This is a genomic window from Lactiplantibacillus paraplantarum (assembly GCF_003641145.1).
GTDB lineage: Bacteria > Bacillota > Bacilli > Lactobacillales > Lactobacillaceae > Lactiplantibacillus > Lactiplantibacillus paraplantarum.
Genome location: NZ_CP032747.1, coordinates 1 through 49,020 on the forward strand (window position 1 = coordinate 1; position 49,020 = coordinate 49,020).

General features: G+C 40.4%; 39 protein-coding genes and 3 pseudogenes. 26 read left to right on the top strand and 16 right to left on the bottom strand.

Annotated features, from left to right (window positions below; all coding sequences use genetic code 11):
• Positions 1-1,065: 1,065 nt before the first annotated feature.
• From LP667_RS15975 to LP667_RS16830, 3 genes and pseudogenes are all read left to right on the top strand, one after another.
• Positions 1,066-1,407: pseudogene (locus tag LP667_RS15975) on the top strand (replication initiator protein A); the annotation flags it as partial.
• Positions 1,408-1,666: 259 nt separating this feature from the next.
• Positions 1,667-1,948: a type II toxin-antitoxin system RelB/DinJ family antitoxin gene (locus LP667_RS15980; protein ID WP_010014534.1), complete on the top strand. Its 282-nt coding sequence runs from the start codon at positions 1,667-1,669 to the stop codon at positions 1,946-1,948.
• Entirely contained in the window at positions 1,938-2,444 is a 507-nt protein-coding gene (locus tag LP667_RS16830) for a hypothetical protein (RefSeq protein WP_063494341.1), read from the top strand. Before LP667_RS15980 ends, LP667_RS16830 begins: the two co-directional genes overlap by 11 nt.
• Here LP667_RS16830 and LP667_RS15990 read toward each other — a convergent pair.
• Entirely contained in the window at positions 2,434-2,712 is a 279-nt protein-coding gene (locus LP667_RS15990; RefSeq protein WP_121018963.1) for a hypothetical protein, read from the bottom strand. The two genes, LP667_RS16830 and LP667_RS15990, sit on opposite strands and share 11 nt — an antisense overlap.
• A gap of 19 nt (positions 2,713-2,731) precedes the next feature.
• Complete coding sequence (locus LP667_RS15995; protein WP_056988817.1) at positions 2,732-2,941, bottom strand: hypothetical protein; 210 nt, start codon at positions 2,939-2,941, stop codon at positions 2,732-2,734.
• Between the two features lie 270 nt (positions 2,942-3,211).
• Between LP667_RS15995 and mobQ the strand changes: the two genes are divergently transcribed.
• From mobQ to pgmB, 8 genes and pseudogenes are all read left to right on the top strand, one after another.
• Complete coding sequence (mobQ, locus tag LP667_RS16000) at positions 3,212-5,275, top strand: MobQ family relaxase (protein ID WP_121018964.1); 2,064 nt, start codon at positions 3,212-3,214, stop codon at positions 5,273-5,275.
• A 142-nt stretch (positions 5,276-5,417) separates the two neighbouring features.
• Positions 5,418-6,383: an IS30 family transposase gene (locus tag LP667_RS16005; protein ID WP_026017090.1), complete on the top strand. Its 966-nt coding sequence runs from the start codon at positions 5,418-5,420 to the stop codon at positions 6,381-6,383.
• Between the two features lie 325 nt (positions 6,384-6,708).
• On the top strand, positions 6,709-8,055 hold the full coding sequence (locus LP667_RS16010) for an SLC45 family MFS transporter (protein WP_056988616.1): 1,347 nt from the start codon (positions 6,709-6,711) through the stop codon (positions 8,053-8,055).
• Entirely contained in the window at positions 8,055-9,821 is a 1,767-nt protein-coding gene (locus LP667_RS16015; protein ID WP_017261402.1) for a glycoside hydrolase family 13 protein, read from the top strand. The genes LP667_RS16010 and LP667_RS16015 overlap by 1 nt, the downstream gene beginning before the upstream one ends.
• Before the next feature lie 28 nt (positions 9,822-9,849).
• Positions 9,850-10,386: pseudogene (locus LP667_RS16020) on the top strand (MFS transporter); the annotation flags it as partial.
• Between the two features lie 15 nt (positions 10,387-10,401).
• Positions 10,402-12,660 (top strand): glycoside hydrolase family 65 protein, encoded by a 2,259-nt coding sequence (locus LP667_RS16025; protein ID WP_017261404.1) that lies wholly within the window; start codon positions 10,402-10,404, stop codon positions 12,658-12,660.
• A gap of 56 nt (positions 12,661-12,716) precedes the next feature.
• Positions 12,717-13,700 carry an aldose epimerase family protein gene (locus LP667_RS16030; protein ID WP_017261405.1) on the top strand — a complete coding sequence of 328 codons (984 nt, stop codon included), beginning with the start codon at positions 12,717-12,719 and terminating at the stop codon, positions 13,698-13,700.
• Positions 13,701-13,702: 2 nt separating this feature from the next.
• Positions 13,703-14,374, top strand: a complete 672-nt coding sequence (pgmB, locus tag LP667_RS16035) for a beta-phosphoglucomutase (RefSeq protein WP_017261406.1) — start codon at positions 13,703-13,705, stop codon at positions 14,372-14,374.
• A gap of 173 nt (positions 14,375-14,547) precedes the next feature.
• Here the strand turns inward: pgmB and LP667_RS16040 are convergent, their stop codons facing one another.
• Positions 14,548-14,769, bottom strand: coding sequence for a type 1 periplasmic-binding domain-containing protein (locus LP667_RS16040; protein ID WP_143142911.1), 222 nt, complete (start codon positions 14,767-14,769; stop codon positions 14,548-14,550).
• A 369-nt stretch (positions 14,770-15,138) separates the two neighbouring features.
• On the opposite strand from LP667_RS16040, the gene LP667_RS16050 reads away from it, so the two are divergent.
• Entirely contained in the window at positions 15,139-15,474 is a 336-nt protein-coding gene (locus tag LP667_RS16050) for a hypothetical protein (protein ID WP_056988617.1), read from the top strand.
• A 106-nt stretch (positions 15,475-15,580) separates the two neighbouring features.
• Positions 15,581-15,877 carry a DUF5839 family protein gene (locus LP667_RS16055; RefSeq protein WP_056988618.1) on the top strand — a complete coding sequence of 99 codons (297 nt, stop codon included), beginning with the start codon at positions 15,581-15,583 and terminating at the stop codon, positions 15,875-15,877.
• Positions 15,878-15,966: 89 nt separating this feature from the next.
• Here the strand turns inward: LP667_RS16055 and LP667_RS16060 are convergent.
• The 4 genes and pseudogenes from LP667_RS16060 to LP667_RS16075 all read right to left on the bottom strand — a co-directional run bounded on the left by LP667_RS16060 (position 15,967) and on the right by LP667_RS16075 (position 19,567).
• Positions 15,967-16,896 (bottom strand): annotated as a pseudogene (locus LP667_RS16060) (IS30-like element ISLpl1 family transposase).
• Between the two features lie 166 nt (positions 16,897-17,062).
• A protein-coding gene (locus LP667_RS16065) for an IS5-like element ISLpl3 family transposase (protein WP_121018932.1) occupies positions 17,063-17,838 on the bottom strand; the annotation gives its coding sequence in 2 pieces (ribosomal slippage) (positions 17,063-17,514 and positions 17,514-17,838; 777 coding nt in all).
• A 107-nt stretch (positions 17,839-17,945) separates the two neighbouring features.
• Positions 17,946-18,848 (bottom strand): YitT family protein, encoded by a 903-nt coding sequence (locus LP667_RS16070; protein ID WP_056988776.1) that lies wholly within the window; start codon positions 18,846-18,848, stop codon positions 17,946-17,948.
• Between the two features lie 86 nt (positions 18,849-18,934).
• A complete protein-coding gene (locus LP667_RS16075; protein ID WP_045353791.1) occupies positions 18,935-19,567 on the bottom strand; it encodes a recombinase family protein in 633 nt (210 codons plus the stop codon).
• 251 nt (positions 19,568-19,818) lie between these two features.
• On the opposite strand from LP667_RS16075, the gene LP667_RS16090 reads away from it, so the two are divergent.
• Positions 19,819-24,924, top strand: coding sequence for a glycoside hydrolase family 70 protein (locus tag LP667_RS16090; RefSeq protein ID WP_191988600.1), 5,106 nt, complete (start codon positions 19,819-19,821; stop codon positions 24,922-24,924).
• A 220-nt stretch (positions 24,925-25,144) separates the two neighbouring features.
• Here LP667_RS16090 and LP667_RS16100 read toward each other — a convergent pair whose 3' ends face one another.
• The 3 genes from LP667_RS16100 to LP667_RS16110 form a co-directional block, all read right to left on the bottom strand.
• Complete coding sequence (locus tag LP667_RS16100; protein WP_121018966.1) at positions 25,145-26,383, bottom strand: ISL3 family transposase; 1,239 nt, start codon at positions 26,381-26,383, stop codon at positions 25,145-25,147.
• A 92-nt stretch (positions 26,384-26,475) separates the two neighbouring features.
• On the bottom strand, positions 26,476-27,396 hold the full coding sequence (locus LP667_RS16105; RefSeq protein WP_057717442.1) for an IS30-like element ISLsa1 family transposase: 921 nt from the start codon (positions 27,394-27,396) through the stop codon (positions 26,476-26,478).
• A 666-nt stretch (positions 27,397-28,062) separates the two neighbouring features.
• Positions 28,063-28,644, bottom strand: coding sequence for a recombinase family protein (locus LP667_RS16110; RefSeq protein WP_003636336.1), 582 nt, complete (start codon positions 28,642-28,644; stop codon positions 28,063-28,065).
• A 1,342-nt stretch (positions 28,645-29,986) separates the two neighbouring features.
• Between LP667_RS16110 and LP667_RS16125 the strand changes: the two genes are divergently transcribed.
• The 9 genes from LP667_RS16125 to LP667_RS16165 all read left to right on the top strand — a co-directional run bounded on the left by LP667_RS16125 (position 29,987) and on the right by LP667_RS16165 (position 37,289).
• Positions 29,987-30,346 carry an ArsR/SmtB family transcription factor gene (locus LP667_RS16125; protein WP_011222020.1) on the top strand — a complete coding sequence of 120 codons (360 nt, stop codon included), beginning with the start codon at positions 29,987-29,989 and terminating at the stop codon, positions 30,344-30,346.
• Positions 30,333-30,695, top strand: a complete 363-nt coding sequence (gene arsD / locus LP667_RS16130) for an arsenite efflux transporter metallochaperone ArsD (protein ID WP_011222021.1) — start codon at positions 30,333-30,335, stop codon at positions 30,693-30,695. Before LP667_RS16125 ends, arsD (LP667_RS16130) begins: the two co-directional genes overlap by 14 nt.
• An 83-nt stretch (positions 30,696-30,778) precedes the next feature.
• Positions 30,779-32,509 (top strand): arsenical pump-driving ATPase, encoded by a 1,731-nt coding sequence (arsA, locus tag LP667_RS16135; protein ID WP_011222022.1) that lies wholly within the window; start codon positions 30,779-30,781, stop codon positions 32,507-32,509.
• A 58-nt stretch (positions 32,510-32,567) separates the two neighbouring features.
• On the top strand, positions 32,568-33,863 hold the full coding sequence (locus tag LP667_RS16140) for an arsenic transporter (protein WP_054737350.1): 1,296 nt from the start codon (positions 32,568-32,570) through the stop codon (positions 33,861-33,863).
• A 16-nt stretch (positions 33,864-33,879) separates the two neighbouring features.
• Positions 33,880-34,209: a hypothetical protein gene (locus LP667_RS16145; RefSeq protein ID WP_003678453.1), complete on the top strand. Its 330-nt coding sequence runs from the start codon at positions 33,880-33,882 to the stop codon at positions 34,207-34,209.
• 22 nt (positions 34,210-34,231) lie between these two features.
• Positions 34,232-34,531, top strand: a complete 300-nt coding sequence (arsD, locus tag LP667_RS16150; RefSeq protein ID WP_003678452.1) for an arsenite efflux transporter metallochaperone ArsD — start codon at positions 34,232-34,234, stop codon at positions 34,529-34,531.
• 23 nt (positions 34,532-34,554) lie between these two features.
• Complete coding sequence (locus LP667_RS16155) at positions 34,555-35,955, top strand: FAD-dependent oxidoreductase (RefSeq protein WP_056988620.1); 1,401 nt, start codon at positions 34,555-34,557, stop codon at positions 35,953-35,955.
• 349 nt (positions 35,956-36,304) lie between these two features.
• Positions 36,305-36,673 carry an ArsR/SmtB family transcription factor gene (locus LP667_RS16160; RefSeq protein WP_056988619.1) on the top strand — a complete coding sequence of 123 codons (369 nt, stop codon included), beginning with the start codon at positions 36,305-36,307 and terminating at the stop codon, positions 36,671-36,673.
• A 1-nt stretch (position 36,674) separates the two neighbouring features.
• The gene (locus LP667_RS16165; protein WP_003678449.1) at positions 36,675-37,289 is read left to right on the top strand and encodes a CadD family cadmium resistance transporter; all 615 of its coding nucleotides are present in this window, start codon (positions 36,675-36,677) and stop codon (positions 37,287-37,289) included.
• A 517-nt stretch (positions 37,290-37,806) separates the two neighbouring features.
• Here LP667_RS16165 and LP667_RS16170 read toward each other — a convergent pair.
• Positions 37,807-38,229, bottom strand: coding sequence for a Spx/MgsR family RNA polymerase-binding regulatory protein (locus tag LP667_RS16170; protein ID WP_060599105.1), 423 nt, complete (start codon positions 38,227-38,229; stop codon positions 37,807-37,809).
• 174 nt (positions 38,230-38,403) lie between these two features.
• Between LP667_RS16170 and LP667_RS16175 the strand changes: the two genes are divergently transcribed.
• On the top strand, positions 38,404-39,324 hold the full coding sequence (locus tag LP667_RS16175) for an IS30-like element ISLsa1 family transposase (RefSeq protein WP_057717442.1): 921 nt from the start codon (positions 38,404-38,406) through the stop codon (positions 39,322-39,324).
• 1,008 nt (positions 39,325-40,332) lie between these two features.
• On the opposite strand, the gene LP667_RS16180 is transcribed toward LP667_RS16175, so the two are convergent.
• Positions 40,333-40,836: a type 1 glutamine amidotransferase domain-containing protein gene (locus LP667_RS16180; RefSeq protein WP_003561273.1), complete on the bottom strand. Its 504-nt coding sequence runs from the start codon at positions 40,834-40,836 to the stop codon at positions 40,333-40,335.
• 126 nt (positions 40,837-40,962) lie between these two features.
• On the opposite strand from LP667_RS16180, the gene LP667_RS16185 reads away from it, so the two are divergent.
• Positions 40,963-41,823, top strand: a complete 861-nt coding sequence (locus tag LP667_RS16185; RefSeq protein ID WP_056988788.1) for an IS982 family transposase — start codon at positions 40,963-40,965, stop codon at positions 41,821-41,823.
• Between the two features lie 567 nt (positions 41,824-42,390).
• Here LP667_RS16185 and LP667_RS16190 read toward each other — a convergent pair.
• Positions 42,391-42,828 (bottom strand): MarR family winged helix-turn-helix transcriptional regulator, encoded by a 438-nt coding sequence (locus LP667_RS16190; RefSeq protein WP_060599106.1) that lies wholly within the window; start codon positions 42,826-42,828, stop codon positions 42,391-42,393.
• Positions 42,829-42,839: 11 nt separating this feature from the next.
• Positions 42,840-45,821 carry a glycoside hydrolase family 68 protein gene (locus tag LP667_RS16195; RefSeq protein ID WP_121018967.1) on the bottom strand — a complete coding sequence of 994 codons (2,982 nt, stop codon included), beginning with the start codon at positions 45,819-45,821 and terminating at the stop codon, positions 42,840-42,842.
• 558 nt (positions 45,822-46,379) lie between these two features.
• Between LP667_RS16195 and LP667_RS16205 the strand changes: the two genes are divergently transcribed.
• Complete coding sequence (locus tag LP667_RS16205) at positions 46,380-47,309, top strand: IS30-like element ISLpl1 family transposase (protein ID WP_121018969.1); 930 nt, start codon at positions 46,380-46,382, stop codon at positions 47,307-47,309.
• Between the two features lie 48 nt (positions 47,310-47,357).
• Here LP667_RS16205 and LP667_RS16210 read toward each other — a convergent pair whose 3' ends face one another.
• Both LP667_RS16210 and LP667_RS16215 read right to left on the bottom strand, forming a co-directional pair.
• Positions 47,358-47,657: a hypothetical protein gene (locus LP667_RS16210; protein ID WP_048481076.1), complete on the bottom strand. Its 300-nt coding sequence runs from the start codon at positions 47,655-47,657 to the stop codon at positions 47,358-47,360.
• A 1-nt stretch (position 47,658) separates the two neighbouring features.
• Positions 47,659-48,519 (bottom strand): ParA family protein, encoded by an 861-nt coding sequence (locus tag LP667_RS16215; protein WP_013356270.1) that lies wholly within the window; start codon positions 48,517-48,519, stop codon positions 47,659-47,661.
• Positions 48,520-49,020: the final 501 nt, after the last annotated feature.

The following is a 49,020-nucleotide window of genomic DNA, read 5'->3' on the forward strand; positions in this document are numbered from 1 at the left end:
GGCCGGTGCGATTTTTAAAGCCCTAGGGGACAAGCTGGGGTCTAAATCCAAGGGGACACGTTTGCCAGTGCGACTTCAATAAGTCTGGCTATACCACAACAAGGTCATCTGTACGGCTGGGTGGTGAATGGTGAGCGCGACCATTAACGGCGCGGGTGGTAAAACGAAGCTTCGGCTTGGTGCCACTGATTAGTTGGCGATCGAACAAAAATAAATACGTATTGCCAACGCCTACTAGGGCGTTTTTTAGTAGGTTAAACCGAAAACGTAGGTTTATAATGAGTGGTGGTAGCAATACCGCAATTGTACAGACAAGCGACGGGCGTTAACGACCGACGAACTAAAGGGAAACTTTTAGTAGTAGAATTGTACTCTGGTTCAGTTATTCCAAATAGCTGATTCCAGGGAACAATTCTGCGCTCAAAACGTCACTCCCTCTAAACTGAATGGAAAACCGTAACCCGTCAAGTCAAATTCCAAAGAAAAAAAGAAAGTTGGTGGAATTGTTGGAATGTAAGGATTACATTGTTCCATTGAATCCAGATGTGATCGTTAAGAAGACAATCTATCGGAGTTCTGCAAGAATTACTGATCGACAAAGGAACCAAGTGAAGAGAGTTTTGCGTAGTCAAGGGTATCAGGGAAGAATTAGTAGTATTCGATACACTCGGGTAAATTACAAGTATTCATTTAAAGTATCAGTGAAGTATCGGGGAAGTGTTGGCAAATTTTTGGTTAATACAAAGAATGAGACAGTTGAATTTAAGGGAATGGTCTAGGAGTAATACCAGTAAATTTCACAAACTTCCTTTCCTCAATTAAAGCCAATCTGCGACCTATACCACTTCCTTTTTGGACAAGCTCACAATCAAAAAAGAACGGAATGTTGTTCCCTCGGTAATGAATCAGGTTACTTGGGATAAGCCGCCTTATGTGAAGTAGAAATTGGTATACTAAAAAAGGCTCCCGGTTTAACACTGGAGGCCTTTTTTCTAGGTTACATATTTTGAGGATGAATGTTTTTATCTTCGTAGCTTTTACTTGGGTGCTGTAACATGATGAATACTGCTTAGTTTTTGGTGCCGTACCCCGCAACAGATGCGTCGCTTCGTTGGTATTATCTTAAATGCTAAGTACCGAGTTGAGAAGGATCATCAGGACATTGGCGTTCTAATTCCACTAGACGACGAAGAACTAAAACCTTTGATGACTAAAGCCTTGAGACGCTACTTTAACGTCCTGAGAAGTAATGAGAAGCACATTAAAAACGTTGAGAACTACTTATATGGCACCATGCAAAATCTATTTGGCGTTTGGTGGAATAAACAAGCGGCTAGAGAATATGCGGCCAAACACCCCGAAAAAGAAAAGCCGGCCGACAACGACAACAGTGGGTTGTACTACTAGTCATAAAAGACTTCAAAATACTTTCTAAGCGGTTTTAAGACTTACTCACCTCTTTATACTTAAGCTAGATTTAAATGGCTTAAACAGAGGAATAGGGGCTTTTAAATAAGTGTCAGAGCTAACCAGGCTAACCAGCTCAAAAGTTCAGCCTTTAGATCAACGCCAAGCTCAAGTGATTTGAGGCCAGGGCTTTATCTATTGATAGGGTACTCAAAAGGTAGTATAATGGTAGTAGTAAAAGAAAGGAGATGAGACAATCATGGCAGTTAAGGAAAAGAAACGGGTCCAAGTCAAGATTGATAAAGATTTGGCCGATGATACCGAAGCAGTTTTAAGCGAATTGGGCTTAAATCCAACCACGGCCATTAACATGTTTTACAAGCGGATTGTTGCTAATGGTGCTTTACCTTTTAATGCGTCTTTAAGCGAAGAAGAAAAAGCTAATTTACGCTTTTTAAAGGCGACCGAAGGGACACCAGTTACCGAGTTCAAAGACGCTAAAGAGGTCGCTGATTGGCTCAACGATCCAGATGAGGACTAATGACTTAGTCAGCCTATACGTTAGTTTTGTAGAAACTAACGGTGGCAAGTCTCGGCCAGTTTTAATTCGTCGGGTATCAGAACAGACGGTCGAGGCTTTTAAAATTACTAGTCAGTATGAAAAGAAGTCGGCTTATATCAAGCAACAATATTATCCGATTCAAGATTGGCAATCCGCTGGGTTGAAGAAACCTTCCTGGATCGATCTTGGTAATATTTATCGCTTTCCCAAAGCCGGTTTAAACTTTAAAGAAATCGGTCATTTAAGTAAGCTAGATCAAAATAAAATTTCAGATTTTACACTTGACCTAAAATCAAAAAGAAGAGGTAAGGGTCAAAAGATAATTCAACAGCGATCAAGTAAAAGGAAGCACAAAGAAAGTAAAGCAGAGCTTACACAAAGAATTCAAAAACAGTTAAAAGACTTTGCTAAACACAATCCAGAAATTAAGCCAAAAAACAATCCTGAAAATAAAAACGATCGGCCTAGTTATTAGGTTGATCGTTTTTGAATTTATTCGGCTTATGGGCATTAACATAACCGGCAAATGTTTTTAAAAGCTCTTCGGTTTGTTCAACCGAGAGATTATCAGCTTGAAAGTATTTTTCGAGCAAAGCCCCTTTTTGAATTAATCGGCGAGAACGGGCTTTGCGGGCTTGCCGATTTTCATAGTATTTAGATTGCCGCAATTGAAAATCTTCCCGCTCAATTTTTTGCTTTAAACGTGCTTGTTGCTCAACTAGTTTTTCATATTGATTAGGCATAGTCATTACCACCTAACTATTATTGGTTATTTTGATCTTGATTTAAAAAAACGGCAATTTTTTTAGCAATCATTTTAATTTGTGTAGTGGTCAGTGTTGCATAATCTAAGTTGGCCGATTTAATGATTTGCTTACCGAGGCTTTGTTCAATTTTATTTTTTTCATCTTTGATCTTTTGATTAATCTGTTTTAATTTAGATTCTTGTTTTTCTAAGTTACTTTGAGACATAATGATCCCTCCAATCGTATTAAAAATAATCACCGAAACTATATCATACAGAGAACGTTAGGTCAAAGGATAAAAGTTGAAATAGCGAAGCGGAAGGCATACACTAAGTTAAAGTTAAGAGAATCAGCAGACCGAGTGAAACGAGGTCAATGCGCACTTACACCCCACTAAATTATTGTGGGGTAAATCGTGATAAAATCCTGTATTAGAAGTCGCCGATGGCGACAACAAAGTCAAAATCCATAGAATCAAAGGGAGGCGGTGACTGACATGGCAATCTTTCATATGAGTTTTAGTAATATTAGTGCTGGTAAAGGACGCAGCGCCATTGCCAGTGCCGCTTATCGAAGTGGTGAAAAATTATTTGATGATAAGGAAGGTCGCCACTATTTCTATGCCCGGTCTGTCATGCCAGAGAGTTTTATTTTAACTCCTAAAAATGCGCCATCATGGGCGAGTGATCGAGAACAATTATGGAATGAGGTCGAAAGAAAAGATCGACGAGCAAATTCGCGGTACGCGAAAGAGTTTAATGTAGCTTTACCAGTTGAACTAATCGAAGATGAACAGAAAGAATTATTGACAAAATATGTTCAAGAAAATTTTGTTAATGAGGGCATGGTAGCCGATGTGGCAATTCATCGCGATCACCCAGATAATCCGCATGCCCATGTGATGTTAACTAACCGGCCATTTAACCCAGATGGAACATGGGGAATTAAGAGCAAAAAGCAATATATTTTAGATAAGAATGGCAATAAAACATATACCAGAACTAGCAAGTACCCTAAGAGTAGAAAGATACTGATGGTCAATTGGGATAAGAAAGAAAAAATAATTGAATGGCGTCATAATTGGGCAGTTAGTGTCAATCAGGTTTTAGAGCAAAAAAATATTCCCGATCGGATCAGTGAAAAATCATTTACTGAGCAGGGAATAGATGATAAACCAACTCAACATGAGGGAATCAATAGCAAGCGGCATGAAAGAAAAGAATTTAACCAACAAGTAAAGAACTATCGCAAGGCCAAAGCCAGTTATAAAAACAATCAAGAAAAAGTAATCAATAGAGGTCATTTAGATAGTCTAAGCAAACATTTATCGTTTAATGAAAAACGGGTGGTCAATGAGTTAAGTCATGAACTGAAAACTTATATCAGTTTAGAGAGCTTAGATGATAAACGGCGCATGCTATTTAATTGGAAAAATAGCACCTTAATTAAACATGCAGTTGGTGAAGATGTGACTAAAGAATTATTGACAATTAACCAACAAGAAAGCTCATTAAAAAAGGCAGATGAACTCTTAAACAAAGTGGTCGATCGTACCACGAAAAAACTTTATCCAGAGCTTAATTTTGAACAGACCACGCAAGCTGAAAGACGAGAATTAATTAAGGAAACCGATAGCGAACAAACAGTTTTCAAGGGTAGTGAATTAAACGAACGTTTAATGAACATTCGTGATGATTTGTTGACCCAACAATTATTGACCTTTACCAAACGGCCATACGTTGGCTGGAAGTTATTAATGCAACAAGAAAAGGAAGTCAAAATCGAACTGAAATATACGCTGATGATTCATGACGATAACTTAGAAAGTCTAGAACACGTCGATCAAGGGTTACTAGAGAAATATTCACCAACCGAACAGCAAAAGATTACTCGCGCAGTCAAAGATCTACGGGCAATCATGGCCGTTAAGCAAGTCATTAAAACGCAATACCATGAAGTATTGAAAAGGGCCTTTCCCAAAGGTGATTTAGATGGATTGCCATTGATTAAACAGGAACAAGCCTATACAGCCGTGATGTACTATGATCCTGTTTTAAAGCCATTTCAGGCCGAAACGATTGAACAGTGGCAAGCAAATCCACCACAGGTGTTCAGTCCCCAAGAACATCAACAAGGACTAGCTTATTTATCGGGACAGCTTAGCTTAGATCAGTTAGAGAATCATCACTTACAACGGGTTTTAAAGCATGACGGCACTAAACAACTCTTTTTGGGTGAATGTAAAGTCGATCCAACGATTAAGAACAGTCAGATCGAGAAAATCCAAAAACAGTTAAAAGGGCAACAAGCCAAGGACGACCAGTACAGAAAAGCAAATATCGGACGTTATCAACCACTGAACTACAAGCCAGTTAGTCCAGATTATTACTTAAAGACGGCCTTTAGTAACGCAATCATGACCGCCCTATATGCCCGTGATGAAGATTACCAACGGCAAAAACAGGCGCAAGGTTTAAAGGAGACTGAGTGGGAAATGACGAAAAAGCAACGGCAACACCAAACTCGAAACCGGCATGAAGATGGGGGCATGCACTTGTAATCAAAAAATTAGCGACTGGTTAATTGGTATGAATGGTAGCCCATAATGTATTTTATATTGCCCGGTTTGTAAAATTAAGTTAGAAATTTAAAAAGCCATTTGTGATAGACTTTTGAGTGTCAAAATCAAAAGTCTATCACAAATGACCTATACTCATCTTACTATAGACGAACTTGCCACAATTTATTCTTTTTGGAAACTCGGTAAAAAGGCTTATCTAGTGGCCCCAGCGCTCCATCGGAGTGCTGAAACTGTGTATCGTATTTATCGGTTTCTTGACGCTGGCGGTACGATTATTGATTACCAATGCCACTATCGAAAGCATAAACAACATTGTGGGCGTAAACCAATTCAACTACGCCCTGATGAACTGGCCTATATTCAAGCCAAAACTCAAGCTGGTTGGCAACCAGATACCATTATTAATCGCCAAGAACGAGCTTTCAGCTGTGGGGTTCGAACCCTTTACCGCCTTTTCAAACGCGGTGTTTTGGGGTTGTCGACCAAAGATTTACCGATGCACGGCAAACGGCACCCTAATGGTTACATTGAACGCCGTGGGAAAGCGGGTCAATTGGGCAGGGATTTAAAGAATCGTTATCAGGACTATCCTAATTTTAATCAAGAATTCGGCCATTTAGAAGGTGACACGGTTCAAGGTAAAAACCATCAGGGTGCGGTAACCACGCTGGTTGAACGACAAACTAAGGTCGCAATTGTGCTGAATTCGCATACCAAGTCGGCACACGATGTCAACCGTAGTTTAGCAGGATGGCTTTCGAAGCTGCCACGACACCTATTTAAGTCAATTACGTTTGACCATGGTAAGGAGTTCGCCGGTTGGCGAACCATTGCTAACCAATTTGATTTAAATATTTACTTTGCCGCTGTCGGAGCACCCAATCAACGTGGTTTAAATGAGAACACCAATGGTCTGCTGCGTAAAGATGGTTTACGTCACAATCTTATTATGGACCAGCTATCAGATGGATTTGTTCAAGCAGTTGCCAGTCGACGAAACCACATCCCACGAAAAAGTTTGGGTTACCAGACACCTCTGGAAGCATTCATCAGTCAGATTACAGATGAACAGTTAAAAAATTTCTAACTTAATTTGACAATTCGGGTTAGGTTAAGCTGATATATTTCTTTTTAAAAAGATTTACTATGATTTATTACTAGTTGTTCATCAATCGACAAAATTTTTGCAAGCGTTTACAAAAGTGTGCAAACGCTTGCAAAAATGTGCAAGCGTTTGCGAAAATGAAAAATAATGCTATTATTTTAATTGCATTTCAATAAATTCACTAGTAATTATTCAATGTGCAAACGCCTGCAAAAATGCGCAAGCGCTTGCAAAGATGAAAAATAATGCTATTATTTTAATTGCATTTCAATAAATTCACTAGTAATTATTCATGGAGGTCTTTTGTATGGACAAAGAAAAAGGAAAGAAGATGCTACCAACATTAGCCTTTTCGACTTTAATGCTGATGACATTTGGTAACTTAGGAACTTCGATGGCATTTGCTTTACAAAGCTCAAATATGGGTCGTATTTTTCAGACCCTCGGTTCAGACCCTACTAAATTAGGATACTTTTTCATCTTACCGCCACTTGCAGGGATGATCGTTCAACCACTTGTTGGTTATTTTTCTGATCGGACTTGGATTCCTAAAATTGGACGACGGCTCCCATACTTAATTATTGGGACAATTGTTGCAGTTGTTGTGATGTGTTTACTGCCCAACTCTGGTTCATTTGGTTTCAAGACGGATACCGCCCTGTGGTTCGGTGCAATCTCCATTTTATTCATGGATCTTTCCTCTAACATGTCTATGCAACCATTCAAGATGATGATTTCTGATATGGTTAATGATGAACAAAAGGATACCGCTTGGTCTTGGCAGACTATCTGGGGTAACATTGGCTCCGTTGCTGCCAATTTGTTTCCCTTTTTCTTAACCTGGATTGGTGTCACTAACGTTGCGGCCAAGGGCGAATTGCCTGATTCAGTTAAATTTTCATTCTACCTCGGTACTTTAATTCTTGTTGTTTCATCTTTCTTCACCATTTGGAAGGTTGATGAATATGATCCTGAAACCTATGCTAAGTATCATGGTTTAAGTGAAGAAGATCACATTAGTGAAAACTTCTTTACCATTGTAAAGAATGCACCAAAAGTCTTCTGGACGTTAGGACTTGTTGAATTCTTTGCTTGGACTGCCTTCCAATACCTGTGGACCTATGGAACAGGGACGGTTGCAAAGAATATCTGGCATACAACTAACGCTGCCAGTGCTGCTTATCAGGCCGCTGGTAACTGGTTTGGTGTTTTATCAGCAATCGAAGTTGTCGTCGCTATCATTTGGGGCTTAGTTTTGACAAAGTTGAATGATAAGCTCCGTAAGCCAGCCTACTCATTTGGAATGTTAGTTGGTGCTCTCGGTTTCTGGGGCTTGTCAGTTGCTCCTACACGGTTCTTATCTGTTATTGCTTTTATTGGTATTGGGATTTCCTGGGTAACAATTAACTCAATCCCATTTACTATTTTGACTAATGCCCTTGATGGTAAGCATGATGGTACTTACATGGGCCTGTTCAATTGCTGGATTTGTTTTCCACAAATCGTTGCTTCGATTGCCTCGTTTGCTCTTTTCCCGTTATTAGGCAATGATATTCCACACATGTTAACTATGGCTGGTGTTCTTTGCTTTATCGGTATCTTTGCGGTTTACGTTGTTAAGGAAACCTCTGTTGAAAAAGGAGATATTGATTAATGAATTATGCAGCAATTTATCACCGACCCGAAAGTGAAATGGCGTTCTTATATGATGCCAAAACGATGCGTATTCGCTTACGAACAGCAAAGGATGATGTAGAGAAAGTAGAACTTCTTCACGGTGATCCCTATAGTTTACGGAGCCTTGCTGGAATTAGGCCGCCGTTTTATACTCAACCAACAGCGATGAAGAAAATCTTGAGTGATGATCTATTTGATTACTGGCAAATTGCTGTTACAGAACCCAAGAAACGGTTAGCATACGCCTTTACAATCATAGGAGTAGATGGTACGCATATTATTTATACTGATCGTGGTTTCATTGATCCTGATGATAAGAAACAGTTGGAGGACATGAATACTTACTTCCGAATGCCCTTCTTCCAAGAAATTGATGCCTTTTATGCTCCTGAGTGGGTCAAGAAAACAATTTGGTATCAGATTTTTCCTGAAAGATTTGCTAACGGTGATAAGACAAACGATCCTGCTAGTACAAAAGCATGGGATCCAGATACTAGGCCTGGACGGCAAGACTTTTACGGTGGTGACCTTCAAGGAGTACTTGACCACCTCGATCATCTACAGAAGCTAGGAGTTAATGGAATTTACTTTAATCCGCTATTTAAGGCACCGTCAAATCATAAATACGATACGGAAGACTATTACCAAATTGATCCTCATTTTGGTGATGCTAGGCTTTTCAAAAAAGTCGTTAGGGAGGCTCATAAAAGAGGAATCCGGGTGATGCTTGATGCAGTCTTTAACCACATTGGCGATAAGTCGCCGCAGTGGCAAGATGTCCTCAAAAACGGTAAGGATTCAAGGTACAGTGGCTGGTTTCACATAAATAAGTTTCCAGCTACTTATACCCAGACGGATAATTTTGAGTTTACACCAGATGCAACATATGACACGTTTGACTATACGCCTCATATGCCAAAATTGAATACAGCTAGTCAAGAAGTTCAAGACTACCTGTTAGGAATTGCAAAGTATTGGGTAGAGAATTTTGATATCGATGCTTGGCGATTAGATGTTGCAAATGAGATTGACCACCACTTCTGGCGGCGGTTCCACCAAGAAATGGTTGCCCTGAAACCGGATTTTTATATTCTTGGTGAGATTTGGCACACTTCACAGGCTTGGCTTAATGGGGATGAATTTAGTGGGGTTATGAATTACAGCTATACTACGGCGATTTTGCACCACTTCATTAATCATGAACTGAGCAGTAATCAGATGATTGAACAGTTGAGCACGCAACTGATGAAGTATCGTGATCAAACTAATCAGATGATGTTTAATGTTCTTGATTCACACGATACAGCACGGATAATGACTCTAGCCCATAATAATGTTGACCTAGTTCAACAGACCTTTGCATTTACTTTTCTGCAGCCTGGTGTCCCATCCATTTATTATGGAACCGAATACGGAATGACTGGTGAAAATGATCCTGACTGTCGTAAACCGATGAACTGGCACCCCGATGGTAAGGCAAAGCAAATTTTTGCCTTCTTCCAGCAGTTAAACGAGTTACGTCGCCAAAACTGGCAATTACTTTCTGAGGGGGAATTAAGCTTACAGGTACTTAAAAACGGCTTGATTGAGGTTCGACGACAGTTTAATGGCCGTGAACTGGTTGGACTGTTTAATACAAGCAATCAAACTGTTACAATTGATGGTAACGGACAAGAAGTCCTCAGTCAAAATTATGAGGGTCGACAGCTTACTCAGGATGGTTTCTTAATTTATCGGAAATAAAACTAGAGGCTGAGAAGAAACTTTGTTTTTTCTCAGCCTCTGGACCTACTCAGCCGGCGCGATTGCCAGCAACGTTTAGAACACTACCAATGCCGCTTCTTCAGGCTATCAAGCTGCCGGTAACTGGTACGGTGTCTTAGCTGCCGTTCAATCAATCGCTGCGGTTATCTGGTCATATGTCTTGGCTAAAATGCCAAACAACCACCACAAGTTGGGCTACTCAATTAGTTTGGCCCTTGGTGCAGTTGGATTTATCTCCGTATTCTTCATTCACACTCAATACATTTTGATTCTGTCATTTATCTTAGTTGGAATGGCTTGGGCATCGATGAACACCTACCCATTAACCATGGTTACCAACACCTTGTCTGGTGAACATATGGGGACTTATCTTGGCCTGTTCAACGGTTCAATCTGTCTGCCACAAATTGTTGCCTCACTTGCCAGCTTCGGCTTATTCCCATTATTGGGTAACGCACAGCCTAACATGTTCCTGTTAGCTGGGATCATCATGGCCCTTGGTGCAGCCTCAGTTGGATTCATTAAAGAAACTGATAAAGCTTAGAAAGGATGTTAACTTATGAAAAGAACTTTTGAAGTCGCTCCTTGGAATATTGTGACCCACGACTTTAACCCGGAAGACAAACGACTCCAGGAATCCATGACCAGCTTGGGAAATGGATACATGGGGATGCGTGGCTTCTTCGAAGAAGACTACAGCGATGACACCCTCAACGGGATTTACCTCGGTGGTGTCTGGTATCCGGACAAGACCCGGGTTGGCTGGTGGAAGAACGGTTATCCCGATTACTTCGGCAAGGTTGTCAACGCCGTTAATTTCATTAAAATGCACGTTAAGATTAATGGCGAAGTCATTGACCTAGCGAAAGACCAGTTCAGCGATTTCGAGCTCAACCTTGATATGAAAAAGGCTTTGTTAACCCGCTCATTTACGGTAACCAAGGGTGATGACAAAGTAGCTGTCAAATTTGAACGTTTCTTGAGCGTTGCCCAGCAGGAACTGTCCGTTCAGCGGGTGACTGTCCAAAACGTTGGCTCAAATAAAGTGGACCTCGTGATTGATTCTGCAATCGACGGCGACGTTAAGAACGAGGATGCCAACTACGACGAACGTTTCTGGGAAGTTCTCTCAACTGAGCAGGGAACTGATTCGGGCAACGTCTTAGCCGAAACGACCCCTAATCCATTTGGGACGCCACGGTTTACTTCGGGAATGGAAATGCGCAATGTCACTGACTTGACTGCTGAAAAAGTAGCTCAACCCAGTGAAAAAGAAGTGGTCAACGAATTCTTCGGTGTCTTGGCACCCAACGAATCCGCTCAACTTGAAAAGCGCGTGATCGTTGTGACCTCACGGGATTACGACACTCAAGCCGCTTTAACCGATGCCATGCATCGATTAAGTGACCAAGTTGCCGGCCAATCATACGATGATTTGCTGACGGCTCACGAGCAAGTTTGGGCCGACCGCTGGAACAAATCCGACATTGTCATTGATGGGGATACCGAAGCCCAGCAAGGAATTCGGTTCAACTTATTCCAGCTGTTCTCAACCTACTATGGTGAAGATTCACGTTTGAACATCGGCCCGAAAGGCTTCACTGGCGAGAAGTACGGTGGTGCAACCTACTGGGATACCGAGGCCTTCGCAGTGCCCGTCTACTTGGGCATTACCGATCCTAAGGTAACCCGCAACCTCTTGATGTATCGTTACAAGCAGTTGGACGGTGCGTACCATAACGCCAAACAGCAGGGACTCAAGGGTGCCCTGTTCCCAATGGTCACTTTTGACGGAATCGAGTGTCATAATGAATGGGAAATTACTTTTGAGGAAATTCACCGAAATGGCGATATTGCTTTTGCCATTTACAATTACACCCGTTACACTGGCGACACTTCGTATGTTCTAAACGAAGGTTCAAAAGTCTTGACCGAAATTTCCCGTTTCTGGGCAGACCGGGTTCACTACAGCCAGCGAAACAAGAATTACATGATTCATGGCGTGACTGGCCCTGATGAGTATGAAAACAACGTTGATAATAACTGGTATACCAACATTCTGGCCCAGTGGACGTTGAAATACACGCTTCAGATTATTAAGGAAGTTTCACCCGAACAAGCTAAGAAGCTGAATGTTAGTGAAGATGAAAAGAAGCATTGGCAAGACATTGTCGACAACATGTATCTGCCATATGACAAAGATCTCAACATCTTCGTTCAACACGATGGCTTCCTCGATAAAGATCTCAAGCCGGTATCAGAAATTCCTGCAGATCAATTACCATTGAACCAGAACTGGTCATGGGACAAGATTTTGCGCTCCCCTTACATTAAGCAGGGGGATGTACTGCAGGGTATCTGGGACTTCATTGATGACTTTACACCGGAACAGAAGAAATCCAACTTTGATTTCTATGAGCAATACACCGTGCATGAGTCAAGCTTGTCACCTGCCATTTACTCCGTGTTGGCTGCTGACCTTCACTATGAAGAAAAAGCCGTTGAACTTTATGAACGAACAGCACGACTTGATCTGGACAACTACAACAACGATACTGTTGATGGCCTGCACATTACGGCGATGACCGGCGGCTGGATTGCGGTGGTTCAAGGATTCGCTGGGATGCGGGTTCGCGACGGCAAGTTGCATTACGCACCATTCCTGCCGAAGAAATGGTCACACTATTCATTTAGACAAGTCTTCCGTGATCGTTTAATTGAAGTCGACGTTGATCAGGATGGTTCCCACTTCAAGTTAATTGATGGCGAACCAATTACGATTGATGTTGCCGGTAAGCCTGTTGAATTGAGTAAGTAATAAGCATGATGATGAGCGAGGAATCGCTCATTTGCTGTATAGCAGGAAAGGATATCATGAAAGTAGTGGAGAAGGATTTTGGGCAATTACCTGACGGAAAAGTCGTGACGGCGTTTACCCTAGAAAATATCAAGCACACACAGATTACTGCAATTTCATACGGGGCAACTTGGCAATCGTTTTCCGTTGAACGTGATGGTGTCAAACAAGAATTGTTAGTCCAATTTGATGATTTAGCCGCGTATTTAGATAATCCATTCCATTTTGGAAATACAATTGGTCGTGTTGGTGGTCGTCTATCAAAAACTGATTATGATATTAATGGGGCACATTTTACATTAACGCCAAATGATCATGGCAATGTTTTACACTCTGGCATTAATGGCTTTGATGCGGTTAATTGGCACGGTGAAGCAAGAAATTTGGGTACAGCGGCGGAAATTAATTTCACACGTACTTTTGATGATGAATTCGCCGGACAATTAGCTGCCCAAGTGACCTATCGATTGGACGATGAAGATCGTTTAGACATTATATTTAGTGGCGTTTCAACCGAGAATACATTGTTCAATCCAATGACGCATGTCTACTTTAATTTAGTTGGTAAGGATCAAGATATCAGTCAGCATAAATTACAAATTGCATCACGTCAACATCTTGAAGTTGATAATCACATGATTCCAACCGGTAACGTGATTGATAATCAAAATACAAAATTTGATTTTGCACATTTGCATGCCTTGGGACAAGAGCATTACGATGATGCTTGGGTATTAGATCCCAGCCGTCAAGGGGAGGGAGTAGGACTAACTTCACCCGATGAAAGTTTGACCTTGACAGTGGATTCAGATCGCAATGGTGTGGTTGTATTCACTGCCAATCCTGACGATAGCAGTGACATTAAAACAGCGCTTGCTATTGAGATGCAGACCTTGCCTGATGCGGTTAATCATGAAGGCTTTGGTGATATTGTTTTGCCAGCAAATGAAACAAAAACATATACTGTAACTTACCAAATTAAAAAAAGCGAGGATAAATAAAAATGGCTAAATTTTCAGATATTAAAGGTTTTGCCTTTGATTTAGATGGCGTTATTGCTGACACGGCGCGCTTTCATGGTGAAGCTTGGCATCAAATAGCTGATGAGGTTGGCACAACTTGGACACCAGAATTGGCTGAAGGTTTGAAGGGCATCAGTCGCATGGCTTCCTTGCAAATGATTTTGGATGCTGGGGATCATGCCGATGATTTTTCTCAAGCAGATAAAGAAGCATTAGCAGAAAAGAAAAATCATAATTATCAACAACTCATTTCAACATTGACTGAAGATGATATTTTGCCTGGCATGAAAGATTTCATTCAATCAGCTAAGGCAGCTGGCTATACAATGTCGGTGGCATCAGCTTCTAAAAACGCACCAATGATTCTAGATCATTTGGGATTGACCGAATATTTTGTTGGCATTGTTGATCCCGCCACTTTGACAAAGGGGAAACCTGATCCTGAAATCTTCGTTCGTGCTGCGGAAGTCTTACATTTAGATCCAGAAAATGTCATTGGATTAGAAGATTCAGCTGCTGGAATTTCCTCAATCAATGGCGCAGGTGAAACATCACTAGCAGTTGGTATTTCAGATGTGTTGTCAGGAGCGGATCTGAATTTTGAGTCTACTTCAGAAGTGACATTAGCAAATATTGAAGCTAAAATGCAATAGATAACTAAAAAGAGTGTCAGTACATAAAAACACTGACACTCTTTTGTTGTTTTAATTAACATTTGCCACCGTATTGCCCTGCTTGAGTGTGATATCGGTAAAAGTTACGGTATGCGTTGTTGTATGTGATCAACGAGAGCCGTAATAGCTAATTCATCCATCTGTGTAAATTTTTACTGCACAGGTGCTAAAATAGGACGTGCTAATTGGGTTAATTCTGTCCAATCGATGATCACAATTGATAGATTCTCAGAGACAGAAATGCCAACACCTTTTGCACCATTTAGTAATCGAATACTGCTGATGTCTGCTGAGCCAATTGCAGTCGTGAAAGGTTGAGGATTCCCAAATATTTTGGAAGCATACTGATATTTAGTAACCACAGAAAACATCACAGGAAGCATTCCCCATGAATGAACTTACCACAGAAATTATCGCTGCACTATCCCAAAAGCAAGATTTGGACGAAGTTTTTCGTCACCACCTCGAAATTGCAACAGAACCACTAAAGGTATTGAGGAATTCACCCATATCTTTTTAGAAAATATCAATTAAGAATTTGAATGAAATATGTTCCAACTATGCAATGCAGGCTGTACGATATTGATTATCTAACGACATCCAGATAACTCTAAACAAAAAATTTAAATATGAGTCTTAGGCCATTAGGGCATACCTTATTGGCTTTACTTGGCTGTATGAACTGATGCCACCTGCAATAGTTCAGTAGGATTGTCCAAATTAGGCGATATTTATCAAACAGTATGCAAGCTAATTTTGTGTTTGGAGATGGTAAAGGTTTGATATACATGCTGCTGTCACCACACATAGGGCACCAGCCCCGAATAGCCAGATTCAGTTCCAGGTCTGCCGGACCCAAGACGACGAGCAGGGTTGTTGCAATAATCACCACGAAAGAAGGTTGCCAAGTTTTTGACAAGCATCAACGCCGCAATAAAGACGGTAAGCTAACCGTAACGCCAAAAGCTGATAAAACCGCGGAGTATGCTGGTAACCCAGCAAAACCAACGATGCCAGCGCCTAAGCCAACGGTTACTAAAGTAGTTAAGCTGATCCAGACTGATCATCACCAAACTTAATTTAATCGATTGGTGGCTTGGTTCAAATAATTGCTAGTTTTAGGGTTCAGCACGTATACTAATGGTGTTGAGAAATGACTACTGGCCAATAATGGGAGGAATCAACATGGCTGATAATGTGTTAATGGCCTATCATATTGTGCATGATCCCGAAGAACGGGCGAAACATGTTTTAAACACCAAAAAATTGTATAAGTGGCGGATTACTGAAAAGACGAAGGGCACCCCGGTAGTTGGTAATGTGGCATTAGTCCAAACCCAGTTTGCGAAGCGCACCCCAGTTATGATTTATGCGACGAAGGAAGTTGCCAATGATTTAAGCGACTTACAACCAGTTAAAGTCTTTACCAACAATCGTGATAAAGAGACGGTTAATCAAACGTTTGATGACCTGATGAAATAACTTAACGGCCCAAGCCAACGTGATTCACTTTACGTTGGCTTGGGCCGTTCCTTTAATTAAGAAAAGTAATTAATTGGTAGATTGCAAATTTAATCCGAATTTTTGGACAAATTTGTCAGCATAACCTGATACGGTGTTTGCCAGTCGAGTATTTTAAGCGGTCGCTGGTTAATTTGGAGTAACGTCGTCGTTAAATCTTGAGCACTAATGTGCTCAAAACGAGTCCCTTTAGGATAAAAATAACGTCAATTCCGATTAAAGCGTTCATTACTACCACGTTCAGCTGGCGTATAAGCATGGCAGTAATAGGTTTTAATACCGTATTGTGCTTCAAGTGATACTAGCCCACTAAACTCAGTGCCACGGTCCACAGTAAAGCTGTGCACCGGACCATTAAAAGTGGTTAGGAACTTAGTTAGTGCTTCATTAACAGTCGCTGTCGTCCGATCTTTTAACCGGTATGCCCAAAGGAACCGTGATTTGCGATCGATTAAAGTTAATAAAACTGCCTTACTATGCCCACGAGGACCAACGACTGTATCTAGTTCAAAATCGCCGATGCGCTTACGTTGATTAATCATCATGGGATGCTGTTCAATTGATCGCCCCAAAGATTGATTATATTTGGATCGTTGGTCAACGTTACGCCGTTGGCGTACGCCATGTTCAGGTAGATCATTCAAGGAGAAACCAATTCTCCCCTGATTTAGCCAATTATAAATAGATTTAGTAGCTAGTTTAAATTCGTGAGCAATCATTCCTGGTGACCAGCTTAGACGTAAATGGTTGAGAATTTTTTGCTTTAACTCATCGCTCAGCTTAGTTTTCCGACCACATCGTGATCGCTTGTATTCGGCATCTGTTTGTGCTAATTCAGCCTGATAAGGTTGACATCGAGATAATTCATAAGAAATTGTTGACGGTGATCGGTTCAGCCGAACGCCCATTTGGATATTGGACAGCCCTAGTTCACAAAAGGTTTCGATTTTAATTCGTTCGGAATAGGTTATACTAGACAAAAGATCAGCTCCTAAAAGATGGGTTTGTGGTAAACACCATTTTAAAGGAAGCTGATCTTTTTTGTCCGAACAGCGTTCGGATTAATTTTACAATCTACCAATACCCAACTGCTCTACGTGATCAAAACAATAATTTTCTAATCAGTGACTAGGGTCCGTCTTAAAACTACTTAAGTAAGATGCAAATTGAGGCAATGTAGACCGTAGCCAGATAAACATGAGCGAGCTTATCATAACGCGTTGCAATCCTACGAAAGTTCTTCAACTGATTGAAGAAGTTCTCAATCAAATGGCGCTCACAATAAACGTGGTAATCATAGGTCCACTTGTCTTTGGTATTTTCCTTTGGCGGAATGGTATAGACGCCTGCTTTATCTTCAATATACTGGCGAAGTTTCGCGGTGCCATAGGCTTTATCCGCGATAATATTTGATTGAGAAATATCGAAGCCTTCCAGCAACTCACTGGCAACTTGGCTATCATGTACTTGACCACCTGTTAGGCGAAAACCCAAGGGATTCCCTAATCCGTCAACGAGTGCGTGAATCTTGGTCGTTCGGCCACCTCGACTTAATCCAATAGCTTGATTTTCGACCATACATTCGGCATTTTTTTTGCCCCAGTGGCCTTTTGATGCGCTCGAACGATCGTTGAATCTAAGCTCAAGTTTTCCATGTCGGGATCGTCAATCAATTCGAGAAAAACCTGTTCGAACAAGCCTGAACTTACCCAGGCTCGGAAGCGACTATACACCGTTTTCCAAGAGCCATAGCGTTCAGGTAGATCACGCCAAGGAGCCCCGCTGCGCATGAGCCAGAGGATAGCGTTGAGGGCGGTACGGTTGTCTAGGCTTGATGGACGGCCAGTCCGGTATGGCGGGAAGTATCCTTTGATTCGGTCCCACTGAGCATCTTCCAGTTCGTATCGTTTAGGTGTTGTCATCGGAATGCCTCGATTCGTTTTTCCTCAGATTATACCTGAATTTTTAGTTTTCAGACAGTCCCTAGTAGATTATAGCCGTTTTTTCATATTAAAACGTCTATTAATTTTTATTCTTTACTGTGCTGCCAATTAACATGGTATCTTTTGCGTTGATAACTAAAGCCCTCTCCAATCACTTCATGGGCATCCAGTACCGTCACAAATGCCCGTTCATCAATCGCTTTAATTAATTGCTTCAATTGTGGAATTTCCCGCGGTTGAACCACCAAATAAATCACTTGCTTTTGATCATGCTGATAACCACCTTCAGCTTGCAAATATGTCAATCCTCTATTTAAAGAAACATCAATTAATTGGGAAATTTTTTGGCTTTTATCTGACACAATGAATAATACCTTAGCACGATTGGGCCCTTCTTGGACCATATCAATTACTTTAGATAATACGAAACTAACAATTAGCGAGTACGCGATGTGATACAGATCTAAGTATGATAGTGATAGCCCTAATACTACGTAGTCAATAATCAAAATTCCTTTTCCCGAAGAAAATCCCAAACTTCTCTGGCCAACCCGAGCAATAATATCACTACCACCAGTAGTTCCGTTATAACGAAAAACCAGACCAATGCCCAACCCTGATAATACCCCTGCAACCAGTGATGACAATAATAAATCATTTCTCAATGGTAGTGGTTGAATCAGGGCCTGCTTTGACCATATTATTAGAAATAGTGATAAACAAATGGCGCCATAAATAGTGTAAGCCATCATGCGCTTGCCCAAGTAGCGCAAACCAATTAGTATCAATGGAATATTCAGAAATAAAGTACTAATACCCAAGTTAATATGAAAGAAATGACGAATAATCAGAGTTATTCCGCTCAGACCGCCGTCTGCTAAACCATTTGGAATAGAGATTAAATCTAGACTAAACGCATAAATGCTACATCCCAACGTAATCATAACTAATTCGAAACTATTGTATTTTGTCCAATCTTTAAAAAACATAGTTCATCTCCAAAATGTTTTATCAATGTAAGTGTTTTATTATTTGACCGGTGGTCCCTAAAAAACACTAACTTGTCCTGTAGGCCCTAGCCATTCACTTCCCTTTTGGGAGTGCCTAAGTCTCCAACTTTTAAAGCATATTCTTTAATGCGATAAATTTGTCGTCGTTGTACGCCAGTACTCCTTGCAATTTGTGCAATATTCGTTCCATCCCTGAGCATTTGAACTACCCCTTTATATAGGTAGCGTTTTGATCCATGTGGACTATATTGCCGCCTTCTTCCTTTATACTCCCCGCGCTCCTTAGCTAATTGGATTCCCTGATTCTGCCTAGCATGAATTTTGTTGCGCTCTTCTTCAGCTGTATATTTGTATATTTCAAAAACCAAGTTGGTTAATAAACCACGTAAGTTAACATCTTGTATATCAGTGAAACTCGGTAAACTTAAAACATCTAGTGTGGCTTCCTTTTGTTGAATCAAGTTGATGGTGTCAGTAATGTCCTGAGCATTTCTACCAAGTCGATCTAAATCCAAAACAGTGACAATATCTTTTTCACGAATGAACTCTAACATTTTTTGCAATTCAGGGCGATTTTGAACTGATTTTCCGGAAACTTTTTCCTGAAATATTTTCTCTACACCAGACCTCTTTAGAGCTTCAATCTGCCGAGCTAAATTCTGATTTTCAGACGACACCCTAGCATAACCAATTTTCATATATTTGCCTTCTTATCATATTAATTCTGACGTCAGTTTCTGGGCAACTACTCAACTAGTTGATCTGATTAAGATTTAAAAGTTACTGTGTCACACTCTAATGTCTCACACGTTTGATCTATTATACCACAGCTCAGGAATGAGACATTAGGGTACACACCCTATTTTATACTCTCTCTCATTCGGCTATGAGTGTTATAATTACTATATAAGTTAAAATTCATCAATTATACAAAGCAGGGGATATCATTATGAATTTACGAACAAACAACCCATTAAATTCCGAAAGGGCTGTGCATTATAAACTGTACAAGTCAGGTAAACTGTGGCTTGTTGCCGGAGTGACTTTTTGTTCATTTGTTGGCAGCGCAATCATCAACGATCAAATTGCGCACGCTGATACAGTAACTGTAGCTAAAACAGCAACCACAGTCACACGGACAACCGTCAGTGCTGATTCAAAAACAAGCAATGATTCTACTCAAGCAGATACAGTTTCCACTACGGCTAACAAGGTCGCTAAGACTACTTCAAATATCGCTCACCAACCCAATAGTGCAACAAACAGCTTAAATACTAGTCAAGCAGCAACCGCTACCTCAAGTACAACCACCAAGGCTGCTTCGAGTATCCTCAGTCAAGCGGACAGCGAAACTGCCAACTCAAACACTAGTCAAGCAGTAACTGCTACCTCAAGCGCTACTACCGAGGCTGTTTCGAGTGCCGCCAACCAAACGGGCCAAAAATTAAGCTCCAGTAATAACAAAAGCCATGAGGCAAAAGCTCACACAACTAGTGCTGCCTCTGGTTCTATTAGCCAAGTAAGTAACACAGCAGTCAAATCAGCAGCAAGTACCGAGAATACCAACAAGGCCACATCAGTTGCTTCAAGTGCAGTAAATCGCCAAGCAACCACGACCAAAAAAGCTGACATTAACTTAACTACGGTAACTGCAGCCACAGCTAACACGAAGCCAGCTACACAAGTAAGACTAATGGCCACTAGTTCAGCTGCAATGAAAATCAAGCCTATAACTTACAAAATCCAATCGAAACAAATGACCCGTAATCAGTATCAATGGCAAGGTAACAATTTATATTATTACGGTAATGATGGACAACCTATCACTGGTCTACGACACTACAGTAATAACAAGCTAGAATATTATGGCACAGATCATGTTCAGTATCGTAATCGTTATGCTAGTCAGGGAAAGCAATTGTATTACTTTGGTAGCAATGGTGACGCAGTTACCGGCTTACGACACTACAGTAATAACAAGCTAGAATATTATGGCACAGATCATGTTCAGTATCGTAATCGTTATGCTAGTCAGGGAAAGCAATTGTATTACTTTGGTAGCAATGGTGACGCAGTTACCGGCTTACGACACTACAGTAATAACAAGCTAGAATATTATGGCACAGATCATGTTCAGTATCGTAATCGTTATGCTAGTCAGGGAAAGCAATTGTATTACTTTGGTAGCAATGGTGACGCAGTTACCGGCTTACGTCATTACGGCAATAACAAGCTAGAATATTATGGCACAGATCATGTTCAGTATCGTAATCGTTATGCTAGTCAGGGAAAGCAATTGTATTACTTTGGTAGCAATGGTGACGCAGTTACCGGCTTACGACACTACAGTAATAACAAGCTAGAATATTATGGCACAGATCATGTTCAGTATCGTAATCGTTATGCTAGTCAGGGAAAGCAATTGTATTACTTTGGTAGCAATGGTGACGCAGTAACTGGCTTACGTCATTACGGCAATAACAAGCTAGAATATTATGGCACAGATCATGTTCAGTATCGTAATCGTTATGCTAGTCAGGGAAAGCAATTGTATTACTTTGGTAGCAATGGTGACGCAGTTACCGGCTTACGTCATTACGGCAATAACAAGCTAGAATATTATGGCACAGATCATGTTCAGTATCGTAATCGTTATGCTAGTCAGGGAAAGCAATTGTATTACTTTGGTAGCAATGGTGACGCAGTTACCGGCTTACGTCATTACGGCAATAATAAGCTAGAATATTATGGCACAGATCATGTTCAGTATCGTAATCGTTATGCTAGTCAGGGAAAGCAATTGTATTACTTTGGTAGCAATGGTGACGCAGTAACTGGCTTACGTCATTACGGCAATAACAAGCTAGAATATTATGGCACAGATCATGTTCAGTATCGTAATCGTTATGCTAGTCAGGGAAATCAGTTGTATTACTTTGGTAGCAATGGTGACGCAGTTACCGGCTTACGTCATTACGGCAATAATAAGCTAGAATATTATGGCACAGATCATGTTCAGTATCGTAATCGTTATGCTAGTCAGGGAAAGCAATTGTATTACTTTGGTAGCAATGGTGACGCAGTAACTGGCTTACGTCATTACGGCAATAACAAGCTAGAATATTATGGCACAGATCATGTTCAGTATCGTAATCGTTATGCTAGTCAGGGAAATCAGTTGTATTACTTTGGTAGCAATGGTGACGCAGTTACCGGCTTGCGTCACTATGATAATAACAAGTTAGAATATTACGGCGCGGACCACGTTCAATATCGTAACCGGTATTATCAAGAAGGTAATAAATTCTATTACTTCGGTGGTAACGGTGACGCAATAACTGGCTTACGTCATTACGGCAATAACAAGCTAGAATATTATGGCACAGATCATGTTCAGTATCGTAATCGTTATGCTAGTCAGGGAAATCAGCTGTATTACTTTGGTAGCAATGGTGACGCAGTTACCGGCTTCCGTGGGGCAATTGAAAACGGCAAGTTTAATATTTATGATATGCGGACAAACAAGCTCTTAAAGACACTTGACTCTGGCGATTGGGAGAACTTAGCTGATAGTTTTGACTCATCGTCAATTAATAATATTGATGGCTACTTGAGCTATGCCGATTGGTATCGTCCTTATGGTACTAGCCAAGATGGTAAGACCTGGCATAAAACAACGGCTAGTGATTGGCGACCACTCTTAATGTATGTATATCCAAGTAGGGATGTTGAGGCAAAATATATCAAATACTTTGTTAGCAACGGATATACAAGCACTGATTATGGATTAACCAAGGATAATGTGGCTAATCTTTCTCAGGATACTGATAGTGCAACATTAAACAAATATGCACGTAATCTGCGCTTCGTTATCGAAAAGAGTATTGCTATCAATAAATCGACAGGTCCACTGGCAAATGACATCAATAAGTTCATGACCACAATACCAGAATTGTCTGCGAAGTCTGAACTCCCAGCTTACAGTGTGAACGATCAGCTTGTCTTTGTTAATAATAACTCTAGTAATCAAGCTAAGGGCAATACGAGCTATGCTGATAGCAATTATCGTTTGATGGATCGAACCCTTAATAACCAAACTAATAATGATAGTAGCGACCACAGTCCAGAAATGTTGCTTGGTACTGATATTGATAATTCCAATCCAGTTGTTCAAGCAGAGAATTTTAACTGGGAATATTTCTTGCTTAATTATGGTAAACTAATGCAATATAATGCTAATGGGAACTTTGATGGTTTTCGTGTTGATGCTGCTGACCATATCGACGCAGATGTTCTTGACCAGCTGGGGCAGTTGATGAATGATCTGTACCATACGAAGGGTAACCAGGTAAATGCCAACAGCCACCTGGTATATAATGAAGGATATAATTATGGTGATGCACGAATGCTTAATGGCAAGAACAATCCACAATTATGTATGGACTCGGGTTACTGGTCCCAATTAGAGAGTTCCCTTGGTCGGAATGTCGACAAGCGTGACAGCATCAGTAATTTAATGACAAATAGTCTTGTTAATCGGGCTAACGATGTAACGGAGAATACGGCAACGCCTAATTGGTCGTTTGTAACTAACCATGATCAGCGCAATAACCTTGTTAATCGAATTATTTATGATAAGGATATCACGGCTCAAAAGGCGTGGGATATGTTTTATGCTGATCAAGCCAAGACTGACAAACAGTACGCTCAATATAACATGCCAGCACAATATGCTCTCCTTTTAAGCAATAAGGACACTGTTCCGCAGGTATACTACGGTGACCTGTATAATGAAACTGACCAATACATGAAGACAAAGTCGATGTACTACGATGCAATTACGACTTTAATGAAAGCACGACGGACATTCGTTAATGGTGGTCAGACGATGACTAAGCTTAATAACAACTTGATTGCAAGTGTTCGTTATGGTAAAGGTGTCAGTGATGTGTCAGGCAAAGGTACAGATTCATTGAGTCGCACAACAGGAATGGCAGTTATCGTTGGTAATAACCCAACAATGAGTGAACAGGTCGTTCAAATTAACATGGGGGTTGCTCATGCCAATGAACAGTATAGAAGCCTGATTAATAGTACAGATAATGGTTTAACTTATGACGGTATGGGTTCTGCATTCTTAACGACAGATAGCAAAGGTATTTTGCGAGTCACTGTAAAAGGATACAGTAATCCATACGTAAACGGATACTTGAGTGTCTGGGTACCTGTAATTAGCGGAACTCAAAATGCCCAAACCAATGCTCAAGAGGTTCATAATGTCTTAGGGAAGACCTTTGCTTCTAATGCAGCCCTTGATGCACACATGATTTATCAAGACTTCTCACTAGCCCAGCCAGAACCAACGACAATCAACAACCATGCTTACAACGTAATCAAGGCGAACGCATCTCTGTTCAATCAACTTGGAATTACTGATTTTTGGATGGCACCAGCTTATATGCCGTTTAGTGCAAGCAAATATCAAGATGGCTATTCAACGACCGATCATTATAACTTAGGAACTACTGATAATCCAACCAAATATGGCAGTGGCGAGGAACTTGCGAATGCGATTGCCGCTCTTCACCAAGAAGGTTTGAAAGTTCAAGAAGATCTGGTAATGAACCAGATGTTCGGCTTTTCAAGTCAGGAAGCAGTCACGGTTACCAGGGCTGATTCATATGGCAAGCAGTTCTATGTGGATGGTCAGACATTCGCTAATCAAATCTATTTTGGCTATACTCGTGGTGGCAGCCAGGATCAGCAAGATTACGGTGGTAAGTACTTGGGTGAATTAAATCAAAAATACCCTGATTTATTTACTACTAAAGCTGCATCAACTGGTGTTGCCCCAAATCCAAATACTCGGATCACTGAATGGTCTGCTAAGTACGAAAATGGAACTTCATTACAAAATGTCGGTGTTGGTCTTGCAATTAAAATGCCAAATGGCTACTATGCTTATTTAAATGATGGTAGTAATAAGACATTTAATACTACTTTACCCGATGCAATAGCTTCGACCGATTATTATGCGAATAAAGCTAACCTTTAAGGTAAGGTACATCTTTTAATTAGTATCGAAAGGTGTATAATGACGGAAGTTTGTCAAATGGTGTTGAAGGATAGTTTCTATCCTTTGGAGATCTCCTCGTGTGGGAGATCTTTTTTGTTGTTTTATTAGTTGCGGCGTTTAATCTGGTGTGTTGTCTGAATATCGTACTTGAAGGCATAACAAATAAGCCTACCATCGTGACGTTATTGTGGTAGACAATCTAGGCAATCAGCTGATAGACGCGTGTGAACATATTGGCCTGATTGGAGAAGCCATAACAAGCACGTTTGAGCTCCTTGATCTTACGGTTGATGCCCTCTATCGGTCCGTTAGAGTAGGACGATTTGGCGGCGTTAATTACGCCATTAAGATTCTTTCGTAGGGTATGCATGGCCGTATCTAGGGGCGTGCCGTTAGGCTGATAGTTAGTGATGATATTCTTGAGTTCATCAGCGTGACGCCCCATCAAAGCATCGTGGAGATCGAGGTAGGTTTCATAAGCTGTTTTGAAGGCCGGAAACGTATCGGTTCCAATATCAATAGCGTTCTGTTCGGTCGAGTACTCATTCAGGCCGAAGAGGTAGCGGCTCTTTTGTGCGTCAGGGTTGGCCTTGTGGAATAGGCGCCATAGTGATTTCAGTACTTTATATTCCCGCGAATGCTGGTCGAGTTGCTTTAAACATTGAGTGCGAATGGTATCCATCGTCCGGCCCATTAATTGAATAATGTGGAACCGATCAATAATGAGTTCGGCGTTAGGGAATAGTTCGTGCACGAATGCCTGATAGGAGGCGTTCATGTCCATGATGACGCGTTGAACCGCGGCCCGTTCTGCGGTGCTGTACTGACTAAGAAAGAACTGTTTGATGGTTCTATTAAGGCGGTCGCTAAGTACTTTAACTGATTTGTGAGTGTCGGCGTCAATGCAAATAAACGACATGGAGCCGTGCGTGGAACGGAATTCATCAAAGCATAGATTAATCGGTAACCGGCGGCTCGCGTGTGGATGAATATTAGCCGTCAAAATACGCTGAACTGAGTTTGTCGAAATACCGGTGAGACTGGCGATAGTCTTAGCCGGGAGTGATTTACTGGCTAGCTTCAGCACATGAGTCGCTAGTCCGTGACCGATGGCGTGGTTGGTTGATACCACTGGAGTGGTGGCCGTACAAGTGCTATGGCAGTTACTACAACGCCAGCGTTGCTTGTTTAGCTCTAGAATTACGGGCCGGTCCATGGGTCCTGCAATGTGGACATGAGTGAGCTTGTGTCCGTTAGGGTGCAACGTATTGTATCCACAGCTGGGACAGTGCCTGAGTGTGTAGGTAAGCTCTGCCTGGATGACCAAATACTTTTTGCGACCCGATCCCCGATCATGAAATTCCTCACGAGTACCGAACACCTGAATGTTTGTGCCTGTAATTCCCAGTAATTTAAGTGTATTATCTAGTTGAGACATCTATTCCTACCCCGCTTATCTTGAGTTTCGTCGCTTAAAGCATAGCACTAGGGAGGCTTAGATGCCTTTTTTTGTTATGGCAAATTACAAGTTTAATCCGAACAAGCCCGGAATCTTTCAATGGCAGTCTGTTGATGATGTATTTTTAATGGTCGTTGATTAATTAGTTCAAGTGCTGCTAGGATCTCATCAGTCGTTACTTGGCTAAAATTGGTCTTTTTCGGGAAGAACCAGCGTAACCGTCTATTAAAATATTCATTGGAACCTCGCTCCCATGGTGAATATGGATGGCAAAAATAAACTTTGATCTGATAATCCTGTTCTAAGGCCTGATAATTGGCAAACTCTTTACCATGATCAACAGTAATGGATTTTACTTGGGGACCGAAGGCCCCCATAAACTTGCCAAAGGCGGTGTTTAGAGCCTTAGCCGTTCTATTAGGGGCTTTGATGGCCCATAGAAGTCGGGTCTTACGTTCTACGAATGTAACCAGACATGATCGTGACTCACCTCGACTAGAAAGCACCGTATCTACTTCCCAATGACCAAAAGCTAACCGTTGATTAACAGTTGTTGGCCGTTGTTCGATGGAAGTCCCACTTGTAAATTTCCCCCGATTTTCGCTCACTCGGTGCTGGCGGACATTCCGATTGGGTAGATCAGTCAATTTGAAGGGGAGCCAGCCACGATTAAGCCAATTATAAATTGACGCAGTGCTCAAGTTATAAGCGGCCGCAATGGTTTCTGGTGACCAGGTTAATCGTAAGTGATTGGTAATTAAAGTCGCTAATGCTGCCGTCAGCATCGAACGACGACCGCAATTCCGCCTTTTGCGATCTGCATCTTGCTGAGCTAATTCTGGATCATAAGGTTTAACCCGGTCCAACTCATAGCTAATCGTAGCTTTGGCGACGCCTAAGGCGTCAGCCATTACTTGGTAAGATTTATTCCCCTCATTGACCAGTTGTGCTAGTGCGCCACGTTGAAAACGTGATAAAGTAGATGTACCCAAAGTAATCACTCCCTATATTGGTTGGAATTAGCTACTACCATTGTAAGTGATTGCTTTGGGCTTTTTAATTTCTGTTCGGATTAATTATAGAATTTGCCTTATCAAAAAGGGCCTAGTACTTTTGGAATGGAAATACTTTCCAACACCAAAAATTCTAGACCCATTAATTTTACAATCTACCATTTGACATAATATTTTTTCTTTCCTTTTGACAGATGGCTTCTATTTTTATACTCATTGTTATGACTTTTCATTTGTAAATTAAGTTATTAAAAATCGATGATCATCTTACTATAGAATGACTAACTAAAAAGAACTACCATATCGATCAAGCATGCTGTCAAAGTTCCAAGGACAGTTAGCATTTTCTAAGTGATGATGATGCTTTTATTGATTCCTAACAACGTTATCGGATTAAAAATAATATTGTGATCATAAGCTAATTCGACTATTCCTGATGAATTGTTTTAGATTCAAGCCAAAACGCCAGCCATCTGGTGACCAAATACGAATATTAATCGTCCAGAATACTTTTTCAATTATAGTATATAAACACTTTACCATACACGGTAAACATCAACCTATTAGGGACATCACACGATCATTAAAAATCAGTCAAAATAGGAAATAATTTAAAATATCCTTTTTCATGAGCTTTCACCTGTCTTAGATTTTAGAAGTATCACTTGGTTTCTCAATTAACTTAAACCGTCGCTGCTGCGTGCGTTTACTAATCCCCGTCTTTCGTTCAATCATCTTATAAGTCATGCCTTGTTTTCGCAACTCATAAGCAAATCTGATCTGTTCATCAGAATACGTTTTCGGTCGCCCTTCCCGAAACAACGGATCATGTTGCTTGGCATACAATTTACCTTCTTGTGTGCGCGTGACAATCATATCGCGTTCAAACTGCGCAAAGGCGCTAAATATTGTAAAGACTAATTGGCCAGTCGGCGTATTGTCAATTAAGCCCATATTCAAAATGTTGACTTTGACATTTTCTTTAAACAACTCTTGGATAATGGCTAATGCCTCGCGCGTGTTCCGTGCAAACCGATCCAACTTAGTGACAATCAAAGTATCGCCTGTTTTTAGAACGCGCAACAATTTTTGAAACTCCGGTCGTTCAGTAGTTGTGCCGGTAAACTTTTCTTGAAAGATTTTTTCTGCTCCTGCCAATTTTAGTAACTCAATTTGATTTGCTAATTTCTGATCAGTGGTACTGACCCGCGCATAGCCATATTTCATCTTTTTATCTCCTTACTTATGTCATTAAGTAATGACACGGTTCTAACCCTTTAATTATACAGTATCAAAAAAGAGGCCACAACTGTTGAGTTGTGTCGCTTTTTAAGGTGCGCCCGGCATGGGCAGTAACTAGGCGGTGTAAGTCCGCTGTGAGCCGTAGTGGCCGGTATCACGAGTCGAAGACAAGGGCGTCTATCGTGAGGTAGAATCTGAAGGAAGTCCTAGACGAAACATCGAATCGATGAACAAGAAGTGGCTAAAAGGCTGGAAACGGTGGGATGAGATTACCTAACAAATCGAAGTCCCTGACCACTCGAAACCGTCACAGTAAAGCCAACGGTTTGATGCGAAAGCTACTGCTCTTACCCGGGGAGGTCTGTCATGGTAGTTCTCTCAAGCTGGAAGTTATTTCTGGCAGGAACAGGCTCAATAGTAATGTTGAGTTGTCCATGACAGAAGTCAGCCGAGGCCATAGTAGCCAGTAATGGTGAGGGGCTGAACAACAATAATTTTGATTCATCCTGGAGGTGGAAACAATGCGACAATCGCAGAAAACAGAAAATAAAGCTGACTACCTGCGGAGAGTAACCCTGGAAGCTCACTATAAAAAATGACTAGATATTGTAAAAAAGCAGCGGGATAATATGAGATTTAAGTAGCCAAAAGCCTGATAAAACGGGCTTTTTTGTTTGCCGTTGATTTGAAAGTTTAGGTATCTTTTTCTCCCAATTTTGTATAGAAATTTGGCCGATTGAGCAATAATAAGCAATGATTATCAAATTATGGTACCAAAATTGGTACCGCAAAAAGGCCGCCGGGACATATGGACTTCCTTTTATGGATTTGAATAAGTTATTTTCAAAACGAAATATCGATCCAAGTTTGAAGTTGGTTAATCTATCGGCTTAAAAAACTAATCATGGAAGAATGTGATTATTCAGTATGATCTAAAATAGATGCTGCTATTTTATTTCAAAATAAAGCTTGACGCTTACATAGATATGGGTCTATATTATAGATATAGATGCGCGTCTATGTTTACAAAATACGATGTTTCTTGCGGTGATCGAAGCAAGTTGAGTTGAGGAAATGCAGTTGCGGAGTTTGCAACTAAGTTCCCTAAAATCACCACGAAAGCGGTCATAATCATTCATTTTGGCAACACTGATTAGCAAGAAGTATCTGCTTGTTGAATATTTTCTGCTAAACAGGATTGGCTTTCTGTTGTTGATTAAGCCAAAACCAAAAGTAGCAAGTTCAGTCTGTATCACTGTAACATCAATGTTTATTATTAGCGTATTTAACTAATAGATTACCTTAATTATGGAATAGGAGCTTACAAATGGACTATCAAAAGTATGTTCAAATGCTGAAAGCAATGGCCGATCCAAATCGCTTAAAAATTATTGATCTGCTTTCCTGTGGTTCTTTGTGTGCTTGTGATATTTTAGAGCACTTCGACTTTTCACAGCCGACTTTATCCCACCATATGAAAGTTTTGCAAAATGCTGGTATTGTTGCGGCACGCAAGGAAGGTAAGTGGCAGCATTATACGTTACGCCCCGATTTTATGCTGACCTTTAAGCAGGATACGGCGCAATTATTATCAAGTGATGATCACTGTATTTGCCACGATGACGGCTGTGTTGATTGTGAAGAATGTGCTTCAGGAAAGGTTGTTATGACAAATGAAAAAAATTGAATTATTTGAACCAGCAATGTGCTGCTCGACTGGGGTTTGTGGTCCGTCCGTTGATCAAAATCTCTTAATGATCACGTCTGCCTTTGATGCTTTACAAGGTGTTAAAACGATTGAAGCTGACCGTTACAATTTAAGTAATAATCCTGATGTTTTTAGTGAACGAGCCGATATTTTAGCGGCCATCAAGGATGATGCTGACGCTGTTTTACCGATCACCGTGGTTGACGGCCAGATCGTTAAAACGGGCGCGTACCCAACGATCGATGAATTATCTGACTATACTGGGCTAGTTTTCGTGCCAGCTGAGCAAACAGGCGGTTGCTGTGGCGGTGATGGTGGCTGTTGCTAAATTTTACTAAAGGTAAGAGATGGCGCGGCCATTTCTTTTGAATTATATATAGATAAATATCTATGTGACTGAGGAGGATATCAATGCAGGACTATCAACCACAAAACGCTAATTTAACTCATTATTTGTTTTTTACCGGTAAAGGTGGCGTTGGTAAAACAACGACGGCCAGTGCAACCGCCATTAATTTGGCTGATGCTGGTAATCAAGTGATGCTCGTTTCAACTGACCCAGCTAGTAATTTACAGGATGTTTTCAATACAGCATTAACCAATAAACCGCAAGCAATCAATGGTGTATCAGGGTTGTTTGCCGCCAATTTTGATCCTGTGACCGCAGCTGGTGAGTATCGGGAAAGTGTTGTTGGCCCTTATCGCGGCGTATTGCCGGATGCTGCTGTTAAAAATATGGAAGAACAGCTATCCGGTTCCTGTACGGTCGAGATCGCGGCATTCAATGAATTTGCCAACTTTTTAACTGATCCGGCGGTTGACCAGCGCTTTGATTATATTATTTTTGACACGGCGCCAACTGGTCATGCCTTGCGCATGCTACAGCTACCGTCAGCGTGGAATAATTATTTAGATGAAAATGATCGCGGTGCTTCTTGCTTAGGCCAATTAGCCGGTATGGGTGATAAAAAAGCAATTTATGCAAAAGCGGTAGCAACGTTAAGCAATGGGGACTTGACCACATTAATGTTGGTGACGCGGCCACAAAAAGCCTCATTACTTGAAGCAGCGCGAGCAGCACAAGAACTAGCCGCGATCGGCATGACTAATCAGCAGTTGATCATTAATGGCACGCTTAAAACACCGACGGATCACGCTTCGCAGGCTATTTTTGCGCAACAACAGGCTGATCTACAACAAATGCCGGCTGTATTAAAAAAATTTGCTCAGTATGAAGTGCCGTTACGCGCCTACAACGTTACCGGCTTAAATAAATTACACCTGGTGTTACAGGCAACACAACCCGCATTAGCTACCTATCCGCCGCTGACCAATAACTATCCCAACTTAGATACGATCGTTGCTGATCTGATCAAGACGGATAAAAAGATTATTTTTACCATGGGCAAAGGGGGCGTCGGTAAAACAACGGTTGCGGTGCAGATCACGCAGAAATTAGTGGCCCAACATAAAACCGTTCATCTAGCCACCACTGATCCGGCCGATCATCTAGATTTCTTTAAAACAGCTGATCCGGCAGTTACGATCAGCCATATTGACGAGCAGCAGGTATTGAAAGATTATCAAGCTGAAGTACTGGCAACGGCTCGCCAAACCATGAAAGCGGCTGACGTTGATTATGTCGCCGAAGATCTCCGTTCACCATGTACGCAAGAAATTGCGGTTTTCCGCGCTTTTGCTAATATTGTGGCGCAAAACGACAGTGACGTGGTGGTGATCGATACGGCGCCAACTGGGCACACGTTGTTACTATTAGATTCCACTCAAAGCTATGCACAGGAAGTTAAGCGCACAGCCGGTGACGTGCCACAAGCAATTATTGATCTATTGCCACGGTTGCAAGATCCCCAACAAACCGAGATCGTGATGGTGACTTTACCGGAAACAACGCCAGTCTACGAATCAATGCGGCTCAATGAAGATTTAAACCGGGCGCAAATTGCCCATACATGGTGGTTGGTCAATCAAAGCATGCTGGCTACACAAACCACGCATCCGTGTTTACAAGCACGGGCACAAAATGAAGTTGAATGGATCGAAAAAGTCAAAGACGTTTCGGCCAATCATTTTGCAGTGGAACAGTGGCAACCAGATTTTGAACAAACGCTATTAACGATTTAAATAAAGATATCAATTGATCAGGGTAGCGATACCCTGATTTTGGTAGTTGGGAGGAATTATGCAAGTCTTTTTTGCTGTTTTTATATTTTTACTCACGTTATTATTCGTCATTTGGCAACCTAAGGGGCTATCAATAGGCTGGACCGCAATTGGTGGGGCAGTACTTGCACTGCTATTTCGGGTCGTCACATTTAAAGATGTGGGTACCGTTACTGGGATCGTTTGGAACGCCACTTTGTCGTTTGTTGCCATTATTTTGATCTCATTGATTTTAGATGAGATCGGCTTTTTCGAGTGGGCCGCTTTACATATGGCACGACTGGCTAAAGGCAATGGTGTACGTATGTTCATTTTGATCGTTATTTTAGGTGCGATCGTGGCGGCACTTTTTGCCAACGATGGGGCGGCATTGATTTTAACGCCGATCGTTCTGGCAATGGTGCGAGCCCTACATTTTGATGAAAAAAAGGTTTTCCCATTTATTATTGCCAGTGGCTTTATTGCCGATGCGACTTCGTTACCATTAGTTGTTAGTAATCTAGTCAATATTGTTTCCGCTGACTTTTTCGGCATTACATTTTCCGAGTATGCCCTAAGAATGTGGATCCCTGATCTTTTTTCACTGATCGCCAGCATCAGTATCTTATATTTGTATTTCCGCAAGGCCTTACCCAAACATTATGATGCAGATCAGGTTGCTGAACCAAAATCTGCAATCAAAGATCAACGATTATTTAAGTTCTCTTGGGTCGTGTTAGCGGCGTTATTGATCGGTTATTTTAGCAGTAGTTTTCTAAACATTCCCGTTTCGTTTATTGCACTTACGATTGCCGCAATTTTCTTGTTGGTTGGTCAACAAAGTCATCACGTTGATACTAAGGCAGTCATTAAAGGAGCACCGTGGAACATCGTCTTCTTTTCAATCGGAATGTATGTGGTGGTTTATGGCCTACAAAATGTTGGCTTGACAACATTACTTGCTGGTGTTATCGCCAAAATGGCAACTGGTAGCCGGTTTGTGGCGACCATGGGAATGGGTTATTTGGCAGCGTTCCTGTCATCAGCGATGAATAATATGCCAACGGTAATGATCAATGCTTTATCGATCAAGGGCGCTAATGTATCAGGGTTAATGCACCAAACGTTAGTTTATGCAAATATTATTGGTTCTGATCTAGGACCAAAGATCACACCAATCGGTTCGCTGGCGACGTTAGTGTGGTTACATGTTTTGGCGCAAAAAAACGTAAAAATTGCTTGGGGTACTTATTTTAAAATTGGGATCACGATCACGATTCCAGTCCTATTCATTACATTATGTGGTTTATGGTTATCGCTAAGTCTTTTTGGTTGAGAAAGGATGACTTGCTATGATGCAAACTGAGTATGCACAACAAGATTCATTAGCTAATAGATTAAACATAGTCGATGCTTTAGTGAAACAGGCCACGAAAGCTGAAATAGAATCAATTTCTGCTGTTTACCTGATTCAAGCCAACCAAGAAATTAATTTGCTTGAATTAAAATACAGTAGTGAATTAACAATACAACAGAACTTGTATAAGGTAAAAATAGCCTTTTTGCAAATAAATCACTTGATTTTAAATAATCTAGCGGTCAGCTATTTTCGTGATTATACACAAATAGAAAAGGAATTTGAACATTTTCATCGTCTAATATGCGAGGTGAAAGACGATTAAAATTGAAATATTTGAAGAGGCGATGTGTTGTGCAACTGGTGTTTGTGGTCCCAGTGTAAAGAAAGAATTGATTCAGACTACCGCAATTCAACGTCATGTTAATGCAGATGGTGAAAATATAATCATACGCAGAAATCTTACACAAAATCCAGACGCCTTTGTTCGTAATCATCAAATAAATGACCTATTAAAAAAATATGGAATCACTGTATTACCAATTACTATGGTTAACGGTATAATTTTTAAACAAAGAGATTATCCAACCTTCCAAGAGTTTTCAGATTATCTACATCAGGATTTAAGTCGTGCATTTGTTCGCTAACAACGGTGAAAGGAATTAATTAAATGGCAAATGAAACGGAAAAATTATTAATTATCGGCGGCAGTGACGCCGGAATTTCGGCGGCCTTAAAGGCTAAAGAACTTAAACCTGAATTAAAAGTTCAGATATTATTAGCAGATGAGTACCCAAATTTATCAATTTGTGGAATACCTTATGCAGTCAGCGGAGAAGTGCCGGATTGGCACTTGCTAGCTCATCGTAATTTACAAGAATTGACTTCGACTGGTATTGAATTTCAAATGAACATGATTGCAGATAAAATTGAACCGCAACGACATGAAGTCGTAGCACATGCGCTTACAGGCGAATTAAAAACTTATCATTATGACCACTTGGTTGTAGCAACAGGGGCTAGACCAAAACTATCGGGTATTAAAGGTGTGGACCTGGCGCAAGCTCAACAGCAAGATAGTAAAGTTCGTATTTTGCATACAATGGCAGATTACTTTGCGATTGAAAGAAATATAGCTACAGATAGTGTTCGGAAGGTCGCAATTGTTGGATCTGGTTATATCGGAATCGAAATGGCGGAGGCTTTAAGAAAACGGCATTTAGACGTCACTATTTTTCAACGAGGTTCAGAAATACTTTCCACGGTTGATGCTGATTTAGGCCGAATTATTCATCAAAAGTTGTCTGCTAATGCCGTCAATGTTATTACTGGTTTAACCGTTTCAGAAATTAATGAAACTGGTAGCAACGTGGAAGTTGTTGGCTTAAATGAGCATCAAAAGACACAATCTTCTACGTATGATTTAGTCTTAATCGTTGTTGGTGTTCAACCAAATAATGAGCTACTGGTCAAGGTAGGTGCTGAAACTGGAATTGCCGGGGCCATCAAGGTTGATCAATATATGCAGACCTCATTACCTGATATATGGGCGGCCGGCGATTTGGTGGAAACAAGACATCATTTATTAGGTGAAACCTACTTGCCATTAGGTACGACTGCACATAAACAAGGAAGAATTGCTGGTTTTAATATTGCTGGAATTCAACGTGCCTTTAAAGGTAGCCTGGGGACACAAGTTTTAAAGGCATTTGATTTAGTTGTTGTACGGACAGGGTTATTGACAAGTGAGGCTATCCAGGCAGGGTTTAATCCTTTCACGGTAACAACTGATGTTGATGACCATAAGGCTTATTTTCCCGGTGCTCAAAAAATTAAGATCAGAATTACTGGTGATCAAAAAAGTGGCCGGCTTTTAGGCGTGCAGTTAATTGGTCATTACGGTAGTGAAGTTGCGAAACGCAGTGATATTTTTGCTACGGCAATTTTTAATGATATGACAGTAGCCGAAATTAGCGACCTAGACTTATCCTATTCACCACCAGTTGGATCACCTTGGGATGCAGTACAAATCGCAGCACAGAACTGGGAACAACAGAATGCGAAACGCTAAGGAATTAATTTATAACTGAAGGAACAACTTCACTTCATTATTAATTAAGCTTTCTACTATCTGTTTTTATATGATTACCAGATTACTCTGAGGACAATGATTGGCGGCTATTTATATTGAAAGAATTAAAATGGCGCAAAATGATAGTAACGAAACTTTGGCATCTTCTGGTAGATTAAATTAAAACTAAGACCTGTATCTTAGTTTTAATTTAACTAGTGAATATGAATAGTGGTTAATGTCAGATAGAGTGGCTATAGGAGCTACTCTATTTTTTGATTCAAATTAAATTGGGGACAACACTATTACATGATATAATGTAATAGATTAATAAACGAGGAGTGATCTAATGATACAAGTAGACTGTTGTCCGGGTAAACCAGATTTGGCTGATCGGGCATTGTTAAATGAGAATCAAGCCGCTGACATTGCTTTACTTTTTAAAGTACTCGCAAATAATACGCGGCTAAGAATTTTACATTGCTTAACGCGTGAACCAGATATGGCCGTTAGTGAGATTGCTACATCACTAAATATGAAGGTCCAAGCCATCTCAAACCAGTTACAACGTCTAGTAGATCAAAAGATAGTTAAAGCGAAGCGTAATGGCAACTTCATTGAATATCAGATCATTGATGAATGTACGGCAATTTTATTAGAACGGGCATGGTGTTTAGCTGAAGATGCCGGAAAAATCAATGCTGGTTGGGGAAAATAAAATGATCAGGACAATTATAACGAGTATTATTCTTTATACATCAACTGCAATCGACTTATTAGTTATTTTAATGTTACTTTTTTCAAAATATCGTTCAACAAAGCATCGCCGACAAATTTATATTGGTCAGTTCTTAGGCTCATATACGCTCATTGGAATTAGTTTGTTTTTTGCATTTATTCTCCATTACGTACCCGCCAAATGGTTACTAGGTTTTTTAGGGTTGATTCCCATTGCCTTTGGAATCAAATATATATTTAGCAAAGAAGATGAAGCCGCAGAAGTTGATCAGAAAATTGAAGCGCGTAAAAATAAGAATTTAATTGCAACGGTGGCTTTAATTACGGTAGCTTCTTGTGGTGCGGATAATATTGGCCTTTTTGTTCCTTACTTCGTATCATTATCACTGGTACAGCTAATCGTAACGCTGTTTGTTTTTACCATTTGTATTTATTTTTTAGTTTTCCTTGGTGATAAGTTCTCACAAGTGAATTTTGTAAAGAACTTTCTTGATCGTTTTGGTGATTGGATCATGGCCATTATTTATATTGGTTTAGGCATCATGATCATTCTTGAAAGTGACACTATTAGGCATATTATGCAGCTATTATTTTAATTAAGCAGTAGTGGATGTAAGCTGATTCCTGAGACAACTTTTAAGAGGGGGTATAATGAATAAATCATCTCTCAAAAGGAAGGAATCAGCTTACATCCATTCCTTATTGATTTGCTTAATTAAGACTGTGTCTCCATAGAATTAATTTATTTTTTTAGCTGAATTGTTTAAATTGACGGCTCAGCTACAATATCAACAGTTATATACCTGGCCGACTTTAACCATATTACCAACCTAACTTATAACCGTAATAGTGGCAATATACATTTTTCTGATGTCAAAGACAAACGGTTAATCAAAATAATTTCACTACAAACCACAATTTGTTTAGGTGCAGCTGCAGCCAGCTTTCCTGATCAGTCAAAACTATAGTCAAGTAGTGCCCGTCTGATTATTATACGAGTACCTTAGACCATATGAGCAAAACAGGGGTTGAACAGTACGTGAGTGATCAGAAATAAAACATTATTAGACTTGTTATCACCAACTAAATCATAGTTCACAGAAAATAACTCAACTACTCTATTATATTTTCAGTTCGAAGTCGCTTATCTTCATGCATTATGTCAAAAAGCTCTTCCTTTCTAATTTCATGGGGAAGAAATTTGCGAATATCTTCTTCATTGTATCCGACTTGTAAACGATTCTCGTCAACAATAATAGGCCGTCTCAATAAGTGAGGGTCTTCATTAATAAGGTTACATAACTCTCCTAATGTTAAATCAGCTAGTTTTTCCTTTAACTTTCCATAACCTCTGGAACGCCTAGATATTATTTCTTCAGTCCCTCTTTCTGTTAATTTAAGTATTTTTACAATCTCTTCTGTTGTTGGAGGTTGTTGAAAAATATTTTGTTCTTCATAAGTTATATTATATTTATCTAACCAATTTCTAGCTTTTTGACATGAAGCGCAGCCTGGTGTGGTATACACAACAATCATTTGGAATATCTCCTTAAACTTAGTATGTAATCACAAAATATATTAGAAGTTCTTATGCCTTCCTTATTTATGGTATGGCAAATTCTATAATTAATCCGAACAGAAATTAAAAAGCCCAAAGCAATCACTTACAATGGTAGTAGCTAATTCCAACCAATATAGGGAGTGATTACTTTGGGTACATCTACTTTATCACGTTTTCAACGTGGCGCACTAGCACAACTGGTCAATGAGGGGAATAAATCTTACCAAGTAATGGCTGACGCCTTAGGCGTCGCCAAAGCTACGATTAGCTATGAGTTGGACCGGGTTAAACCTTATGATCCAGAATTAGCTCAGCAAGATGCAGATCGCAAAAGGCGGAATTGCGGTCGTCGTTCGATGCTGACGGCAGCATTAGCGACTTTAATTACCAATCACTTACGATTAACCTGGTCACCAGAAACCATTGCGGCCGCTTATAACTTGAGCACTGCGTCAATTTATAATTGGCTTAATCGTGGCTGGCTCCCCTTCAAATTGACTGATCTACCCAATCGGAATGTCCGCCAGCACCGAGTGAGCGAAAATCGGGGGAAATTTACAAGTGGGACTTCCATCGAACAACGGCCAACAACTGTTAATCAACGGTTAGCTTTTGGTCATTGGGAAGTAGATACGGTGCTTTCTAGTCGAGGTGAGTCACGATCATGTCTGGTTACATTCGTAGAACGTAAGACCCGACTTCTATGGGCCATCAAAGCCCCTAATAGAACGGCTAAGGCTCTAAACACCGCCTTTGGCAAGTTTATGGGGGCCTTCGGTCCCCAAGTAAAATCCATTACTGTTGATCATGGTAAAGAGTTTGCCAATTATCAGGCCTTAGAACAGGATTATCAGATCAAAGTTTATTTTTGCCATCCATATTCACCATGGGAGCGAGGTTCCAATGAATATTTTAATAGACGGTTACGCTGGTTCTTCCCGAAAAAGACCAATTTTAGCCAAGTAACGACTGATGAGATCCTAGCAGCACTTGAACTAATTAATCAACGACCATTAAAAATACATCATCAACAGACTGCCATTGAAAGATTCCGGGCTTGTTCGGATTAAACTTGTAATTTGCCGTATAGTAAAACATATTTTTTTGCGGGGCTTGCAGATGCTAGGTAATAATTTGTCTATCGTAAGCATATACAAACTGTACTTTGGCAAAGACAACGATTATGTGGTCCAATAATTACCAGTAAATGTCATTTGAAACACGGTTAAAAATTTATTAGATGAACGATAAACAGGAGTAGCTATCAACCATTTAAATTCATCTGCTGTACTAATTTATGATATAACTCTTTTTAGAAATATTTTGATTAACTTTAAGCTACTGACTAAATTGCATAATTTATTGGTATTCAATAACTCATTGCACTGACAGACTAATCTAGTGGCCAGGTATAAGCAAACCTCTGTTGTTAGTATCTGCTGTATTCTACTTTGATTTTCCATTATAAATAATAGTTTGAGTACTTGGCCCTTTAACTACATAGCCTTCAGGAGCTTGAATAGTTGCACTATAGGATTTTTCATCTGTAAAATCAACACTTTTAACGGGCATTGCTATTGTAACTATGCCCGTTAAAAGTAACTAGTGTATCAACCGGATTTCCTAATACGTCTAATACTTTTAACATTAGACCTGCACTTTCTGACTTTTGATCACTTCCTTTACTGGTTGTTAATTTAGTTTTTGATATAACATTCACGTTAGTCGCTAACTTTGATACGGATCTAATTTTGTCACTGTTAATACTCTTAGTTGCACTTTGGCTTGTTACTATATCCGGCACACTAGCACTGCTGGTGACACCATTAAAGACCTTTATGGGTTTTTCTGTCCACTAATATGTTCAACTTAAATTTTACAATCTACCATGTTTTAGAAATATAAGTTCAGTTTAATTTCGCAACGGAGGTTTAAAAAATGCTATATAAAAAGTCCCCGTGCTACTAACACGAGGACTAAGTTACTTTAATGGTAACTGTTTAAAAAATTTATTTTAAAGCAGCCAAACTCGTCAAGCTATAATTGGTACATGTTTATATGCTTATCAACCATCAACATTATAAAGCTGCTAGGAAGGCCTCGTTAAATGCTGGAATGTCTTTTGGTTCGCGACTAGTAATTAGATTACCATCGATCACAACATCTTTGTCTTCAATGCGTGCACCGGCATAATACAAATCAGGTTGTACAGTTAAGTATGCTGTCATTGTACGACCTTGCACTAACCCGGTTTGAATCATTAATTGTGGACCGTGGCAAATAGATGCCGTTAACTTGTTAGTTGCCAAAAAGAACTTTGTAAATTCGACAAACCGTTGATCCGCACGTAATTGATCTGGTGAAAATCCTCCTGGAATGAACAATGCATCAAAGTCTTGAGGATTCACTTCATCAATGGACTTATCAACATTAATCTGAGTACCATGTTTACCTTCAACAGTGCCTTTTTCAAAGCTGATCGTTGTCACCTCGTGTCCTGCAGACTTAAGAGCCTCTACAGGTTCAGTATATTCAACGTCTTCGACTAGATTAGTCACCAAAACTGCAACTGATTTTGCCATAATAAAATTCCTCCTTTACTTATAGTATATAATACCCGTTGTGCTAGTTGAAATGGGACAATTAAAGTACATAAAAAGCCTGGCAGGCTTACACTTTTAAGTATCCTAAACAAAGAAGTGTGAACGATGTCAAGCCAATGTTATCTTACTCAACCGACAACTATGGTGCAAGCACCTTGGCAACCCTGGGTTGCGGTTGTAACGCCACTATATCAACGTTATGTTTCCTGCAAAATTCGGCAAAGAAAGAATGCTAATCATGCCAAAATATCAGATGTAACTATCATGGCTTTGATGTGTTGGCAGGTATCACTTGGTATCACTAATCAATGTGCTTTTTATCGTCTGTTAGTTGGGTTAGGGCTGACTGGTTTGCCGGAACGATCTCGTTTTAATCGACGGTGCACAGCTATGGGCTGTCTGCTCCAAACCCTGCGGGTTGGCTTAGTTAAACACTGTTTACCATCAGTGACTTACACCATCATAGATAGTTTTCCAATCCCATTATGCCAATCAATTCGTAATCATCGAGCCAAAGTTTTACGCTCACTTGCTGACATTGGCTATAATGCCACCAAGAAACAATGGTTCTATGGTTTAAAGGGACATTTTCAGGTCACCAATCAAGGCATTGTAGTGGCCTATTCAATTTCGGCTGCTTCAATTCATGATATTCGTTTAGTGCCAGAATTGATTGACCAATACGCTTGCTCACATGTTTTGGCCGATGTTGGCTACCTTAGTCAACCACTAAAAGACCAATTAAAGCAACGACACATTGATTTCTGGACACCCAAACGCCGTAACATGCCCCAATCACGACTGAATAGCACCTTATTGAAGCGCCAAAGGCGCATGATCGAAACTTTATTCTCTAAATGGCAGGTTTTATTTCAGGTTGAACATAATCGGGCCCGATGTCTGCGTGGCTTCAAAAGTCGATTAGAACAACTTTTATTCGTAGATACCTGGCAGCTAATTAACTAGCACAACGGGTACCTATATATATCATAGACCACAATAACGCACTTTTTTGTGCCTATCATAAACTTCAGAAAAATAGGTAATAATCATGACAGACCCTGTACGAAAGTATACCCTTGATAAAATACAACAAAAAGATTTTAATTGCGCTTTCTGTTATGGAGTAGTTACTTGTTGAATTTGTTGTTGCAAGCCTTGATACGACTTATTAAGTGTTTGGGCTGATAGCTTTTTTAAATCATGCTCAGGCTCTTTTTGTGTTTCTTGTAAGCCTAATTGTTAAGTTGTGACCTGGTTCGTTCCATTTAAACACTTTAATTATCACATATTCAAAACGTCAAAAAATTTGTATCTAAATATATCTAAGTTTTTTTAATGGTGAGAAACTTTGCCACTTGCAATGCTCGATTAATTACTTAGGTATACAAATGATTATTGTCACAAGACTAAAATAATCTTAATGTTTAAATTTGCTTCACTTCAATAAAAGACCGGCCTGCTCAAACCCAAGGGTTTTAACGGACCGATCTTTATTTACATTAAGGCATCTTTACTTACTTTGAAAAACTTTTAATTTATCTTAGCCAGTTGTTGTGACAAAGTTTCCACTTGTTTAGTCAACTTCTCCAAATCGTGACTTTGGTTGAAAGTTTTTAAATTTTCTTGCACTTGCCGAACACCTTCCTGGACCCTTTCTTGGCCATTAACAGTCAAAGATAGCCAAACAACTCGTCGATCATTTGGATTCACTTGTGATTGAATTAAATTATCTTGAATCAATCGCCAAGTATTCCTGGAAATTAGTGTGCGCGTGACCGTGAATGCATCAGATAATTCACTAGCAGTAGCTTGCCCATGTTGTTCAAGATAGACTAATATTCCCCACTCACGCATTGAAAAGTCAGTTTTGGCCAGTCCTTGCACTAACATCTGGTATGCCTGATTCTGAATAGCTTGCAGGGTTGTTAAGCTCTCAAACTGGTCCTTAATTTGCCGATGATTTAGCATATAATATCATCCTATTCTTTGCGCTGCCGCTTAGTCATTCCGAAGAGTCCTAACAAACTACTCATGGCTAATAGTAATAAGCCACTCAGCGTCATGTGTTGTTGATCAGTTTCACCAGTTTGAGGCAACCGTTGATCCACAAAATTAGTAGCCGCTGCTTGACCAGCCTGAACCGGCTTTGTTGGCGTCGTTGGTTGACTTGGGTTAATTGGTGCCGTAGGTGCGGTTGGTGCCGTAGGTGCAGTTGGTGCCGTAGGTGCCGTAGGTGCCGTAGGTGCGGTTGGTGCCGTAGGTGCCGTAGGTGCAGTTGGTGCCGTAGGTGCCGTAGGTGCCGTAGGTGCGGTTGGTGCCATAGGTGCAGTTGGTGCCGTAGGTGCCGTAGGTGCAGTTGGTGCAGTTGGTGCCGTAGGTGCAGTTGGTGCAGTTGGTGCCGTAGGTGCAGTTGGTGCGGTTGGTGCCGTAGGTGCCGTAGGTGCCGTAGGTGCAGTTGGCGCAGTTGGCGCAGTTGGAGTGTATGGGTCACTTGGCATGCTATCTACCCAATCCTGGCCACTGCCTAGGATAGATCCATTGTCGAATGGAACGCCCTTCTCCCATGGCAGGTAGGCTTCATCCGCCTTGGCAGTCATAATATTGGTATTAAGCTTAGTAGCATTATTGAAGTCCCAAACACCTTGGTTAGTTACATAAGGCAATACCCTAGTTGTACCATCTGGATTAACCCGTAATAAGAATGATGGAGCCCAAGTAGAGTTGTGTTCACCGTTATTCTCTTGAATAAAATCAGGATCCAGAACAGCTTTACCATCTTTGTTACGGTAATCAGCAACACGATTACGGTTAGTCATGTAAGCTGTGATCAATACAGTGTTCTTAAACCGTGGATCAGTGCTGCGCGTTGGTACTGCATAATATGAATACGTGGCAGTCCGCCAGTTGGCAGGAACTGTAGAAGTAAGGACAACACCATTGCCATTAAGTGGCTTAAAGCCTTTTGTTAAGTCCTTGGAGTACCAGCCAAGCGTAACTACGTTGTCGCCGACTTTGTCGTTGGCTTTCCGCCAAGCAGCATCATTGGTACCACGATTAAGGCGTGAAGCAGCAAACAGATAGTAGGTGTCGCCAATTTTGACGATGTCAGGACGTTCAATTTCGTCACTTACCATCACGGCTGAAATAATTGGGTCATAAACTTCGGCAACGGTTGGGTTATTCTCAGTGCCACCTAGTTTAATAATACCAATTGCGGCATTGGCCTGCGATGCACGAACACGCATGTCACGGCCAATTTTAATCATTTTTCCAGTTACCTTATCCTTGACGCTGTAGTCGTTATTGATGAGGTTAAATAGACTTTCCAGTTGGAACTTAGCATTGCCACCATAGTTACGCAGATCATAAATTTGATCTTCACTTTGGTAATCGTCATCACCGGTACTAGCTTCAAATACCAGATAACGGTTACCTTGACTATCTTTAACAATGTGAGGGTCACGCATAGCAAAGTTATCAGCGCCACCAAAGTCTTCTTTGTGGCCGTCAAACATAGTCACATTGTGAGCCCATTGGTCAAATGTTTGATAATGAGTTCCATTGGCTGAAGCATTATCCTTCCCCTTAAAGAGGGTGTGATCATTGTCAACACTAGCAATCGAAATGGTTCCATCAGCATTTAACTTCATCTTCAAGTTAGCGGTAGCAATACGCTGGTGGTTTTGATGGTTAATTGTCTTAGTCTCGTATTTACTGTGTGTGTAGAACAGTTGGATTGAACCATCGTCAAGCGGGTAAGCTGAACCTGACCATTCTTGATCACCAAAAATTTCCAGACCAGTTTTCTTGTCACCACGATAACCGGCAAAAATATCGCCAGCATTCTTCCATCCTGCAAAATTGTCACCACCATAGTCATTGTAAAGTAAGTAAAGGTGGTTACTGTTGGCATTTGGTGTTCCCATCATCGCAATAACCAATTGCTTACCATTCCAGTTAGCAATTTCACCTGTAGTTGGGTCTTGGACCGGCCATGAATCCCAAATATCCATGTTAGCAACTTTGCCGGTTTGACCATCTTTAGCGGTTGCTGCCGGTAGGTTTTGAATTTGGTCAGCCTTGAAGTAAGGAATAGCATATTGAGGATCAACCTCAGCCAACTTGTCAGCTGTCTGTTGGAACTGATAGTAAGTGAACTGAGTTGTATCAGTATTCTTCTTAGTTGTAGAATACTTTTCCAACTTGTTCAGTGCGTCGATCTGTGCCTGGGTGAAGTTATTCGGGTCGACGTTAGCACCTTCAGAAATAGCACGGTTTACAAAGCCTGTGGCAAATTGGTTGAGTTGTCCTTGATTAGATATTTGGGAATTGGCCTGGTTGGTTGATTGCGTCGTACTTGTAGAGTTACCGGCTGGCTGTGCTGTATTATTTTGATTATTGGAATTATTAGTTACCACTTGGCTGGTAGAAGTAGAGTCAGCGGTTACTTCTGCTGATGTTTGTGAATCAGCATTTGCAACACCTGCAGTAGTGATCGCAGCCGTTTCAGCCTTTGCTGCACTGCTACTACTTGCACTAGTCGTTTCGGCCTTCACTGCACTGCTACTACTTGCACTAGTCGTTTCGGCCTTCACTGCACTGCTACTACTTTCACTAGTCGTTTCGGCCTTCACTGCACTGCTACTACTTTCACTGGTCGTTTCAGCCTTTGCTGCACTGCTACTACTTGCACTGGTCGTTTCAGCCTTTGCTGCACTGCTACTACTTGCACTAGTCGTTTCGGCCTTTGCTGCACTGCTACTACTTTCACTGATTGCATCGGTCCTCACTGCACTGCTTGAGGTGCTGGTGGCTGTCACATCAGCTGACACTGGCTGGCTGGTAACTAGCATCCCTAATCCCAGCGAAAATAATGAAATCCCCATGACAGCCCAATTCTTACCGCATTTATATAATTTATAATGCGTTTTAGTCTCTCCAAAGTAATTATTCCTTAACATAAAAAAACTCCCTTTCACACTATTTTATTTGAAATCATGCTAAAGTCCCATTATTAATTAAGTAGTCTTAATAAATCACGTTTATAATAGCATACTTAAACTTTAAATTTAACTATATGTTAAGTAAAAATTGTACATTTTTTCGTTGAGGAATTTATAACTAACTAGTTGAGCGAATAAGGTTACATAATTGTTTTAAAAGATTGCTGATACTATAAAGATTCTGATTTTTCAACTTTTAACCAGTATAACAATGTCAAATTAATCGACTATCTTAACTATTCCATAGATATGTTCTCATACAACATTTCTTGACAATTATGAAATAGGTTTAAAATGAAAAACATCAGTCGATAATTCTCAGAATTATATAATAAAGTCTTAATTCAACATCAAAAAACTAAAAAAGTTACATTTAAAAATAGATTCCCAACAAATTTTCACATGTAGAAGATAATTGGTAGATTGTAAAATTAATCCGAACGCTGTTCGGACAAAAAAGATCAGCTTCCTTTAAAATGGTGTTTACCACAAACCCATCTTTTAGGAGCTGATCTTTTGTCTAGTATAACCTATTCCGAACGAATTAAAATCGAAACCTTTTGTGAACTAGGGCTGTCCAATATCCAAATGGGCGTTCGGCTGAACCGATCACCGTCAACAATTTCTTATGAATTATCTCGATGTCAACCTTATCAGGCTGAATTAGCACAAACAGATGCCGAATACAAGCGATCACGATGTGGTCGGAAAACTAAGCTGAGCGATGAGTTAAAGCAAAAAATTCTCAACCATTTACGTCTAAGCTGGTCACCAGGAATGATTGCTCACGAATTTAAACTAGCTACTAAATCTATTTATAATTGGCTAAATCAGGGGAGAATTGGTTTCTCCTTGAATGATCTACCTGAACATGGCGTACGCCAACGGCGTAACGTTGACCAACGATCCAAATATAATCAATCTTTGGGGCGATCAATTGAACAGCATCCCATGATGATTAATCAACGTAAGCGCATCGGCGATTTTGAACTAGATACAGTCGTTGGTCCTCGTGGGCATAGTAAGGCAGTTTTATTAACTTTAATCGATCGCAAATCACGGTTCCTTTGGGCATACCGGTTAAAAGATCGGACGACAGCGACTGTTAATGAAGCACTAACTAAGTTCCTAACCACTTTTAATGGTCCGGTGCACAGCTTTACTGTGGACCGTGGCACTGAGTTTAGTGGGCTAGTATCACTTGAAGCACAATACGGTATTAAAACCTATTACTGCCATGCTTATACGCCAGCTGAACGTGGTAGTAATGAACGCTTTAATCGGCATTTACGTTATTTTTATCCTAAAGGGACTCGTTTTGAGCACATTAGTGCTCAAGATTTAACGACGACGTTACTCCAAATTAACCAGCGACCGCTTAAAATACTCGACTGGCAAACACCGTATCAGGTTATGCTGACAAATTTGTCCAAAAATTCGGATTAAATTTGCAATCTACCATTACTTCTTTCTTTTATTTTAATGTAGCACTGCTTACATATTCTCCCGCAATACGGTATACCTGCGCTGTTGTTCCTCGGTCATATCCTTGTAATACTGGTCAATAAGAAGCTGGATAATCTCGTAGTCGAAGCTAACATGTTCAATTGTCTTCAGGACTTTCATATCCTTGTAAGTCTCTGCGGATACCTTAAGGGATTTTTTCTGATTTTTTGGTATAGAGGAAGATTTATTCTCTTTTTTCGTAGCATTATCTGTTGCATGGTACTCTTCTGATGGCTTTACCGCTCCGGTAACCCTTCGTTGAAGAATATTAGGCTTTTTACTTGGCATCTTACTTGGCCTCCTTATCATCTATAAATAAGCCAATCCGGCTTAATAACTCATCGGTAACTTGCTGGTACTTGTCTAACACTCGCTTATCGAAGCGGTCCTTATCGGTAATTCCATTAATTGGGAATCGTTTAATCCGGGCCATTTGAGTAACAATATTTGTGAATACATTTTCTTCTCCAAACTCATCCTTAGCAGATTGTATGATTGTCTGATCGACGCCGTTACGGGCATCGTGAAGCATTGGCAAGATACCAATTACCTCTATATCTAGCTGATACTCTTGCTGAAGTTTGGAAAGGGTATTCACATACTCTTCTGCACCGGATAGACTATCATCGTGTGTTTGCAAGCTGATAAGTGCAAAGTCTGAGAAGATAACAGCATTACGGGTAATCTCAATACTAAATGGTGGCACATCCAACAGAATTACATCATATTTCTTCTTCAATGGATTAAACAAGGGTTCCAACAGATGTGTTTCTTCGTACTCATTATTCGTATTCTGATATAAATATTTCGTGAAATCTTGGAAATCAATATATGAAGGAATTAGGTCAAGGTTATCCATTATCTTAACTGGTAAGTCTGTTAGATCTTTCTCCTGTACGCCTACCATCAGAGTTTTTTTAATTGAGTACACGGTATCTTCCTGCTGACTTTTCGTTAACATTAGTGTTTTAGTGGCGTTGGCTTGTGGGTCTAAGTCTGCAACCAACGTATGTATTCCCATTTTAGCTAAGGTATAAGCGATGAGATACGTGTTAGTTGTTTTTCCCACGCCACCCTTTTGATTACCAATCACAATGGTTAATGCCTCATCACGAGACTGTATAGCCTTTACTACGTCTGGAATATCCATAACAACGACCTCCAATTGATTTTTAGTTAGTATACCACAATTTAATAGCAAAAGGGAAATTTCCCTAAATAGTTATTTAGATATATAGAATTAGGGATATATAGAAATTGGGATAAAGGGAAAAAGGGATACTTATCGACTGAGAACACTGTTAGAATGGGAATTAAAAATATCCCTAAATAGAAAAAGGGATATAGGGATAATTCTATTTAGGGATAATTCTATTTAGGTAAAAATAGATAAAGGGAAAAAGGGAAATTAAATATAATTGTTGACAGATATCCTATGAAAGGGCTATAATCATTGGTATTGACAGTCCTATTATATGATGTGCTTTTAACATTATTTCCACCGTTTGCTGTACTAACTGTGAATCATGGGGGACACTGTCAGTAGTTCAAAAGAAGTAATACCTAAAAAACTGCATAAAAAAAACACCCACCGACTGGCATCGGTGAGCGCCACATAAAAGTCATCGCTGTTTAATGACTATTATATCAT

What these genes read in the sequence shown, in the direction of transcription:
- LP667_RS15980 (WP_010014534.1), top strand. Translation starts at nt 1,667, where the DNA reads ATGGCAGTTAAGGAAAAGAAACGGGTCCAAGTCAAGATTGATAAAGAT.
- LP667_RS16830 (WP_063494341.1), top strand. Translation starts at nt 1,938, where the DNA reads ATGAGGACTAATGACTTAGTCAGCCTATACGTTAGTTTTGTAGAAACT.
- LP667_RS15990 (WP_121018963.1), bottom strand. Translation starts at nt 2,712, where the DNA reads ATGCCTAATCAATATGAAAAACTAGTTGAGCAACAAGCACGTTTAAAG.
- LP667_RS15995 (WP_056988817.1), bottom strand. Translation starts at nt 2,941, where the DNA reads ATGTCTCAAAGTAACTTAGAAAAACAAGAATCTAAATTAAAACAGATT.
- mobQ (WP_121018964.1), top strand. Translation starts at nt 3,212, where the DNA reads ATGGCAATCTTTCATATGAGTTTTAGTAATATTAGTGCTGGTAAAGGA.
- LP667_RS16005 (WP_026017090.1), top strand. Translation starts at nt 5,418, where the DNA reads ATGACCTATACTCATCTTACTATAGACGAACTTGCCACAATTTATTCT.
- LP667_RS16010 (WP_056988616.1), top strand. Translation starts at nt 6,709, where the DNA reads ATGGACAAAGAAAAAGGAAAGAAGATGCTACCAACATTAGCCTTTTCG.
- LP667_RS16015 (WP_017261402.1), top strand. Translation starts at nt 8,055, where the DNA reads ATGAATTATGCAGCAATTTATCACCGACCCGAAAGTGAAATGGCGTTC.
- LP667_RS16025 (WP_017261404.1), top strand. Translation starts at nt 10,402, where the DNA reads ATGAAAAGAACTTTTGAAGTCGCTCCTTGGAATATTGTGACCCACGAC.
- LP667_RS16030 (WP_017261405.1), top strand. Translation starts at nt 12,717, where the DNA reads ATGAAAGTAGTGGAGAAGGATTTTGGGCAATTACCTGACGGAAAAGTC.
- pgmB (WP_017261406.1), top strand. Translation starts at nt 13,703, where the DNA reads ATGGCTAAATTTTCAGATATTAAAGGTTTTGCCTTTGATTTAGATGGC.
- LP667_RS16050 (WP_056988617.1), top strand. Translation starts at nt 15,139, where the DNA reads ATGCAAGCTAATTTTGTGTTTGGAGATGGTAAAGGTTTGATATACATG.
- LP667_RS16055 (WP_056988618.1), top strand. Translation starts at nt 15,581, where the DNA reads ATGGCTGATAATGTGTTAATGGCCTATCATATTGTGCATGATCCCGAA.
- LP667_RS16070 (WP_056988776.1), bottom strand. Translation starts at nt 18,848, where the DNA reads ATGTTTTTTAAAGATTGGACAAAATACAATAGTTTCGAATTAGTTATG.
- LP667_RS16075 (WP_045353791.1), bottom strand. Translation starts at nt 19,567, where the DNA reads ATGAAAATTGGTTATGCTAGGGTGTCGTCTGAAAATCAGAATTTAGCT.
- LP667_RS16090 (WP_191988600.1), top strand. Translation starts at nt 19,819, where the DNA reads ATGAATTTACGAACAAACAACCCATTAAATTCCGAAAGGGCTGTGCAT.
- LP667_RS16100 (WP_121018966.1), bottom strand. Translation starts at nt 26,383, where the DNA reads ATGTCTCAACTAGATAATACACTTAAATTACTGGGAATTACAGGCACA.
- LP667_RS16110 (WP_003636336.1), bottom strand. Translation starts at nt 28,644, where the DNA reads ATGAAATATGGCTATGCGCGGGTCAGTACCACTGATCAGAAATTAGCA.
- LP667_RS16125 (WP_011222020.1), top strand. Translation starts at nt 29,987, where the DNA reads ATGGACTATCAAAAGTATGTTCAAATGCTGAAAGCAATGGCCGATCCA.
- arsD (WP_011222021.1), top strand. Translation starts at nt 30,333, where the DNA reads ATGAAAAAAATTGAATTATTTGAACCAGCAATGTGCTGCTCGACTGGG.
- arsA (WP_011222022.1), top strand. Translation starts at nt 30,779, where the DNA reads ATGCAGGACTATCAACCACAAAACGCTAATTTAACTCATTATTTGTTT.
- LP667_RS16140 (WP_054737350.1), top strand. Translation starts at nt 32,568, where the DNA reads ATGCAAGTCTTTTTTGCTGTTTTTATATTTTTACTCACGTTATTATTC.
- LP667_RS16145 (WP_003678453.1), top strand. Translation starts at nt 33,880, where the DNA reads ATGATGCAAACTGAGTATGCACAACAAGATTCATTAGCTAATAGATTA.
- arsD (WP_003678452.1), top strand. Translation starts at nt 34,232, where the DNA reads ATGTGTTGTGCAACTGGTGTTTGTGGTCCCAGTGTAAAGAAAGAATTG.
- LP667_RS16155 (WP_056988620.1), top strand. Translation starts at nt 34,555, where the DNA reads ATGGCAAATGAAACGGAAAAATTATTAATTATCGGCGGCAGTGACGCC.
- LP667_RS16160 (WP_056988619.1), top strand. Translation starts at nt 36,305, where the DNA reads ATGATACAAGTAGACTGTTGTCCGGGTAAACCAGATTTGGCTGATCGG.
- LP667_RS16165 (WP_003678449.1), top strand. Translation starts at nt 36,675, where the DNA reads ATGATCAGGACAATTATAACGAGTATTATTCTTTATACATCAACTGCA.
- LP667_RS16170 (WP_060599105.1), bottom strand. Translation starts at nt 38,229, where the DNA reads ATGATTGTTGTGTATACCACACCAGGCTGCGCTTCATGTCAAAAAGCT.
- LP667_RS16180 (WP_003561273.1), bottom strand. Translation starts at nt 40,836, where the DNA reads ATGGCAAAATCAGTTGCAGTTTTGGTGACTAATCTAGTCGAAGACGTT.
- LP667_RS16185 (WP_056988788.1), top strand. Translation starts at nt 40,963, where the DNA reads ATGTCAAGCCAATGTTATCTTACTCAACCGACAACTATGGTGCAAGCA.
- LP667_RS16190 (WP_060599106.1), bottom strand. Translation starts at nt 42,828, where the DNA reads ATGCTAAATCATCGGCAAATTAAGGACCAGTTTGAGAGCTTAACAACC.
- LP667_RS16195 (WP_121018967.1), bottom strand. Translation starts at nt 45,821, where the DNA reads ATGTTAAGGAATAATTACTTTGGAGAGACTAAAACGCATTATAAATTA.
- LP667_RS16210 (WP_048481076.1), bottom strand. Translation starts at nt 47,657, where the DNA reads ATGCCAAGTAAAAAGCCTAATATTCTTCAACGAAGGGTTACCGGAGCG.
- LP667_RS16215 (WP_013356270.1), bottom strand. Translation starts at nt 48,519, where the DNA reads ATGGATATTCCAGACGTAGTAAAGGCTATACAGTCTCGTGATGAGGCA.